The following is a 57,671-nucleotide window of genomic DNA, read 5'->3' as shown; positions in this document are numbered from 1 at the left end:
GCCATCGCCAGCCTGACGGAGCAATATTCGGTGCGCACGGGCTGAAATTAATTAGCAGGTGAGGGATAACCAGCAAAATAATATTTGCCGGCTGAAATCAGATTGCTGGAATTTAAATCAACGGAAAACAGCCTGCACCAGCATGATTCAGTCAGACCGTCCGGTTTCGCACTATAATGGTGCCAGTGGGTGAAGCCATAAGGTTGATGAAAAATGAGAATCCGTCGCATTCAATTTGTGAAATAATTCTATTTAAATCAACCAGATAAATTAGCCTGTTTTGCCGAAAAGGCTTCACATTGCTAACATGTTTGATGCATAATTCATCGCCTCTCACCTGTTTATTTAACATATTCTTATAAGGACTCGGCCATGCTGACTGCTGAAATGACTGGGCGTCTGAACGACCAGCTGAACCTGGAATTTTTCTCCGCTAATCTTTATCTGCAAATGAGTGCCTGGTGCAGCGACAAAGGATTTGAAGGCGCCGCCTCATTCCTGAAAATGCACTCACGTGAAGAGATGGAACACATGCAGCGCCTGTTCGATTATCTGAGCGACACTGGCGCGATGCCGGTGCTGGGCACCACTGCCGCGCCGCCGGTCTCTTTCACCTCACTGAATGAAATCCTGCAGCAGGCGCTGGAGCACGAGCAGCTGATCACCACCAAAATCAACGAGCTGGTGCATGCGGCGATGACCTCACAGGACTACCCGACCTTCAATTTCCTGCAGTGGTACGTGGCTGAGCAGCACGAAGAAGAGAAGCTGTTCAAAACCGTGCTGGATAAACTGGCAATGGTGAGCAACAGCGGTAACGGTCTGTTCCTGGTCGATAAAGATCTTGGCCGGATGAGCACCGAAAACCACTCCGCGTAATACTATCGGCCCGGTAAATGGGCCGACCTTTTTCTGCTGCGCCGGTGTTTCCACCGGCTGCGCTGTTTAGTCCAGCCGGTAAACGTCTGCTGGCTCGCCGTTAACCCACAGCGGCCGGGTTTCATCCGCGGGCAGTCGCAGGCTGATTTCACGCCATGCTGGCTGGTAATCACCGCGTTTTTCAATCGTCAAATCGATCCGCGTGGCGCTGCTGCTCAGCGTCCAGTTCAGCCACAGCGCATTTCCCTGTTGCCAGCCATAACTCTCACCGTCATCGTCGAACACCTCTCCATGCGATACCCCATCAGCGGGCGCCGGCCATAACTGCCACTGACGGACCGTATCCCGCTGCGCATCGGTGGTGCTTTCACACTCGCCCAGCGGAATCACCGCCCCGGCACGAACCAGCAACGGCAGCCGATCGAGCGGCGCATCCAGCGTGATCTGCTGACCACCGACAAACCACTGGCCGCTGTGCCAGTCATACCAGCCCTGGCCGTTATGCGGCAGATAAACTTCACGCTGCCGCGCGCCCTGCTCAACCACGCTGGCGACCAGCAGATCGCGTCCCAGCATAAAGTCATCATTCTCCTGCCAGCTGCGCGGGTCCTGTTCATGATCGAGAAAGGTCGGACGCAGCATCGGCTCATCCTGCTCACTGGCCTGCCACGCCAGGGTATAGAGATACGGCATCAGGCGATAGCGCAGCCGGATCGCCTCGCGGATCATCGGCGTCACCTCCGGATACATCCAGGGTTCGTTGACCGTGTGATCGTCATTCCAGGAGTGAATGGTAAAGCGCGGATGCATCACGCCGTTCTGTACCCAACGCACAAACAGCTCGGCATCGGGCTTGTCGCCAGAAAAACCGCCGACGTCATGGCCGACGTTGTACAGTCCGGAGAGGCTCATTCCCAGCCCCATGCGGATGTTGTAGCGCAGGGTTTGCCAGCTGGTCCGGTTGTCGCCGCTCCAGGTTTGCACATAGCGCTGCATCCCGGCACAGCCGGATCGCGATATCAGGTAGGGCCGTTTGTCGGGCGCAAACTGCTGCTGCGCTTCCATTGAGGCACGCATCATCAGCAACGGCATCACCGGCCGGATATGCTTGATGGCGATCGGCTGACCGAAGCCGTGGCAGCGTGCTTCACCATCCCACACCTCATACTCATTGTTGTCGTTCCAGGTGGCATCAATGCCCTTTTCCAGCAGCTGACGGGTGACATTCTCCTGCCACCAGCGCACCGCCTGCGGATGGGTAAAGTCGAGGTGCGACCCTTCATCGTCCCAGAACACCGAACGCTCGGGACGGTCCTGTTCGGAATCACGAATAAACAGCCCCTGCGCGGCCACTTCCTGATAGCGCGGATGATCCTGCAACAGACAGGGTTTGATATTGGCCGCCAGCTTCATGCCGGCACGATGAAACGCCTCGCTCAGCGCATTGGGGTCAGGGACTTTGTCGTAGTTCCAGTTGAAGACGTAACGTTTATTGTTAATCGAGGTATAGCCCGACGACAGCTGGAACGAGTCGCAGGGAATTTCATGCTCACGGCACAGGCGAATAAACGATTGCAGCTGCTGTTGCGCGTCGGGCGCATCGGTGTAGTGCATGGTCGAACCGCTGTAGCCGAGGCTCCATTTCGGCTGAAACAGCGTGCGGCCAGTCAGTCGCACAAAGGCTTTAGTGACCTCCAGCAGCGTCGGCCCCAGCATCATGTAGTAATCAAGATCGCCAGCCTCGGCGCGATAACGGCGATAAGGCAGATGGTAGTTATCCAGTTCGTTACCGAGGTCGAGCCAGCTGCTGCTGAGATTGTCATAAAACAGGCCGAAACTGACGCCGTCGCGCTGCGTCAGGGTAAACGGGATATGTTTGTAGAGCGGATCGGTGCTGGCGGCGTTGTAGCCCATCGCATCCAGATTACGCATCTCGAAGCGACGGTTGGCGCGATTCAGATCGCCGCTCTTTTCACCCAGGCCATAAACCCGATCCTGCGGCTGACGGCGCTGATAGTGTTCGACGCCGTCGCCGTGGACGTTCAGCAAATAGGCACCGGTATGACGGTCAGCCGCCAGCGGTTGCCAGTTTGTACCATCGAACTGCTCCCAGCTCAGGCAGAGCGGCTGATGTACCGTGACCCGCAGCCGTCCGGTGCCGATCTGTACCTGCTGCGCATCATGCACCAGCGTAAAGTCGGGCAGCGCAAAACCGTCCAGCGCTTCACGATCGCGGCCCTGCCACGGCACATCCTGACCGGGCGCAATGCTCCAGGTGCGGTTCAGCGCCAGCTGGCCGTCGCGCTTCAGCAGCACCCGCATCAGTCCCTCTTCGAGCACATAGATGCGCAGAAAATGACGATCCTCCACCTTCAGCTCAACGAAATGCGCAGCCTGCTGATGCAGTGTCCAGTTCTTCAGGGTTTTCATCGGGATATCCTTAATGGTTTACCGGGCGCTGGCGGCGTTCGGCGATCAACATCACCAGGAAAACCGCGCCAATCAGGTCAAAAAAGCCCATCGCCACAAACAGCGGATTGAAGCCGATGGTATCGGCGGTGACACCGATAATCAGCGAGAAAATAAAGCTGGCGATCCACGCGCAGGAGCCGCGCATACCGTTAACCGTCGCCATCTGGCGGCGATCAAAGCGCTCCACCACCAGCGCGCTCAGCATGCAGGAGATCACCTGGTGACCGAAGCCGCCGACTGAAATCAGCGCAATCGCCAGCCAGGGATCGTCAACCAGCGTCATCAGCGCCAGCGAGACCATCAGCAGCGCGCCGGTGACGGAACTGGCGACGATTGAATTGACCCGGGTCAGGCCGAACCAGCGCACATAAAGTTTGGTCAGATAGCCGCTGGCGACGCTGCCGAGATCGGCGGCGAGGAACGGCAGCCAGGCGAACATCACAATCTGTTTCAGATCCATGCCGCGTTCGTTCGCCAGATAGAGCGGCACCCAGAAACTCAGCACCGCCCAGGCCGGTTCCGCCAGGAAGGCCGGAATGGCGATACCGTAAAATTTCTTCTCTTTGCCGATCACTTTTAACGCGGTAAAGAACGGCAGCTTCTCACCCACCGCTTCGTTATCCTGATTAATAAAGGCGCGCTCTTCATCGGAAAGACGCGGATGGCGGTCGGGTGCGTGATAGCCCCACCACCACAGCCCGACCCACAGCAGACCCAGCCCGCCGGTCAGCAGAAACGCGCCCTGCCAGCCAAAAGAGATGTGGGCAAGGTAGATGATCGGCGGGGCCAGCATCGCGCCGACCGAGAAGCCAACACCTGCCCAGCCGGCGGCCACCGGACGTTCTTGTTTCGGGAACCAGTCACCAATCGCTTTGGCATTGGCCGGTGTCGCGGCCGCTTCTGACGCGCCCATCACGAAACGCAGCAGCGCCAGATGCAGCCAGCTGCCAGCACCCGCATGCAGCAGACAGGTCACCGACCAGATCAGCGCACAAATCAGGAACCCCATCTTCAGGCCAATCACATCGATCAGCCAGCCGCAGACCGGCTGGAACAGGGTGTAGGCCAGCTGGAATCCCGCCACTACCCACGAATACTGTTCGGTACTCATGTTGAGGCTGTTTTTTAGCTCCGGTGCCAGGATACCGAGCGAGTTGCGGGTGATGTAGTTAACCGTCACCCCCAGCAGAAACATCCCCAGCATCCACCAGCGTAAATTTTTAATCACGCGCACCGTGCGCGAGGCGCTGATCGGCTTGGTTGTTGAATCGAGGCTCATAGTGCCACTCCTGATATGCATTGATGACTCACACCGCCGGCAGGCGTACCGCGTGTCTGTGCAACGACGTTAGAAAAGTGTGAAACGTGGGTACAGCCTCTTTTTTGCAACTCTTTTCATGGCAGGCTAACGCCAGCGCAAAAAGCGTGGTCAATCGCTTATCTGACGCGATTCAGCACGCTATGAAAAATTTTTCATCAGCAGATTTGAAGGCGATCACAGAATGAAACAAAGGTTGAAAGTGAGTGAAATTGCGGCGTTAAGTGGCGTCTCGATCAGCACCGTATCGCGGGTGCTGGCGGGCAAAGCGAATACCCGCCCCGCCACCCGTGACAAGGTGCTGGCCATTGCTCAGCAGCAGGGCGTGCTGGACAACCTGCACAGTGGTCGCCTGCTGCTGAATAATCTGATGGTGTTTGCGCCGCCACGCGCGTTTGACGTGCGCAGCGACATTTTCTACTACAAGGTGATTCAGGGCATCAGTCAGGCGGTGGAACCGCATGAGGTCAGGCTGCGCTACTGCGCGCTGGAGGAGATTGAGAGTGATGCGGCGCTGTTTATCGATAAGATGCAGCAGACCGAGGCCGCACTGCTGATCGGCATTGATGATGAGCATATCCACCAGCTGGCGGCAGAGATGAACAAGCCCTGCGTGCTGATTAACGCCCGGGATCGTCGGATGCGTTTACCTTCGGTCTCGCCGCATCATCAGCTGATTGGTGAATTTTCGGCGCGCTACCTGTTTGAGCAGGGACACCGGCAGATTCTGTCGCTGCACTGCCTGCGCCGTTACACCATGGAGCAGCGGTTGCAGGGCGTGCGCGACGCCTGGCACGCAATGAATCTGCGTTTTGACAGCCGTCAGCATCTGCTGACCCTCAACAGCTTCAGCAGCAATGAAGCGGCGGAACGGCTGAGTGAATATCTGCGCCACTGCCCTGAAGCGCTGCGCCCGACGGCGATTCTGGCCAGCGGTGACTACATCGCGGCCGGTGCGGTCAGCGCGCTGGAGCAGGCCGGACTGCGGGTGCCGCAGGATATTTCGGTGATGAGCATGGATGGCTTTAATCTGGCCGCCATCCACGATATTCCGCTGACCTCAGTCCAGGTGCCGCGTGATGAACTGGGCGCGGCGGCCGTCAGAATGCTGCAGGAACTGCGGCTGCATCCGGGCGCACCGCCCGGCACGCTGCTGCTGAATGGTAAACTGGTGGTGCGCGATTCGGTGCGCCGCATCCGCGATAATCTCAGCCATGCGCCGGTCCAGCAGCATGGCCTGTATGATTAATCCAGCGTTTTCAGCCGCAGCTCCGAAGGCTGCGGACGTCCGAACAGGAAGCCCTGGAACAGCGTACAGCCCTCATCACGCAGCTTAGCGAACTGTTCGTTGCTCTCCACGCCTTCTGCGGTGATCTGAATGTCCAGGCTGCGGCTCATGCCGGTAATCGCCCGGATAATCGCCAGCGCCTCGCGGCTGTCACCCATATCATTAATGAACGACTTATCAATTTTAATCTTATCGAACGGGAAGGATCGCAGATAACTCAGGGAAGAGTAGCCGGTGCCGAAATCATCCAGCGCAATCTGAACCCCCAGCGCCTTGAGGTTTTGCAGGGTACGGATATTGCCGAGCGAGTCATCCAGCAATACCGACTCGGTGATCTCCACTTCCAGCCGGGCCGGGTCGAGCCCCGATTCCGTCAGCGCGCCTTCCACCACGGAGACCAGCGAGCTGTTTTTGAACTGCAGCGGTGACAGGTTAACCGACACCGACTGCACCCCTTCCCAGCTTGATGCTTCACGGCAGGCTTCATACAAGGCGAAAGCCCCCAGCATGTGGATCAGCCCGGTCTCTTCCGCGATCGGTATAAAGTCGTTCGGCATGATCAGCCCGCGGATCGGATGATGCCAGCGCATCAGCGCTTCATAGCCAATGATGGTTTTGTTGTCGCCGTTGGTGATCGGCTGATAGTAGAGCTTGAGGTGCCCGCCGCTGATCGCATCGCGCAAATCATTCTCAATCACGCGCCGGCTGCGCGCCACGTCATCCATCGCCAGGGTGAAATGCTCGAAGCGATTACGGCCATTGCGTTTGGCTTCATACAGCGCCATGTCGGCGCAGCGCAGCAGCTGTTCCGGCGTATTGGTGATGGTGGTGCTGAGCGCGATGCCGACGCTCAGTCCGACCGACAGGTTATGACCTTCAATATTAACCGGCGGCCGAATCGCCTCGATCAGGCGCTGCGCCACGATGCTGGCTTCCTCGCTGCTGGTCACTGAAGGCAGCACAATGGCAAACTCATCGCCGCCAATGCGCGCCAGCGTATCCTGATCGCGCAGGGTACTACGCAGACGTTTTGCCACCGAGCGTAACAGCTCATCGCCAATCTGGTGGCCCAGCGCGTCATTGACGTTCTTGAAGTTATCGAGGTCGAGGCAGAGTGCCGCCGTCTGACGCTCAGTCTGGCTGGCGGTGCGCAACGCCTCGCTCAGACGCTGGCGAAACAGGATGCGGTTGGGCAGGCTGGTAAGATTGTCATGGTGCGCCATATGGTGAATGCGGGCGTCGGCGGCACGCTGATCGGTGACATCTTCAACAATCAGCATCAGGTAATTACGTCGCGCATCCTGGCCATTGATCGCGGTCGCGCGGGTATGCAGAATGCGTTCGCCGCTGGCGGTCATCAGCAGTTGCTCACGCTGATGGATGCCTTCACTGCGCAGCGCCACATCGGCAAGGTTGTTGAAATAGTCGCTCAGCTCGGGCGACATACACTCGTGTGGCCGTTTGTTGACGATCAGCGATTTCGACAGGCCAAACAGCTGCTGCGAACGATCGTTGACCAGCAGGATCTCGCGGGTGATCGCATCTTCGACGATCACGCAGGAGGGAATATTGGCGATGATGTTGTCGAGGAACTTCGACAACGCGGTTTTCTGCGCACTCTGCGCCTCAGCCAGATCGCGGGCGCGCAGCACCTGCTGCTCCTGTTCACGTCGTTCGGTGCGATCGCGGGTGATTTTAGCAAAGCCCACCAGCTTGCCGTCATCATCGTGGATCGCGTCGATCACCACATGCGCCCAGAACGCGCTGCCATCTTTGCGGTAACGCCAGCCCTCATCTTCAAAGCGACCGGTCTTCAGTGCAATACCGAGGTTGGCTTCCGGCGTGCGGTTCAGCCGTTCCTGCGCGCTGTAGAACAGGGAGAAATGCTGGCCGACGATCTCGTCCGCCTTGTAGCCTTTGGCGCGCTGGGCACCGGCATTCCAGTTCACCACCCGCCCCTCAATATCCAGCATATAGATAGCGTAATCGGTTACGCCTTCGACCAGCAGGCGGAAACGCTGCTCCTGGTCACGCTGCAGGTTACGGATGCGCTGCTGCTCGCTGCAGTCGCGGGTGATTTTGGCGTAGCCGATCAGTTTGCCCTGATCGTCGCGGATCGCATCGATCACCACGTGCGCCCAGAACGCGCTGCCATCTTTGCGATAGCGCCAGCCCTCATCTTCGAAACGGCCGGTGCGATAAGCGGTTTGCAGGTTCTGAGCCGGCAGATGATTGAGCCGATCCTGCGCGCTGTAGAAGCGCGAGAAGTGCTGGCCGACAATCTCTTCGGCAACGTAGCCTTTGGCGCGCTGGGCACCGGCATTCCAGTTCACTACGTTGCCGTCGTGATCGAGCATATAGATAGCGTAATCGGTGACGCCTTCGACCAGCAGGCGAAAGCGCGCCTCCTGCTCACGTTCTTTGCGCTGATGCTCCTGCTGCCGGGTACAGTCGCGGATGATTTGGGCGTATCCCACCAGCTGACCGGCATCGCTGCGCATCGGATTGATCACTTCATGCGCCCAGAACGCGCTGCCATCTTTGCGATAGCGCCAGCCTTCGGTTTCATACTGTCCGGCGGTGGCGGCGAGATCCAGTCCGCGCTGCGGCAGGCCCCGGCGACGATCCTCTTCGCTGTAAAGCAAGATGACGCTGCGGCCGATAATTTCGTCTGCCGTATAGCCCAGAGTGCGCTGGCCTCCGGGGTTCCAGCTGGCGACGGTGCCGTCCGGTTTTAGCATAGTGATGGCGTAATCCATCACGCTTTGTACCAGCATGCGATAGATGACATCAGCGTTATTATCCATTGTTTTTAGCCTGCTGCTGTGTAGCCGGATAGTGGCTTAGGAATGTTCTTAATAATGTGCGCAGACTACAGCCGAAATGGGCCGGGATCACAAGCGCAATAAGAAGAATCACCAAACTTAGTAGGAGGTTTATCGGCAGCAGCGGGTAAATATTCAATCGTGCCGCCGCGTCAGCCAGAGGAGAGACGCGGCAATGGCGATGCGTCAGGCGACGCTTTCCCAGCGCGAGCAGAGCGGATAATGAGGCTGCCAGCAGAGCGTTGCCGGACTTTGTCTTATCAGCTGCTGACACTGTTCCGGCGCGACGAACGCCGCGATCACTTGCCGGGCGGCCGTCTGTCTGATCAGCGTCAGCTGGTCGTCGAGCGGTGGATGGACGTTCCACGGCAACCAGCGTGCCGTACCGGTTTGCAGCATCTCAAAGGCACGGGTTCCGGCGGAGACGTGGCTGCTGAAGATCAGGCGAAACCCGGCTTGCTGGCTGAGCTGCGCCGCCAGGCCACTGTCGGCGACCGCATCCGCCGCGACGATTACCGCGTCCGGTCGCCAGCAGTCCGGGGTGGCGACGCGCAGCAATCTGGCCAGTGCCAGCGTGGCGGCAACCGGCAGGCTGTTGAGCGCCAGCAGCTGCGCCACCTCTTCCCGCACCTGCGGGCACATCACCACCGGCAGCCCGCGCGCGCTGAGCTGCAACGCCATCTCCGGTCCGCGTCCGTGCAGCGGCGCCGTGACCACCGCGCCCGAGCGTGCTGCCAGCGCCAGCGCGTCGACCTGCTGCGCCAGCCGTTGGGTGCGGTCGCCATAGGAGCCATCGGTGATCAGCAGCCGGGCGCGCGGCGGGCAATCAAACGGCAACAGCAGCGATTCGCGGCTCCAGTCGCCCATATAGGTGATGCCACCTGCTATCGGCAGATGAAACCAGATCGATCCCGGCGAATGCCCGCTGCGTCCGGTAAACAAATTCAACGGCCCCAGCGCGCACTGGCCACGCAGCGGCAGGATGCGTCGCGCCTCAGGCGGTACGCCGCACTCGCCCAGCTGCTGCCAGGTGATGTCACTGGCATAGACCGGCGGTGAACCAATCCCGGCCCAGCTATCCAGCGCGGCCGCATGATCAACGTGGGAATGGGTCAGGCAGAGCGCATCAACCTGGCCGATGGCGGCGACGTCGGGCCGGACGCCAGGCTCCGGCCCGGCGCCCAAATCCCACAGCAGCCGGTAGCCCTCGACCTCCAGCAGGAAAGCGGCCGGCAGTTTACCGCCGACGCCGCTGATTACCGTCAGGCTTGCCATGGCAGCACCCCCTGCGGCAGACGGCGCGTCAGCCGGCTGGCCAGCAACATTAAGCCCAGCACCACGCCAATCATCAGGCAGCCAACCGCCGCCGCCAGCGGTGCCGATCCGCCTTCATCAAGGAAGATAATGGTCGGGCCAAGCGTCTGGGTTTGCGCAGTCACCAGCAGCACCGAAACCTGTATTTCATTCAGCGCAGTGAGGAACACCAGCAGCGCACCAGCCAGCACCGAGGGTGCCGCCAGCGGCAACAGAATATCAGTCATCCGCCGCATCAGCCCCGCCCCGCACAGGCGCGCCGCCTCATCCAGTGAGGGTTCGATTTGCGCGAATCCGGCCAGCGTCGGCCTGAGCACCAGCGCCAGGAAATTGGCCAGATAGGCCGCGAGAATGATCCACACCGTGCCGTAGAGGGAAACCCCCAGCAGCGGCAGCGGCCGCAGGAAAAACAGCATCGCCGCCACGCCAGTGACAATGCCGGGCAGTGCATAGGTCAGCTCACTGGCGAACCCCAGCCCGCGCACCAGTCGGCTGCGACGCCAGCTGAGAAAGAACGCCAGAAACAGCGCCATAACGCTGAGCACTATCGCGCTGAGACCGGTGAGCCACAGGCTGGTCACGAACGCCTGGCGGATCGCCGGATAGCCCCACAGCGCCTGCTGAAAATTCTCCAGCGTCAGGGTTTGCCAATTCAGCGCCTGACCAAAACCGCGGGTTAAGGCGGTGACCAGCAAGGCGCTGAGCGGCAGCAGCAGAGTGATCACCATCCACAGCCAGGCAAGGATTTCACCCGGCAGCCGGGCGCGCCGCAGCGGCTGGTGCCAGGGACGCGGCGAGCCGCTGACCCGCACGTCACGCCGTCCGCCAAGCCAGTTGCTGATCAGCATGCCGGCAAGCGTAATCAGCGCAATCAGCATCGAATAGACCGCCGTATTGGGCAGCGCCCCCGGCCCGAGCGTATTGAGTTGCTGATAAACCAGCGTAATCAGCGTCGGCACCCGCGCCGGAATCCCCAGCATCGCCTGAATGCCGAAGTTACCAACGGCGGCGACAAACGCCAGCGCCGCCCCGGCGAAGATTGCGGGTCGTGCCAGCGGCAGGATCACCGTGAACAGAATTTGCCAGGGCGATGCACCGTTGATGCGCGCCGCCTCCACCAGCTCAGCGGGCAAACGGCGCAGCCCGGCACGCACCGTCAGAAACACCAGCGGCGCATTGTGCAGGCCCAGCAGCAGCACCATGCCGGTTGCCGAATAGAGCGGCTGTTCGCCAGCAGCCAGCCAGGTTCCCCCCAGCGCGCTGACCAGCGCGGCCAGCCAGCTTCCCGGTGCCAGCGCCTGTATCCAGGCCAGCGCGGTCACCTGCGGCGGGATCATCAGCGGCAGGATAAAGGCGAATACCCAGGCCGCTTTGGCGCGCAGATCGGTCAGCGCCACCAGCCACGCCGCCACCGTTCCCAGCAGCAGCGCCAGCAGGGTTGCGCTGATGCCGATCGCCAGCGTATTCAGCGTGGCGCTGAGCACGCGCTGGCTGACCAGCAATCTCAGCAGGCGATGGCTGTCCACCACGCCATCGGGTGCCAGCGCGGTGACGATCAGCCGGGCAAACGGCGCCACCGACAGCAGGCCGATCGCCAGCACCAGCAGTGCCAGTACCAGCGGTTCCGCCCGCCATCTGCCGCGCCTGGCGGCCAGGCTGCTACGCCATTCATTGCCCAGCACGCTCATCGTCAGCCACCAAACAGTTCGGTAAAGGTTTCGCGTACCGCAGCGTCATCGGCCACCGCTTTCGCCACGTCCGGCGTCAGCAGTTTGATCTGATCAATTGGCGCAAAACCTTCAGGAGCCGCCACGCGCGAATCGATCGGCCGGTTGCCCTGCTTCGCCACCAGCTGCTGACCCGCTTCCGACAGCATAAAGGTAACAAACGCTTTGGCGGCTGGCAGGTTATGCACTGACTTCATGATCGCCACCGGTTCGGTGACGTAGGAAACGCCCTCCTGCGGATAGACCAGATCGATCGGCGAGCCCTGTTTTCTGGCGCGGATAATATCGGCGTCGGTGATCACACCATACTTATCCATGCCGCTGGCGACCGCCTTCAGCGCCGGTCCGTTGCCGCCCTGCGGCGCGATGCCGATGGCGGCCAGCTGCTGATAGAATTCCCAGCCAATGGACGGCGTGTTGATGTCAGTGTGCAGCTTGTACAGCGCCGCGCCGGAGTAGAGCGGACTCGGCACCGCAATCTGGCCTTTGTTTTCCGCCACTGCCAGCGCTTTCCAGCTGGTGACCGGTTTGGCGCGCTGGGTGTTATAAGCGATTACCGTGGCGATAATCTTGGTGCCAAAGAAGGTTTTATCCGCATCGTAATAGGCGGGATTAAGCTGGCTGACCGGCGCATCCTGCCAGGCATAAAGCTGGCCCTCTTTCTTGAGCGCGCCAAGATTGATCGCGTCGGCCACCAGCAGCACATCAGGTTTGACCTGGCCGCTCATCATCTCGGTGTGCAACACGTTCATCAGCTGGGTGGTGCCGTTGCGGGTCCACTCCACCTCCACTGTCGGGTAAGCGGCCTTAAACGCGTCGATGGTCTGTTGCGCAATTTCAGGTGCCTGAGAGGTGTAGATCACCAGCTTGCCGCCGGACGCGTCCGCCGCCAGCGACAGAGAGGAGGCCGTGAGGCCCGATAACAACAACAGCGCGTGAAACGAGGTGCGAAAAGCCCTTTTCATGGTGTCTGAAACCCTTTATGCAGGAAGAATCCAGCCGTCATCGACGGCGACGCCGACGGTGTCATCCACCGCCAGTAATGCAGCATCGTTAAGCGTCAGCGACAGGCTGACATCCGGTTGATTGAGTGGGCGCAGATTGAGTTGATGATAGCCGCCGCGGAAGATAATCCGCTCGACGCGGGCGGCAAACTGACGTTCATCGCTATCCGCCAGGCGGAAACTGACGTTGTGGAAGCTGGCTTTGCCGTGCGGTAGCGGACGCTGCTGAGGCGAGCAGCGCAGCAATACCCGCAGCCCGCACAGCGTGGCGGTCGCCTTGCCTGGATCGAGCGGTTCAATATCGCTGACCGGCAGTACCCGTCCTTCATCAATAAAGGTGGCGACCATCTCGTTAGCCGGTTCGCGCCACAGGGTCTGCGGCGTGGCGAACTGCATCACTTTGCCGTGATCGAGCACCACGATGCGATCGGCTAAGGCCATCGCTTCGCGTTGATCGTGGGTGATATAGAGTAAGGTGGCGCCACTGTGACGATGGAAGCGGCGGAACTCCTCTTCCATGGTGGCGCGCAGGTGGACATCCAGATTGGCCAGCGGCTCATCCAGCAGCACCAGCGTAGGCCGCGCGACCAGGCAGCGGGCCAGTGCCACGCGCTGACGCTGGCCGCCAGATAGATCGGCCGGCCGGCGAGCAGCGAAGCGCTCCAGCCCGACCAGCGTCAGCGCCTGAGTGGTGCGCAACTCGCGTTCGGCGCGTGCCACGCCGTTGACCTTCAGGCTGTAGGCGACGTTTTCCGCCACCGTCATGTGCGGCCATAAAGCGTAGTTCTGAAACACCACGCCGAGATTGCGCGCTTCCGGTGGCAGATGCAGTCCGTCAGCCGCGACCCGCCGCTCACCGATGCTGATTTCACCGCTGTCGAGGGTTTCAAAACCCGCCAGCAGCCGCAGCAGCGTGGTTTTGCCACAGCCCGACGGTCCCAGAACGGCAACAAACTCGCCCTGGTGAATCTGTAACGAAATCGCGTCCAGTACCGGCTGCGCCCCGAATGCTTTGTGCAGTCCGGTTAACGAAATTGCCGCCATCTCATTCTGCCCCTGCCGTTAACGTTGTGGGCAAAACGCTACGACAGTTTGATGACAGCCCGGTGACAGCCTGGCTTCAGAGTGGCGACAGCCGATCGGGCGGCTACGCCCTGGCAGGCACTCGCAGCCGTTTCTGGCTTATTGCTGTGCGGTCAGCGCGGCAATCGGCTGCCAGATATCGGTCATGGCACCCTCTTTGCCGGTAAACGGGTCCTGATGCGGCAGCGGAACGTTTTTGACCTGCGCCTGCGACGTTTTCAGCTTAGCGGGTTCGTCACGTAGCGTTTCCGGTGACATGCCCTGCGGATAAGCGCCGACGACCAGAAAATCTTCGCTGGCGCTGACCTGCCTGTGGCCGACGCCCGCCGGGATCAGTACCGCATCACCGGCGCGCAGCGTCACCATCCGGCCGCTGTCGCCGCCAAACAGCACTTCCGCCCAGCCCGCCGCCACACCCAGCAGTTCGTGGGTATTCGGGTGATAATGGGTATAGGGAAAGATCGGATAGCGCCAGGCTGGCGGCCAGCCGTGTTGTCCGAAGGTGGTTTCAAACCACGCAGCGATATCCTCTTCTTCATCCGGCGCCACGCGCGGCCAGATAATCAGGGGTAACGGGTTATTTGGCACGCCGCCCGACGGGCTGGCGAGCATCAGGTGCTGGGGATTGTCAGAAGCCCCGGCAGAGAAGGTGCCCGCGGCGAACGACATCAGCAACATCAGACTGGAGGATTGAACAGTCATACAGGTTCTCCGGTTTTTTTCTAAGTGTGGCAAAGCCCGGCCACAATGCAATGTGCGCCAGCCAGCACAATTAACATAATTAACTGATATTGCTAACTAAAGCCAAATGTGTCGTTAACAATGTTGCGACGCCATAGCGCAGCGGTTGAGGATGGTGGTTATCACTGCACGAAATTGTTGCAAAATGTCAGGCGGCGGGCGCAGTGATGAGGGCAACTGTTATATAAAAAGTGCACAAATCTGTTTCTGATATTCTTGACTGTTATCTGTTCTAATCGCTAACAGATGACAGTGAGGTAAAAAAATGGAAGCCATTAAACAAATCCTGATCGACGAGATCGCCACGCTCAACCGCGAAGAACGTCGCGACAATCGGCCGCGCTTTAGCCTCTCATTTCTGAAAAACCATCCCGGCCTGTGGGCGGTGATGTACCTGTGCTACGGTCTGTGCGTCGCGCTGATCTTCACGACTGAAATGCTCGGCTGGCCAGCCTTCTGGTTTGCCACCGCGTTCGTGCTGGTGATGAGCTTTTTAATGCTGCTGGATATCAACCCTAAATACCGTTTCGAAGATATTGATGCGCTCGATCTGCGCGTCTGCTACAACGGCGAATGGTATTACGTCCAGCCGGTTCCCGAGCAGGCGGTGTCACGTATCCTGTCGCTGCCGGAGACGCCAGAGCGGGTTAAAAGCGGTATCCAGCGCCTGCTGACGCAAAAAGGCGAAGTCGATTTTTATGATGTCTACTACCTGACCTGGGGACATCAGGAAGCGGCGCGCGTCTGACCCTGCGCCATCAGCTTACCCAGCGTTTCAATTGCCGCCTCGGCCCGCGTATCCCACGGCCAAGCGGTATTGAGTCGAAAGCAGTGACTGAACTGCTCCCCCGCCGAAAATAACTGCCCCGGTGCAATACTGATCCCCTGTGCCAGCGCCTGCTGATACAACTGCGTGGTGTTGATGTTGTCCGGCAGCGTTACCCACAGGAAATAGCCACCGCGCGCTTCGCTCAGCGTCGCCTGCGGCGGCAGCACTTTCAGCAATGCCTGACGCACCATCTGCTGGCGCTTCGCCAGAATCTGTCGCAGCCGCTTCAGGTGGGTGTCGTAACGTCGGGTGGCGAGAAAATCGGCCAGCGCCAGCTGCATCGGCGCGCTGGTTGACAGGGTGCTCATCAGTTGCAGACGCTGAATACGCTGCGCATGCTGGCCGGCCGCTACCCAGCCAACGCGGAATCCGGCCACCAGCGACTTTGAGAACGAGCCACAGTGCAGCACGTGACCCTGCCGATCCCAGGCTTTAGCGGGCAGCGGTGGCGTGTCGCCTGACCAGAGTTCAGCATAAACATCATCCTCAATCATCGGCACCTGGTAACGCGCCAGCAGTGCCACCAGCTGCTGCTTACGCTCGGCTGATAAGGTGACGCCCAACGGGTTGTGTAGCGTTGTCATCAGCCAGCACGCTTTGACCGGCCAGCGCTGAAGCGCCTCTTCCAGCTGCACCAGATCGATACCGTTCTGGGCATCAACCGGAATCGCCAGCGCCTTGAGCTTCAGCCGCTCAATCGCCTGTAATGCGCCATAAAAGCTCGGCTGCTCAATCACCACATAATCGCCCGGCTCGGTTAACGACTGCAGGCTGAGATTAAGCGCCTCCAGCGCGCCGCTGGTAATGACGATCTCATCCGGCGACAGGGTAATGCCCTGTCGCGCATAGCGTTGCGCCAGCAGCTGCCGCAGAGTGGCGTTGCCGGGCGGCAAATTGTGCAGCGCATCGGTTGGCGTCAGCTGATGGGAGACGTTTGCCAGCGAGCGCATCAACTGGCGTTGCGGAAACAGTGCGGGATCGGGAAAGGCGGAACCAAAGGGAACGATGGCCGGATCGCGGGTCGCCTGCAGCACATCAAACACAAAGTCGTTGATATCGACCTGCTCGCTGATGGTGACGCTGAGCGGTGCCGGTGCTAAGGCACGCGGCGCGACGTAGTAGCCAGACTGCGGCCGGGAGACGATCCAGCCCTGACTCTCCAGCAGCTCGTAGGCGTGCAGCACCGTCATCAGGCTAAGCCCCTGCTGCGCAACCTGCTGGCGCAACGAGGGTAAACGGGTACCCGGCAACCAGATGCCTGCCTCTATCTGCTGCTGAATTTCATCCATCAATCGCTGGTATTTCGCCACGGGTCGCCTCTCCTTTTTCACCCGCGAGACTTTACCATGCACGACGGCTAATGACAGGCCGGGCTTGCCACTTATCTTGCCAGCAGGGGTCAGGCTGGCGCAACCTGTGCCGCTAACGGCGGTTCACCAGGCTTCAGCGCCGCGCTGATGTCCACTTTTTCATCGCCGACAAAATTGGCCAGTTCGTTGACCCGGTCAGGCGGGATCGGTTTACCCAGCAGATAGCCCTGCAGGGTGTTACAACCGAGGCTGGTCAGAAAAGCCTGCTGCTCAGGCGTTTCCACCCCTTCGGCCACCACTTTGAGCTGCAGCGACTGCGCCAGCGCCACTATCGCCGAGACGATGGTGGCATCTTCGCTGTGATGCTGCAGTTCATTGACGAATGCCCGATCGATCTTCAGCTCGCTGGCCGGTAAACGTTTCAGATAAAGCAGGCTGGAATAGCCGGTGCCAAAATCATCAATCGAGGCTTTCACGCCAAGCTTAGTCAGCTCGGTCAGGATACGAACGCTCTCATCTGGATCGCGCATCGCGGTGGTTTCGGTCACCTCCAGCGTCAGCAGCTCGGGTGGGATCTCATGCTGCGCCAGCGCCCGGGTGACGGTCTCTACCAGGTTATTTTGTTCAAACTGCAGCGCCGAGAGATTCACCGCCACCGACCAGTGCGGATGGCCCTGCAGGTGCCACTGTCGCAGCTGGCGGCAGGCTTCGTTGATCACCCAGTTGCCGATGCCGACGATCATCCCGGTTTTCTCCGCCATCGGTAAAAACTGGTCCGGCGTCAGCAGACCGCGCTGCGGATGCTGCCAGCGCAGCAGTGCCTCAAAACCGAGGATCGGCCCGCGTGGCGCACAATATTTAGGTTGATAGAACAGGCGCAGCTCGTTGTTATCCAGCGCCTGCCAGAGATCGTTATTGAGCTGTAGCTGGCTCTGCGCCAGCAGGTTCATCGACGGCTGGAAAAAGGTGTAGCCGTTACGTCCGTTGTTTTTGGTGTGGTACATCGCTGCATCGGCGTTGAACATCAGTTCACGCTCATCCTCGCCATCGCCCGGATAGACCGCAATCCCGATACTGAGCGACACCACCAGTTCATAACGCGAAATATCAAACGGACGATCGACCGCTTTCACCAGCTTATCGGCGACCGCAGCCGCATCATTAGGATCGTCAATCTCAATCAGCAGCACAAACTCATCGCCGCCCAGCCGCGCCAGCGTGTAGTAGCCGGTCATTTGCTGGCTCATCCGCTCGGTGACGCCAATCAGCAGATTGTCGCCAATATGGTGACCAAAGGCGTCGTTAACCGCCTTAAAGCCATCCAGATCCATGAACATCAGCGCAAACTGGGTCTGCTCCCGGTTCGCCTTGTTGATCGCCTGCTCCAGCCGGTCCTCCAGCAGAATGCGGTTCGGCAGGCGCGTCAGGTTATCGTGCAGCGCCAGTTGGGCCAGTTCACGGTTCGCCTCGGCCAGCGAACTGGCCAGAATCGAGGTGCGCGCCTGCATGCGGGCATCCAGCATGGACACCAGCAGCGTGATGCCGAGGATTGAGATGGTAACCACCGTGACCAGAATCGCCAGCCAGTTGCTGTTGACGCCGTGGGTGGTCGGGTGGCTGTGCAGCGGAAACTCTGCCGCCATCATGCCGGTGTAGTGCATGCCGGCGATAGCCGCGCCCATCACCACCGAGGCACCGATACGCAACAGCGTCACCCGGCCGGTCTGGCCTTCGCGCAGGTTAAAAGCCAGCCACAGCGCCGCGCCGGAAGCCGCCAGCGCGATGATCACCGACACGGCGATCCAGCGCCAGTTCCAGACGATACCCGGTGAGAACATCAACGCAGCCATGCCGGTATAGTGCATGGCGACCACGCCGCTGCCGAGGATCAGCGCGCCACCCGCCAGCCGCCGTAACGGCAAATCGCCGTTGCACACCAGCCACAGCGCAAAGATGGAGGCGCAGACCGCGATACCGGCTGAAAACGCGGTGAGTCCGGCGTTGTAGCTCATCACCATTTCCATGTTCATCGACAGCATGCCGATGAAATGCATCGCCCAGATGCCGATCCCCATGGCAAAACCGCCGCCGAACAGCCACACCAGCGCCACCTTGCCGGTTGAATGCACCACCCGTCCCGCCATATCTAACGCGGTAAACGAAGCCAGCATCGCAACAAGAATCGAAACGATGACGATAAAAGAGTCGTATGAGGTCACTAACATAGTGCATTCCCGAGAAAAGCCGTGCCAGCAGCTGGGTGGTGTGAGTAAGGATCAGGGATTGTCTTGTTGTACAGGTTATCGGCAATATCTGCGGGATAATTAACCTGTCACGATACATGTTTCCAATGTGTTCAAGCGTTAAAACCTATCGTCAGACGCCGGTCAGCTGGGGCACCGGCGTCGGCAGGCTGAATTCGCCGACCCGATCGGCTGGCGTCGGCCTGCCCAGCAAATATCCCTGCAGCGCGTCAAAACCGAGGCCGGTCAGCAACCGCTGCTGTTCCTCCGTCTCGACCCCTTCTGCCACCATCCGCAGATTCAGGCTCTGAGCCAGCGTCAGCATCGCGGTCACTACCGTGGCATCCTCGCTGTCGGGTCGCAGACAGTTGATAAAGCTGCGGTCAATTTTCAGCTCACTGGCATCCAGATGTTTCAGATGCAGCAGATTAGCGTAGCCGATACCAAAGTTATCGATCGCCACACTGACGCCAGCCTGCTGCAACTCACCAATACGCTGCTGGCTGAAGAGCGGATCGCGCATGGCGATGGCCTCGGTAATTTCCAGCATCAGCGCGCCCGCCGGCAGCTGATGGCGCGCCAGCGTTTGGCTGAGGGTCGTCAGCAGATCGCGCTGATGAAACTGTAAGGCTGACAGATTCACCGAGACGGTCCAGTCGCTGTGTCCCTGATTATGCCAGATCTTCAGCTGGCGACAGGCTTCATTAATCACCCAGTTACCGAGCGCAACAATCTGGCCGGTCTTTTCCGCCCGCGGCAAAAACAGGTCCGGCATCAGCAAGCCGCGCACCGGATGCTGCCAGCGCAGCAGCGCTTCAAAGCCCATCAGCAGGCGGCCGCTGGAGCGAAATTTAGGCTGATAGAACAGCCGCATCTCCTGGCGTTCGATCGCTTTCCACAGATCGTTCGCCAGCTCAAGCTGATGCTGGGTTGCGGCACTCATCGCCGGTTCAAACAGGCACCAGCCGTTGCGCCCGTTATGTTTGGTGTGGTACATCGCCGAGTCGGCATTCAACAGCAGCTCCTGCCTGTTTCGGCCATGCAGCGGGAAGATAGCAATGCCGGCGCTGAGCGACACGTGCAGCGAGTAGCGATCAAGTTCAAAGGCGACATCAATCACCCGCACCAGCTGTTGCGCCAGCTGGCTGGCGGCGCTGATATCGTAACCCTCGGCCATCAGCACAAACTCGTCGCCGCCGAGGCGTACCAGCAGTATCGCCTCGCTGAGCTGATTGCGCAGCCGTTCCGCCACGGCAATCAGCAACCGATCGCCGACGTGATGTCCCCAGGTATCGTTGACCGCCTTGAAGCCGTCGAGATCCATGTACATCACCGCAAAGCGGCTGTCAGTCAGCGTGGCCTGCTTGATCGCCAGATCCAGCTGCTGCTCCAGCATCACCCGGTTGGGCAGCGCCGTCAGGTTGTCATGCATCGCCAGCTGGCGCAGCTCCTGATTGGCCCGGTTGAGCCTGGCGGTCAGCCGCGCGGCGCGCAGTTGTGCATCCAGCATGGAACTCAGCAGGGTGACGCCAAGAATGATGAGCGTAATAATGGTGACCCACACCGCCAGCCCCTGAGTGCTGACTCCGTTATGCTGCATTGCGCTGACGTGGCTGAACTCCGCCGCGGCCATGCCGACATAGTGCATCCCGGCGATGGCAATCCCCATCACCAGCGACGCCAGCCCGCGCATAATCAGCAGGTTGTATTCTCCCTGGCGCAGATGAAACGCCAGCCACAGCGCGACGCCTGACGCGACAAAGGCAATCAGCATCGACAGCGCCACCAGCGGCCGGTTCCACTCAGGCTGCGGCGAGATCAGCAACGCATACATGCCCAGGTAGTGCATCACCACCACGCCCGCGCCGAGGATCAGGCTGCCGCGCAGCAGACGACGCCGGGTCAGGTCGGCGCCACCGACCGTCTGACCAAACGCCAGCATCGACGCCAGAATCGCCACCAGCAGCGAGACAATAGTCAGCCGGACGTCGTAACGCAGGGTCATCGGCATCATCATCGCCAGCATGCCAATGAAGTGCATCGCCCAGACGCCAATGCCCATCGCGGTACCGCTCACCAGCAGCCAGAGCCGGGCGATCCAGCCACGGGAAACCGCCACCCGCCCCGCCGTGTCCAGCGCAGTGAAAGAGGCAATAAACGCGACGATCAGCGAAACGCAGACCAGAACGCTATCCCACGAGACCAGTAGCATGTGTAACTCCTCACCACCCGCCGGTGAACGGGCGCTGTGTAAAGCCTGAAAAAACACTCTGAAAACACCCGCGGGTGAAAGTTATTTAGCGCCAGGGTTGATGTTGTCCTGCCGTCCTGGCAACCCGCTATCTGTGCAGGGTGACTTTTATCGCTGGCCGCTGCTGAGCAGTAAAACGTTATTTTGTCTGATTGGTGCAAGAACATATCACCGAAGCAGAAAGGACGATAGAGGGGAAGAAAATTATGATTTTCGCTTTCCTGTCTCCCTGTAATGCCTTGCCGTTACTGGGTTATCGGCGCTTCAGGCAATTTGATTAATGAAAAATAGCCGGGCGTAATTAGCGTGACGCTTTAACTGTTCTATAGTAAATAAAACTGATATAAATCATTTAGCTTAAGTCCAGGATATTTCTCAGGACTCCGGCATTACTTACATCGTTGTGATTATTTTCTCTATTTTTGGGTTGAACCGTTAAATTAACACCGGGTGAAAAAGCACTGACTCTGGATAATCGGTAAGGAATGATTATGAAATTCAAGCTTTTTCTTTTGGCCGCTGCGGGCATCTCCACAGCACTTCCGTCATTAACGCTGGCGGCGACCACCTCGGGAACCATCAACGCGACGCTGACGCTGACCACCGGTTGTCTGGTCAACGGTCAGTCAGCCACCGCCGGGGTTAATTTCGGTACCTTAAACTTCGGTAGCAGTGCGGCAACCTTCGATACCCTGAACGCCACGCTGGTCGGCGCGGCGGGTAACGGTATTTTTGTCCGTTGTACCACCGGTCAGGACTATAACGTGGTGGTCACCAGCAGTAATACTGCGCCCGCCACCGTCTATGGTACGGCCTCCACTTCACCGCGCTATCTGGTTCTGGGCTCAGATAACGCTCAGGGAATCGCCTATACGCTGTATAGCGATGCCTCATTTACCACGGCGATTGCCAATAACACGCCGATTGCGGCCAGCGGCACTACCGATCCGACCTTAGGCACTAACTATGCCATTTACGGTCGGGTCATCGGCGGCGGTTTCAATCCGCTGATCCCGGCTGGCACCTACACCGATACCATCAACGTCGCCGTGAACTATTAACTGCATTCACGGGTGAATGTGGGTGGCTGTCACGCGGTCCTGCCTGACAATTGCACGCGGTCTGTCCCTGCTGATATGGAGTGTTAGCGCCTGGAGTCTGCCGACCAGCACTTTCCAGGTAACCGCTTCGATTGTGGCAGGCTGCGTGATATCCGGTACCAATACCGGCGTTTTTGGCACGCTCAATTTTGGCTCCCAGTCGGGAGTGTCAACCAGCGTTGTCAGCGCCAGCTATGTGCAAAGCACTACCCTCAACCTCGCCTGCACGCCGGGCACCACGCTGAGCATGAGCATTAACCAGGGCAACAATTACACCACGACGCGCAACCTGAAACTGCCGAACTTCAGCAATACCGTTCCCTATACGCTCTACAGCAACGCCAGTCGCACCACGGTCATTCCGGTGAATCAGGCGGTGCCGCTGAGCTACAGCAATGCCAATAACATTACGCTGCCGATTTATGGCCAGCTAAAACTGCCGGGTACCGCGCGCGCCGGCGTCTATACCGACACCCTGACCGTCACCCTGAGCTGGTGAGGCGAGATTAACAACAAGGAAACGACGATGAAGTCACTGCGCGCCCTGCTATTACTGATCGGCACCACATTGCTGCCGCCGGCCTTTGCCGCCAACTCGGTGATGATCTGGCCGATCGATCCGGCCATCAACCCGACGGAGAAGGCTAGCGAGCTGTGGCTGGAGAATCGCGGCAACACCACCACCATGATGCAGGTTCGGGTCTTCAGCTGGCAGCAGGTCAATGGCCAGGAGCAGTACCAGACGCAGCAGCAGGTGGTTGCCAGTCCACCGATGGTACGGATGGAGCCCGGCCAGAAGCAGTTAGTCCGGCTGATCAAGCAGACCCCACCGGCTGCCGGTCATGAACTGGCCTATCGGGTGGTGCTGGATGAGATCCCGACGCCACGCCAGCCGGGTGAAAACCAGGCCGGCCTGACCTTCCAGATGCGCTATTCGGTGCCGCTGTTTGTCTATGGCGACGGCCTGAACACCGACAGCGCCCGCCCCGATCTCAGCTGGCAGACGCTCAGCGATGGCGGCAAACGCTGGTTACAGCTAACCAACCGCGGCAACGGGCATGCCCGCCTCAGTAACGTCACCGTCGGTGGCCGCAAGCTGGGCGAAGGCTTATACGGTTACGTGCTGGCTAACAGCACCTATCGCTGGCCGCTGAACGCGGCGGTAAGCGGTGAACTGGTGGCAGAGGTGAATAAGAATTCGTGGCGCAGCGCTGCCCTAAAGTAAGCGCCAGATGAAACCTTTTCCCCTCCATCGCTGTACGCTGGCGGTTGCCAGCGTCTTCTGCTGTCTGACGCCGGGCACCACGCTGGCGGAGACCTACTCATCCCTGCCGCCGCCGCCCAGTCTGCAAAACCAGGGAAACGGTCAGCAATATATGCTGGAGCTGGTGGTTAACCAGCAGGCGCGCGGTGACATCGTGACGGTCGAGCAGCGTGACGGCCACTTCTGGCTGCGCAGTGGCGACCTGCAGCGCGCCGGTCTGCCGTTGGATAAGCTGGGCCAGCAGCCACAAATCGACGTCAGCGCGCTGCCGCAGGTCAAAGTAGAGTATGACGATGCGCGGCAGCGCCTGCTGCTCACCGTACCGCCGGGCTGGCTGCCGGGTCAGGTGATTGGCGAGGCGCAAAACGGACCGCGCTACCCCGGACGCACCAGCAATGGAGCGCTGATCAATTACGACCTCTATGCCAGCCGGACCGATAACAGCGGCACCCGCCTTTCCGCCTGGAACGAGCTGCGGCTGTTTGGTGCGGCCGGACAGTTCTCCAGCAACGGCGTCTGGCAGCAGCAGCTGGAGGGCAGCAACAGCTATCAGGATGACGGCTATATCCGCTACGACAGTTGGTGGAGCAATGAAAACGAAAATGCGGCGATCAGCTGGCAGGTCGGCGACCTGGTGACCGACTCACTGGCCTGGAGTAACAGCGTGCGGCTGGGCGGCGTCCGGATTGGCCGTGACTTTGGTGTCCGTCCCGATCTGGTGACCTATCCGCTGCCCGCCTTTTCCGGCCAGGCCGCTGTGCCCTCGACCGTCGATCTGTTTATTAACGGCTATCGCTCCAGCCAGGCGAATGTGCAGCCGGGGCCGTGGTCACTGACCAACGTACCGTTTGTGAATGGCGCAGGTGATGCGGTGATCACCACCACCGATGCGGTTGGCCGGCGCATCACCACCACCCTGCCATTCTACGTTTCCAGCAGCCTGCTGAAGTCGGGATTGTCCGACTACGCGTTTTCAGCCGGGGCGATCCGCCAGAACTACGGGATAAAGAATTTTGATTATGGCGCGGCGGCGGCCAGCGGGTCTTATCGTTACGGTATGACCGACTGGCTGACGCTGGAGAGCCACGCTGAAGGAAGCGACAGTCTGGCAATGGGCGGCGTCGGCGGCCTGCTGCGCGTCGGCAGCTGGGGCGTGGTGAATGGCGCGGTGGCGCAAAGCCAGCTCGACGGCCAGACCGGCACGCAGTACAGCTGGGGTTATCAGTACAACAACCGCTGGTTTAACCTCGGTACCCAGCAAACACAGCGCAGCCGCGACTTTGGCAATCTGGCGCTGGTCGGCAGCCGCGCCGGCACTGACGCCGGCAGCAGCTATGCGCTGTCGCGCCGCAGCGCCCAGTACAGCGCCAGCGTGTCGCTCAACCGCTTCGGCAGCGTCGGCGCGGCCTATATCGACATCACCGGTGGCCGCGGCGATCGAACCCGGTTATGGAACCTCTCGTGGAGTAAAAATCTGTGGGGTAACAGCAGCCTCTATGTTTCAGCCAGCCGCGATCAGCAGGAAAAAAGCTGGACCGGTGCTATTTCGCTGGTGATCCCATTCGGCGAACAGGGCAGTGCCGCCATCAGCACCGAACGCGACCAGCTGGGGCGCGATAATCAGCGGCTCTATGTCTCGCGCGCTATGCCCAGCGACGGCGGCATCGCCTGGGACGCCTCGTGGGCCAATCAGAGCGGCGACAGCGGGGATTATCGTCAGGGCAGTCTGCGCTATCGCAACAACCAGATCGATACCTCGGCGGGCTTTTATGGCGATGATGACAATACCACCCAGTGGGCTGACCTCTCCGGCGCGCTGGTGTTGATGGACAACAGTCTGTTTATCGCCAATGAGATTAACGACGCCTTTGTGCTGGTCAAAACCAACTATCCCGACGTCACGGTCCGTTACGAGAACCAGTCGATGGGCCGCACCAATCAGCAGGGCTATCTGCTGGTGCCGTCGATCAGCAGCTACTATCCGGCCAAATATGATATCGATACCCTCGACCTGCCCGCGGATATGACCACACCGCGGGTAGAGCAGCGTTTTGCCGTGAAACGTCAGAGCGGTTATCTGCTCAACTTCCCGGTGGAAAAACTGCGCTCCGCCAGCGTGATCCTGCACGATGCGCAGGGCCAGCCGTTGCCGGTGTCGAGCCTGGTGCAGCGCCCCAATCACGCCACCGAATATGTCGGCTGGGATGGCATTGTCTGGATGGAAGATCTGACCGCCAGCAATCCGATACAGGTCGTGACGCCGGATGGCCGCCACTGTGATACCGAACTGCAAATTGCCGGCGGTCAGCCGCAGGCGCTGAGAACCTATGGGCCATTGACCTGCGCGCTGCCGGCAGCGGCGGCTGGCAGCGCCGCCCATCCTGCTGATGCTTTTACTACCGGAAACTCACCATGATAAATCGTCTGCTATTCGCCGGCCTGTTGTTGCTGCTGCCGTCATTCGGCTACGCCGCTTGCGCCCTGCCCGCCTCTACGGCCAGCTTCGGCTCCGTCACCACCTTTGTCGCCAACAGCACCGTCAGCGCTGTCACTACCAACGCCAACGTCAACTGTGGCGCCGGTGCGGCGCTGTCGCTGCTGGGCAATAACCAGATCACCTTTCAGCTGACCGGTGCCACCAACAGTAACGGCACCCGCGGCATCCTGAAGCGCAGCGGCGATACCGGCAGCGACAATGTACCGGTCCGGCTCTGTACCGACAGCGCCTGCGCTACTGAACTGACGGTCGGTGGCACCCCGTTTGTCTATGGTTCGCAAACCCTGATCAACCTGGCTGGCCTGCTCGGCAGCCTGAACTTCACGATTCCGATCTATCTGCGCACCGTGCCCGGTCAGGTGGTCGCGGCGGGCACATATCAGGTGACGCTGAATATGGCGGTCACTTACCGCATCTGTACCAGTATCGCGATCGGTAATCTCTGTTTAAGCGAACAGACCGGCAGCGGGGTGATTCCGATTACCGTCACGGCGATCCTGACTAATGACTGCACCACCATTACCGCGCCGAATATCAGCTTTGGCAGTGCGCCGCTGGTCGGCAGCTTCTCCAGCGTGTCACAGACCATCAACGTACTGTGCAGCAAAGGCAGCACCTATACCGTCGGCCTGAGCAACGGCAGCTATCCGGTCGGCAGCGTCAGGAACATGGCGAGTGGCGCAAATCGACTGAGCTATGAGATCTACAAAAGCACTACCAGCAACCGCTGGGGGCCGGGCGGGACTGAGCGCTGGAGCAGCACCACCTCGTCGGCGGTTTCGGCAGATGGACTGACGCGCGGCTTTAACTACACCGCGCGGGTCCTGACCAGCCAGAACACGCCGCCAGCCGGAAACTACAGCGACAGCGTGGTGGTGGATTTGTCATTTTAGAGCGAGGCGCTGACCGGTGCACCGCTGTGGCGCGCCTGATACTGCTTCACCATCCGGCCAATCAGCAGCGTGCCGATTAAGCCACAGACGGCGGCGAAGGTCAGCCAGACACCCGGCATCGCTTTGTCGCCGGTGGCGTGGATCAGGTAGCTGGAAATCGCCGGGGTAAAGCCGCCAAACAGCGCAGTCGCCAGGCTGTAAGCCATAGAGAAACCGGCAGCGCGCACCTCGGCGGGCATGATTTCCGCCAGATACACCACCATCGCCCCGTTATAGCTGGCATAGAGAAACGACAGCCACAGTTCCGCTTCCAGCAGGTGAGCGAAGCTGGCCGATCCCACCAGCCAGTGCAGCACCGGCCAGGTGGTGGCAATCATCAGCAGGGTAAAGACGATCAGCAGCGGGCGACGGCCGATGCGGTCTGACAGCGATCCCATCAGCGGCAGCCAGATCAGGTTAGAGATGCCGACGCACAGCGTCACCAGGAACGCCTGCTTATCGCTCATCATCAGCACCGTTTTGCCGAAGGTCGGCGTAAACGCGGTGATCATGTAGAACATCACGGTGGTGGTGACTACCATCAGCATCCCCGCCAGCACCAGCGCCCAGTTACTGGCCACCGAACGCATAATCTCGGTCATCCGCGGATGGTGTTTACGCTTGCTGAACGCTTCGGTCTCTTCCAGCATCCGGCGGATATAGAACAGGAACGGCACGATCAGGCAGCCGACCACAAACGGAATGCGCCAGCCCCACTCGGTGACCGCCTCTTTCGCCAGCAGATGATTCAGCGCCAGGCCGAGCAACGCGGCAAAAATGACCGCAATCTGCTGACTGCCGGATTGCCAGCTGACAAAGAACCCTTTGCGTCCTTCTGGCGCCACTTCCGCCAGATAGACCGAGACGCCGCCCAGCTCAACGCCTGCCGAGAAGCCCTGCAGTAAGCGGCCGAGCAGGATCAGTATCGGTGCCGCCGCGCCCAGCGTGGCGTAGCCAGGCACCAGCGCAATCGTCAGCGTACCGATCGCCATCAGACCCAGCGTCAGCAGCAGACCTTTGCGGCGGCCATGATGGTCAATGTACGCCCCCAGAATGATCGCCCCGAGCGGACGCATCAGGAAGCCGGCACCAAAGGTCATTAGCGTTAACATCAGTGAGGCGAACGGGTCGTCGCCCGGGAAAAAGGTTTTGGCAATGGCGGTGGCGTAATAGCCAAACACCATAAAGTCGTACATTTCGAGAAAGTTACCGCTGGTAACGTTGAAGATGGTTCTGGCCGCGCTTTTGGGCGACTTTTGTAAAGACGGGGTGTGACTCATAACGGCTTCCTGAAGGTTTTTAGCCGTTTTAGCCTGCCTGATGCGGCAATAATGTGAGCTGGCTCACCATTGCACTTGACAAAACTGTGTTGAGTGGTAACAAATAATTAACATGACTGTTTCACCAGCATAACCGATCGGTGTAACAGCCGGTTCGCCTGATTTCGTCTGGTCTGGCTGAGGCAATAAAAAAGGCGGCTGAATCAGCCGCCTTCTCTTTGTGCCGGTTAACCCGCTATTTCTTCACGGTTTCCATGCCCATCAGACCAATTTTCAGATAGCCTGCGGTACGCAGTTGATCCATCACGCTCATCAGCGTTTCGTAATCCACCGACTTGTCCGCCTGGAAGAAAATGGTGGTCTCTTTGTTGCCGCCGGTCTGACCGGTCAGCACGCTGACCAGCGATTCCGGCGTCACCTGATCGTTACCGACATAAAGCTGTTTATCGGCCTTGATCGACAGGTAAACCGGTTTTTCCGGACGCGGCTGCGGGGCGCTGGTGGAAGCAGGCAGATTAACGCGCACGTCGACAGTTGCCAGCGGCGCCGCCACCATGAAGATGATCAGCAGAACCAACATCACGTCGATAAACGGCGTCACGTTGATCTCATGCATTTCGCCATCTGTTTCCAGGTCGTCGTTTAATCGCATGGCCATAACAGCTTACCCTAAGCGCAGTTTCTGGGTCGCCGCAGGACGCGGAACGTCAGTGGCGACGTTTCCCAGGTCAATATCACGGCTCTGTAACAGCAGCACCTGCGCCGCCACATCACCGAGCGAGGCTTTGTAGTTAGCGATCATGCGGGCAAAGACGTTATAGATCACCACCGCCGGAATCGCTGCCACCAGACCAATTGCCGTTGCCAGCAGCGCTTCCGCGATACCCGGTGCAACGACAGCGAGATTGGTAGTCTGGGTTTTGGCGATGCCGATGAAGCTGTTCATGATGCCCCACACGGTGCCGAACAGACCGATAAACGGCGCGACCGATCCGATGGTCGCCAGGAAGCCGTTGCCCCGGCCGGCATGGCGGCTAAAGGCGGCAACGCGGCGCTCAAGGCGGAAGCTGGTACGATCTTTAATGCCGTTGGTGTCTTCAACGCCAGCGGAGAGTTCAAGTTCGTTCTGCGCGTCATTCAGCAGCACGCTGCTGTGACTGTGTGCGGTGAACTCCCGGGCAATGCGGGCGGCGTCATTCAGATTGCGGGCTTCACCCAGCGCCAGTTGCTCACGCTTCAGGCGACGTTTAGCGGCGCTCAGTTCGGCATATTTGCCAAAGAAGATCGCCCAGGTCACGACTGAGGCCAATAACAGGCCAATCATGACCACCTTTACCACGATATCGGCATGTTGATACATGCCCCAAACGGAGAGGTCCGTTTGCATCAAATCACTGGCTACCACGCTGCTTCTCCAACTTCATCTACAGGGATGCGAGACAAGCGCGAATAATAGCAAAATAACGGCGAATTGATAGTCGTTCTCATTAGTATTTACAAACTCTGGCACTCGCTGTGCCCTGCCACGCCGTCAATATCACCAGAGGTTGCAGGTTCGTTTCGAAAATGTGATGTTGCGTGAAAATTTATTAAAACAACGTTTCAAAATGTGATCTCATTCATTCAATCAGCATCGGCGCATTTCTCCGGCGGCAGTTTTCACTATGCTGGCTGCACGCGGCCCCTTGCTACACACGCCGGATTCCTGAGCGCCGCCCTTCTTCTGCTGGAGACAACATAATGAGAATGACCCAAACACGCCTGGCATGTGCCCTGGCGGCAATGATGGTGAGCGCCACCGCCTCGGCACAGGTGATTAAAGTGGCAGAAGTGCAGCCGGCTGGCTACCCCACCGTGGTGGCTTTGCAACACATGGGCGACAAACTGAAGCAGGCAACTGATGGACGGCTGGAGATGAAGCTCTATGCCGGCGGCGTGTTGGGCGATGAAGATCAGACCCTGCAGCAGGTGCAGCTGGGCGCAATCGATATGATCCGCGTATCGCTGGCACCGGTCACCAGCATTGCGCCGGAAACCAGCGTATTGACGCTGCCCTATGTTTTCCGCGACGTCGACCATATGCACAAAGTACTGGATGGCGAAATCGGCAAAGAGATTGCCGACAAATTCGATAAAGATCCCAACGCCCGGATGGTGTTTCTCGGCTGGACCGACGCCGGTGAACGCAACATGATTACCAAAAAACCGCTGGCGAAGCCCGAAGATCTGAAAGGCATGAAAATCCGGGTACAGAACAGCGCCATCTCCCTGGCCACGCTGAAAGCGATGGGTGCCAACCCGGTGGCGATGGGCGTCAGCGAAGTGTTCAGCGCCATGCAGACCGGCGTGGTTGACGGCACCGAGAATAACCCACCGACCTTTGTCGCCCATAACTATATGCCAGTCGCGAAGTACTACACCCTGAGCGGCCACTTCATTCAGCCAGAGATGATTCTGTTCTCGAAACGCGCCTGGGATCGTCTCAAGCCTGACGATCAGGCACTACTGAAGAAACTCGGTAAAGAGGCGCAGGATGAAGAGCGTCAGCTGTGGGCAACCTATACCGAACAGTCGATCGCGAAGATGAAAGCCGGCGGCGTCACCTTCCAGCAAACTGACCGCGACTATTTCGTCAAAGCCACCCAGCCGGTGCGCGATCAGTTTGGCGGCAAATATCAGGATCTGATGACCCGGATCGCTGACGTGAAATAACCCTTCCCGCGCCACACTGCCGTGTGGCGTGCTTAATCAGGTATCAATTATGGCTGCTTATACGCGTCTGATGGATGGGCTCTATCTGCTGTGCATGCTGGTTGCCGCCGTGGCGCTGATGATCATGGTAACGGTGATCCCGATTGGGATTTTTGCCCGCTACGTGATGAACGGGGCGCTCTCCTGGCCGGAACCGGTCGCCATTATCTGCATGATCATTTTTACCTTTATCGGCGCGCCGGTCGGCTTACGCGCCGGGACCCATATCTGCGTCTCAATGATGACCGATCGGCTGTCACCTGCCCTGCAGCGTCTGCTGCTGCGGGTCTGCGATCTGCTGATGATTATCACCTGCCTGGTAATCTTTCAGGCCAGCTACAGCCTGTGTGAAGCGATGTGGGTGCAGTCGCTGGCTTCGCTACCCGCCGTTACCTATGGCGAGATGTATCTGCCGATCCCGATTGGCGCGCTCTTTACCCTGCTGTTTGTTGTTGAGCGATTGCTGACCGGCGATCAAAGCCAGCGGCCGATTGTCACGCTGGGCGGCACCCACTAATCCGGAGCAGAAGATGGACGCATTGATTTTATTAGGCAGTTTGCTGGCGTTGCTGCTGGTGGGTTTTCCGGTGGCGTTTGCGGTCGGCCTGAGCGCCTTTATCGGCGCCTGGTGGATCGATCTGCCGCTGGAAGCGGTGGTGATTCAGATTACCAACGGCATTAACAAATTCTCGCTGTTGACCATTCCGTTCTTCATTCTCGCCGGGGCGATCATGGCTGAAGGCGGCATCGCCCGACGGCTGGTCAATTTCGCCTACATCTTTGTCGGCTTCATCCGCGGCGGCCTGTCGCTGGTGAATATCGTCGCCTCAACCTTCTTCGGCGCGATTTCCGGCTCATCGGTGGCCGATACCGCCTCGATCGGCTCGGTGATGATTCCGCAGATGGAAGAGAAAGGCTATCCGCGTGACTTCGCCGCCGCCGTTACCGCCAGCGGTTCGGTGCAGGCGGTATTAACCCCGCCCAGTCATAACTCAGTAATCTACTCGCTGGCCACCGGCGGGCTGGTCACCATCTCTTCGCTGTTTGTCGCCGGTATCTTACCTGGCCTGATGCTGGGTGGCTGTCTGATGATAATGTGCCTCGGTTTTGCCCGTAAACGCGGCTACCCGAAAGGCGAGCGGATCCCATTTCGTCAGGCGCTGAAGATCTTCTTTGATGCGTTCTGGGGCCTGTTCACCGTGGTGATCATTATGGGCGGGATTCTGTCCGGTATTTTCACCGCGTCGGAGTCTGCGGCGATTGCCTGTATCTGGGCCTTCTTCGTAACGATGTTTATCTATCGTGACTTTAAATGGAACCAGCTGCATATCCTGCTGTTCCGCACCATTAAAACCGTCACCATCGTGATGGTGCTGATCGCCTTCGCCGCCGGGTTTGGCGCGGTGATGACCTTTATGCAATTGCCGACCCTGATCACTGAAGCGTTTACCAGCCTGTCGGACAACAAGTATGTGATTCTGATGTGCATCAACATTCTGTTGCTGGTGGTCGGTACGCTGATGGATATGGCACCGCTGATTCTGATCCTCACGCCGGTGCTGCTGCCGGTCGCGACGACACTGGGCATCGATCCGGTTCACTTCGGCATGATCATGCTGACCAACCTCGGGATCGGCCTGATCACCCCGCCGGTTGGTACGGTACTGTTTGTCGCCAGTGCGGTCAGCAAGCAGAAAATCGAGCAGGTGGTCAGCGCGATGCTGCCGTTTTACGGCATGCTGTTTATTGTGCTGATGCTGATTACCTATATTCCGGCCATCTCCCTCTGGTTACCGCGCCTGATGGGCGTGATGTAGCGTCAACCAAATCGGGTCCGTTAGCGGGCCCGATTTTTATCCTGCGACGCACTCTGATAATCGCCATTGAGTCTCAACCCTGCTGGCCGTTTCGTGATAACGTGAAGGCTTAGGCAGAAGCGGCAAAGGCGACTCATGACCACCAAAAAAATTGATACCACACTCGTCAGTGCAGGACGCAGCAAGCGTTATACTCAGGGCTCGGTAAACAGCGTGATTCAGCGTGCCTCCTCGCTGGTTTTTGACACGGTTGCGGACAAAAAACGCGCCACCGCCGGTCGGGCAAAAGGCGAACTGTTTTATGGCCGCCGTGGTACCCTGACCCACTTTGCCCTGCAGGACGCCATGACCGAGCTGGAAGGCGGCGCGGGCTGTGTGCTCTACCCGTGCGGCGCGGCTGCGGTCGCTAACGCGATTCTGGCGTTTGTCAGCGCTGGCGATCACATATTGATGAGCGGCGCGGTCTATGAGCCGACGCAGGACTTCTGCCATAAAATTCTGCAAAAGATGCAGGTCTCGATCGGCTGGTTCGATCACTGCATTGGCAGCGAAATTGGTGCGCTGGTTCAGCCCAACACCCGGGTGGTGTTTCTGGAGTCGCCCGCCTCAATCACTATGGAAGTGCAGGATATTCCGGCCATCGTTGCGGCGGTTCGCGCCAAAGCACCCGACGCGATCATCATGATCGATAACACCTGGGCCGCCGGGATTCTGTTTAATGCCCTGGCACATGGAATCGATATCTCAATTCAGGCCGGCACCAAATATCTGATTGGGCACAGCGACGCGATGATCGGTACCGCCGTCGCCAATGCGCGCTGCATCGATCAGCTGCGTGAGAACTCCTATCTGATGGGCCAGATGGTTGATGCGGATACCGCCTATATGGCGAGCCGGGGTTTGCGCACGCTTGGCACCCGACTGCGTCAGCACGAAGAGAGCGCGCTTCAGGTGGCGGAGTGGCTGGCGGCGCGTCCTGAAGTCGAACGGGTTAACCATCCGGCGCTGGCGCAAAGTAAGGGCCACGCCTTCTGGCAGCGCGACTTCAACGGCAGCAGCGGGCTGTTCTCCTTTATCCTGAAACAGAAACTTAGCCCAGCGCAACTAGCGGAATATCTCGATCACTTCCATCATTTCAGCATGGCCTACTCGTGGGGCGGCTATGAATCGCTGATCCTGGCGAATCAGCCGGAGGAGCTGGCGGCGATTCGGCCGGCCGGTGGGGTCGATTTCACGGGCACGCTGGTACGACTGCATATTGGCCTTGAACATGTTGAGGATCTGCTCAACGACCTTGAGGCGGGTTTTGCGCGCCTGACGCGCTGAGTAAGCTAAACAGAAGATAAACGCGGTGGCCGCCGCCAGCAGAGATTGCCAGGCGGCGGCAAGATTATTGTTAAAATTTGTCCCGGACCGTTCAGGCGGCAGGCCGAAGGTGAAGCGCTGAGCTTCCGCAGAATAAGCAGGTTCAGCACTTTTCCGTCGCGGCAGCCTGACAGGCGGGTTTTCCTTGTGACGTGATGGAATAGCTAATGGGTGTTTTACACGAGATTGTCCACGCGCTCTGGCATCAGGATTTTGCCGCGCTGGCGAATCCGGATGTAGTGTGGGTGGTGTACGGCGTAATGTTCCTGACGCTGTTTCTGGAAAACGGACTGTTGCCGGCCTCTTTTCTGCCGGGCGACAGTCTGCTGCTGCTGGCGGGTGCCATGGTCGCCAAAGGGGTGATGGATTTCATTCCGACGATGGTGATCCTTACCACCGCCGCCAGTCTCGGCTGCTGGCTGAGTTATCTGCAGGGGCGCTGGCTGGGCAATACCCGGCTGGTCAAAAGCTGGCTGATGCACCTGCCCGCGCAATACCATCAGCGCGCCTGGAATATGTTTAACCGCCATGGCCTGATGGCGCTGCTGGTGGGTCGTTTTCTCGCCTTCATCCGCACTATTCTGCCGACCATGGCTGGCATTGCGGGCTTACAGAATGGCCGCTTCCAGCTGTTTAACTGGCTGAGCGGCGTCTTATGGGTCGGCATCGTGGTGGCGTTTGGCTATGGCATCAGCCAGGTACCGTTCATCAAGCGTCATGAAGATCAGGTGATGGCGATTCTGATGGTGCTGCCGATGGTATTACTGTTTCTCGGCCTGTTCGGCAGCATTATCGTGATCTGGAAGAAACGTCGCCAGAAACAGGCCTGACGTTATCCCTCTCTGGTGAGGACCCGCCGCCTGTCAGGCGGAAGGGTCCGCCACCGTCTGACGTACCCGACTCACTTCCTCGCCCGGCGTGACGCCAAAATAGCGCTTAAACTCGCGCGAAAACTGCGACGGGCTTTCATAGCCAACCCGCACCGCCGCCGCACTCGCTTTCAATCCATCATGCAGCATCAGCAGCCGCGCCTGATGCAGGCGGTAGCGTTTGAGATATTGCAGCGGGGAAGTCTGGGTCACTGCCTTAAAGTTGTGGTGAAACGCGGAGACGCTCATGTTCACCTCCGCCGCCAGCGCGTCGACGCTGAGATTATCGGCGAAGTGGTTTTCAATACGCCGCAGCGCACGGGCAATCTGACTGAACTGGGTCTGGCGACTCACCAGCGACAGCAGCGCGCCACCAATCGGGCCGGTCAGCACGTAATAGATTATCTCACGCACAATATGCGGCCCCAGTACCCGGGCATCGCGCGGCTGCGTCATCACATCCAGCAGGCGTTCCGCCGCACACAGCATCGGTTCGGTCAGCCACGCCGAGTGGATGCCGGAAGTCAGCGGCTGTGGCTGAAACTGTTCATCGTCACCAATCTCAATCAGCAGATCCTGCAGGCTGGCGGTATCGACATTCAGACACAAACCGGCGATCGGCACCTCCGGCGAGGCCCAGGTTTCACACTCAACCGGCAGCGGCACCGTGAGCATCAGGTACTTGCTGGCGTCGTACTGGAATACCGTACTGCCGAGATAGCCGGTTTTGCTGCCCTGAAACAGGATCACAATGCCGGGCTGATACATCATCGGCGTGCGCGGACGATACTGATTGGCATAAATCAGCGAAACATTACTGACCGGATAGAGGCGATCGCGGCCGTGGGTCATTAAGGTCACAACCTGCTGCGCCAGGCGGTGACACAGAGCATCATGTGCCATCCAGACTCCTTATCAGGACAAAAATTCAGTGTGCCGTGACACTGCCTGAACCGCCAGCAAATTGGAGAATCAGGCAAGAAGTTTGCCGGATCGGGCATGGCCATGCCGTCGCCCTCGTTCAGCCCGACAGGCAGGGTGTGAATTGTTGGCTAGACTTAAGCACAGTGAAATCTCACTGGTTAACTGCAACGGAAAGGAGCAACTATGGCAGACCAACCCATTATCAAACTGCACGATGGCAACATGATGCCGCAACTGGGACTGGGCGTGTGGCAGGCCAGTATTGAAGAAGCGCGTCAGGCGGTACTGAAAGCCTTACAGGTCGGCTATCGCTCGATTGATACCGCCGCCGCATATAAGAATGAGGAAGCGATTGGTCAGGCGCTGCAGGAAACCGACGTGCCGCGCGACGAGATTTTCGTCACCACCAAGCTGTGGAATGACGATCAGCAGAACGTTCAGCAGGCGATGGAAACCAGCCTGCAGAAACTGCAGCTGGAGCAGGTTGACCTCTATCTGATGCACTGGCCATGCCCGGAAAAGGATCACTACGTTGACGCCTGGAAGAAGATGATTGAGCTGCAGCAGCAGGGGCTGACCAAAAGTATTGGCGTCTGTAACTTCCATGAATCCCACCTTAAGCGCCTGCTGGATGAAACCGGCGTGACGCCGGTGGTTAACCAGATTGAGCTGCATCCGATGCTGCAGCAGCGCACGCTGCATGCCTGGAATGCGATGCACCAGATTCAGACCGAATCCTGGAGCCCGCTGGCACAGGGCGGTAAAGGCGTGTTTGATCAGGAGGTGATTAAATCGCTGGCCAAGAAATATGGCAAAACCCCGGCGCAGATCGTCATTCGCTGGCATCTGGATAGCGGCCTGGTGGTGATTCCGAAGTCAGTGACGCCGGCGCGTATCGAAGAGAACTTTAAGGTGTTTGATTTCCGGCTGGATAAGCATGAAGTCAGCGACATCACTAAGCTGGATAGCGGCAACCGTCTGGGGCCGGATCCGGAAACCTTTAACGGCTAAGCGGTAATACCGTTTAAGGCGCGGCGTGACGCGGTTCATTGCTGTTGTCGCACTAAAAAAAAGGGCAACGTCACGTTGCCCTTTTTCGTTACGCCGTACGGCTTACTGCGTCGGCTGCACCACCAGTTGACCGGCAGTTCCGCGGTCGGCCAGTTCCAGCGTCTGGCTGTAATAGACAAACGGGAAATGGTCTGACGAACTCTGCGGGAAGCTGACCATCAGTTCCACATCACCGTCGACCCACACCGTATCTTTCCAGCCACGATCCTCGCCCATCGGCTGCGCGCCATTGACGCTCTTAATCAGGAACATCACGCCCTGAATATGCAGCGCCTGGGGCCGATCGGCATGCACGATCCAGCGCTCAAAGGTGCCCTGCTGCGCGGTGGTATCAATACGGTTCATATCCCAGATCGCCCCGTTGATGCCCGGCATACTGTCGCCGATGCGGAATTCACGTGTGCGTACCGCCACCCCATCCAGAATCTGATCGGCCAGCAGCCGCATCGGCAGATTATCGGTGACCAGCGGCAGCAGGCCGGTGGGTCGTAAGGTCAGGATCAGGGTGGAGGTCAGGATGGAGGATGGCTCAAAGAAGCCGCGCAGCCGATCCATAATGCCCGCCGCGGTACCCGCAGTAATCGACACTTCATCGCCCTGCGACATATCGATCAGCACTTCGCGTCGTTCGCCCGGCGCCAGTGACAGACGCTGCACCGCAACCGGCGCAGGCAGATAGCCCTGATCGCTGGCTATCACCATAAACGGCCGGTTATCGCTCAGCACCATCTCATAACGTCGCGCATTCGAGGCGTTCAGCAGACGCAGACGCACCCAGCCACGCGAGACCTCAACAAACGGGTTACGCACGCCATTGACCAGCAGCGTATCACCGAGAAAGCCGCCATCCTGCGGTGGATCGTAAACCGGGGTGGCGAAGTTATCGAGCCGCTTGTCCTGAATGATGATCGGGAAGTCATCGACGCCGTAATGTTTTGGCAGCGGCAACTGCTTGCTGACCTCATCTTCAATCAGCCACATGCCCGCCAGCCCGTTGTAGATATGCGGCGCCATGCGGTTTGGCGTATTGGCGTGATACCAGCAGGTCGAGGCGGCCTGACGAATAGGCAGGACCGGCGCCCAGTCGACGCCGGCTGACATCATGCGCGGTGCGCCGCCCATCAGCGCGCCCGGTAACTGCAGGCCGCTGACGGTCATTGAAACCGGCTCATTGAGGCGATTGCTGTAGATCAGCTTCACATCGTCGCCGCTGTAGACGCGCACCGTCGGGCCGAGATAGAGGCCATTGATGCCCCACACCGGCACTTTGTTGTTGTCGCCATTGAATGACCAGTGGCTGCGCTGCATGGTCAAAAACAGCGGCTGACCGCGACGGGATTCCAGCAAGGGCGGAATCGGAAGTGGCGTATCACCATTGGCGGCGGACGCGGCACGGGCCGTATGAGGCATAACACCGGCGCTAAGCGCCACTCCAGCAGAAAGCTGGATAAACTGACGTCTGCTGAAAGACATAAAACTTCTGACCTTTTACGCGTGGCGCTGACGCGCCAACCCTGTTTTTATTGCTGTTATGTGCTGTGCTGCGTTCACGGCGAGCGGTTAATCACCGCTCGCCGGACGGCATCCCTGCAGGCGAATTCGGCGAAGCGATCGCCGGTCAGATTTTACCGTTTTTTTCGCGTTCTTCGACTTCGGCGTTGAGCTCTTCCAGCTTCGCCGCCATCATTTCACGGCAATGGGTTGCCAGCTTACGCACCGAGGAGGACTCGAATTGTTTAACGTCAACCGGTGGCAGCATCTCAACGATGACCAGCCCATTGTTCCAGCGGTTCAGTTTGATCTTACCGTGGGTATTGGACACCACAATCGGGATGATCGGAACGCCAGCCGCAACCGCAGCATGGAACGCACCGGTTTTAAACGGCAGTAAACCGCGGCCGCGACTGCGGGTGCCTTCCGGAAACATCCAGAACGAGATGCGCTTACGGTTAAACTGATCGACCAGCTGGCCAATCGTGCCGTGCGCTTTAGCCCGGTTATCCCGGTCGATCAGCAGATTACCGGTCAGCCAGTAGAGCAGACCAAAAAACGGTACCCACAACAGGCTCTTTTTGCCGACCGTCACCGTGGTTGGCTGCACGATTTTGGCGGCGGTCACCATGTCATAGTTGTTCTGGTGGTTAGCGATATAGATCGCATTGCCGTAGTTGTCAGCGCCTTCCGGACGGCGCAGTTCTACTTTAAGCCCTAATACCGTCGACAATTTACCGAACAGACGACCAAAAGTGGCGACGTGGCGCGGATTGCGCGGTGAAAAAAGACACCAGATACAGCCAAACACAGAGACTAATATCGAATAAATTACCACGATAATGGTACGCAGTATCAGTAACATAGTTCCCTCATTGAGCCACGGCTGACACAGCGTCAGCCGGGTAGTTTACGCGTCGCTGTCCGGGCTGGCCGGACGCGCAGGGGCATCCAGTTCAACACGATCAATTTTTTGCAGGCCGCGCGGCAGCAGTGTGCCACGGCGTCCACGGTCGGCGCGGAATTTCTGCAGCTCTTCACTGCGCAGCAGCATCTTACGCTTGCCAACATGCAGGGTGATGGCGCTGCCTGGCGGCAGAATCATCAGCCACGCCAGCTTATCCTGACCGGCGGCAGCTTCAGCGGCGGGGATCGAGATAATCTTGTTGCCTTTGCCCTTCGACATTTGCGGCAGTTCGCCTACCGGGAACATCAGCATCCGTCCCGCCTGCGTAATCGCCAGCAGCATGTCATCTTCATGATGCACCGCCATCGGTGTCATCACATGGGCGTTTTCCGGCAGCGTCAGCAGCGCTTTACCGGCGCGGTTACGGGAGACCAGATCGGCAAAGGTGCAGATAAAGCCATAGCCCGCATCAGAGGCCATCAGTAATCGCTGTTCATCCGGCTCCATCAGCACCTGCTCAACCACCGCACCCGGCGGCGGCGTCAGCTTACCGGTCAGCGGCTCGCCCTGTCCGCGTGCCGACGGCAGGGAGGTCGGATCCAGCGTGTAGCTGCGGCCGGTGGAGTCGATAAAGGCCACCGGCTGGTTGCTCTTACCGCGTGCGGCCGCCAGATAACTGTCGCCCGCTTTATAGCTCAGCCCGGCAGGATCGATATCATGCCCTTTGGCGCTGCGTACCCAGCCCATCTGCGACAGCACAATGGTCACCGGCTCAGACGGAATCAGCTCGGTTTCGCTCAGCGCTTTCGCTTCTTCACGTTCGCGCAGCGGAGAACGACGCTCGTCGCCATAGCTGGCGCTGTCGGCCTGTAACTCTTTCTTCAGCAGGGTGTTCATCTTGCGTTCAGAAGCCAGCGTTGCCTGCAGCTGATCGCGTTCTTTCTCCAGCTCGGCCTGCTCAGCGCGGATCTTCACCTCTTCCAGCTTCGCCAGGTGGCGTAACTTCAGTTCGAGGATCGATTCGGCCTGGGTTTCACTCAGCTCAAAACGTGACATCAGTACCGGCTTCGGCTCATCTTCGGTACGGATGATGTGGATCACTTCATCAATATTGAGGAAGGCCACCAGCAAACCGTCGAGGATATGCAGACGACGCAGCACGCGGTCGAGCCGGTGATTAAGGCGACGTTTTACCGTATCACGGCGGAACACCAGCCATTCCGACAGGATTTCGTGCAGGTTTTTAACCGCCGGACGGTTGTCCAGGCCAATCATGTTGAGGTTAACCCGGTAGCTTTTTTCCAGATCGGTGGTGGCAAACAGGTGGTTCATCACCTGATCCAGATCGACCCGGTTAGAGCGTGGCACGATCACCAGACGGGTCGGATTCTCATGATCCGATTCGTCACGCAGATCCTCGACCATCGGCAACTTTTTGTTGCGCATCTGGTTGGCGATCTGTTCCAGAACCCGCGCACCTGACACCTGATGCGGCAGCGCGGTGATCACCACTTCGCCCTCTTCCTTCTTCCATACCGCGCGCTGGCGAATAGAGCCACGCCCGTTCTGATAGATTTTGCGGATCTCGTCGCGTGGCGTAATGATCTCCGCCTCGGTCGGATAATCCGGGCCCTGCACGATATCCAGCAGCGCATCCAGCGTGGTTTTAGGATGGTCGATCAGGGTGATCGCCGCCTGCGCCACTTCACGCAGGTTATGCGGTGGAATATCGGTCGCCATACCGACCGCGATACCGGTGGTGCCGTTCAGCAGAATGTTCGGCAACCGCGCCGGCAGCATCTTCGGCTCCTGCAGGGTGCCATCAAAGTTCGGCTGGTAATCGACCGTTCCCTGACCCAACTCACCCAGCAGCAGTTCAGCATATTTTGACAGGCGTGATTCGGTGTAACGCATCGCGGCAAAGGACTTAGGATCGTCCGGTGCACCCCAGTTACCCTGTCCATCCACCAGCGGATAGCGATAAGAGAACGGCTGCGCCATTAATACCATCGCTTCATAGCAGGCGCTGTCGCCGTGCGGATGGTATTTACCCAGCACGTCACCCACGGTACGCGCCGATTTTTTAAATTTGGCGCTGGCGGTGAGGCCCAGTTCGGACATTGCGTAGATAATGCGTCGCTGTACCGGCTTTAACCCGTCACCAATGTAGGGCAACGCGCGGTCCATGATGACGTACATCGAATAGTTTAAGTACGCATTCTCAGTAAATGTGTGCAGGGCAAGACGCTCTGCACCATCCTGCGTCAGTTCACTCATTAATTTCTCATCCTCACATCGTGGCCCACAACGGCGGGACACCCGGCGGTGGTTTGGCGAGGATAGTACCTTATTCGCCGGTGTTAGTCACAGGGGAAGCGCGCGGTGACGGGCGGTCAGCTGGCGCTGATTACGCCGTCAGCAGCGCGAAGATCAGGCGGATTGCATTACGGCTGTGCACCTATCCACTGCCGGGCGATCTCACGGTACTCACCGGTGGCGGTGCTGAGGTGTAACCACTGATCGACATAGAGTTTCCAGCTGATGTCATCGCGCGGGATCATGTAGGCCTTTTCACCATATTGTAGCGGCCGATCGGCATTGATCGCACACAGCGTCGGGAAGCGCTGCTGCTGATAGCGCGCCTCAGAGGCATCGGTAATCATCACATCGGCGTGGTTATCGACCAGTTGCTGGAAGATGGTGACGTTATCGTGGAACAGGGTTAGCGAGGCCTGCGGCAGATGGCTGTGAACGAAGGCTTCGTTGGTGCCGCCCGCCGGCTCCACCAGACGGACCTGCGGGCGATTGAGCTGCTCCAGCGTCTGATAGCGGTCTTTATCGGCACAGCGCACCAGCGGGATTTTGCCGTCTACGCCCAGCGGCTGAGCGAACCAGGCGGTCTGCTGCCGCTTCAGGGTAACGGATACGCCACCCAGCGCGATATCACACTGCTTCGCCAGAAAATCGGGCATCAGGGTTTTCCAGCTGGTGGCAACCCATTCTACTTTCGCGCCCAGTGAGGCGGCCAGCGCCTTCGCCATGCTGATATCCAGCCCTTCATACTGGCCGTCGGGACGCAGAAAGCTGTAAGGCTTGTAGTCACCGGTGGTACAGACTTTCAGCACTTTACTGCTGAGAACACTATCCAGACGCGACTGTGCCTGAGCGGCACCGGTGGCCAGCAACAGAGCAAGGATGACGGTTTTTTTCATTATTGTGTTTTCTTTGGCAGGTTGGTTTGCGTACTGAATGGTGCCATAAATCGGCGTATTGTTGCCGCTACAGCAAAAGTGTTGTGATCAGCCTCCCATTTCTCTGTCGCCGCTTCGCGCGTAAGCTGAGCGTCATACACAGAAAACGGAGCACATATTCGAATGAGTAAGATCTTAATTATCGACGGCGGCAAAACGTTTGCCCACTCGAAAGGCGAACTGAACCACACCCTGACCGACGTCGCCGCCAGCCAGCTGCGCGATATGGGCCACGAAGTCTCTGTCACCGTGGCGGACAGCGACTACGTGGTGGCTGACGAAGTACAAAAATATGTCGACAGCGATGTGGTCATTTATCAGATGCCAGGCTGGTGGATGGGTGAACCCTGGACCGTTAAGCGCTACATTGATGAAGTCTTTACCGAAGGTCACGGTTCGCTGTACGCCAGTGATGGTCGCACCCGCTCTGACGCCGCCAAAAAATATGGTTCCGGCGGTCTGCTGCAGGGCAAAAAATATATGCTGTCACTGACCTGGAACGCGCCGCTGCAGGCCTTTACCGATCCGGAGCAGTTCTTTGAAGGCGTTGGCGTGGATGGGCTTTACCTGCACTTCCATAAAGCCAACCAGTTCCTGGGTATGGAAGCCCTGCCGACCTTTATCTGTAATGACGTGATCAAGCAGCCTGACGTGCCGCGTGACATTGCGGCCTATCGTGCCCACCTGACGCGCGTTTTTGGCTAAGCCAGGCTGCCGTTAAGCTTCACTCCCCCGCGAAAGAGGAATCCGCGAATGTTAACAGTCGTTGCTGAAATTTGTGTAAAACCCGGCCGCCGTCAGGCGGTGCTTGAGGCCGTAAAAGCGCTGATCCCGACCGTGCTGCAGGAAGAGGGATGCCACCAGTATGATGCGCTGCTGGACCATCAGGCACAGGTGCCGTGGAAACAGAACTCGCCGGACTCCATTTTTATGCTGGAACAGTGGGAAACGCTGCGTCATCTGGAGCAGCATCAGCAGATGCCGCACATGGATGCGCATCGCGCCATCATTAAAGATGATGTGCTGGATGTGAAAATTCTGGTGCTGGAACCCAGCGCCTGATGATTGCTGAAGCCCTGCCCTCTGTTCTGTAACCGGGGCAGAGTCTGGTAATAAGCCTGAAGCAGGGTGCCTCTCGCAGCGATAAATTAGCTCAACGCGCAGGAAATAAGGTCAGAAGAGGAAAGCGTCCGGCGCCAGAGACGGCGCGGGCCGAGCGTTCCATAGATGGCGGTTGTTGCGCCTTTCCGATCTGACCCTGTTCCCTGCGCATGCACTTTCCCACAGCGAATCCAGCCAGATATTGTCAGCATCCTCCAACCTCTGCCCCGTGGCAGGGGTTTTTTATTATGTCATCAAAGCTCACAGCAGCTGGCGACGGTCGATCTCGGTGCGAAGAAAATCGAGAAAGCAGCCAATACGTGAGGAGAGCGTGGTGTTGCGATAGTAGACCGCGTGAACCGGCAGCCGCAGTTCGCGGGTTTCATCGGGCAATACCGGCACCAGCCGTCCGGCGGCGCAATCTTCCCGGCTGACAAAGTCGGAGAGGCGCGCAATGCCCTGCCCGGCCAGCGCCAGTTGCCGGATGGTTTCACCACTGGAGGCGGAGAGCGTCGGCTTGATCCGCATAAACTCGCCGTCGGGCTGCCAGACCGGCCAGACGTTGTGATTATCAAGATGGCTGAAACCGATGATCTGATGCTGTTCAAGATCGGCGACGGTTTGCGGCGTGCCGGCTTTCGCCAGATAGGCCGGGCTGGCCATCAGACGAATGGCACTGCTGCCCAGCATCCGCGCCCGCAGCGTAGAATCGCGCAGTTCACCAATGCGAATGGCGACGTCGGTTTGCTGCTCCAGCAGATCGATCAGGATATCGTCGGTATTGAGTTCCAGCTGAATCAGCGGATATTGCGCGCGGAACGCATCCACCAGCGGCACAATCACGTGCAGCATAAACGGGGTGGCGGCATTGATCCGTAATCGCCCTGAAGGCATTTCACGTCGCTGGGCAATCTGCTCTTCCGCCTGCTCTACCGACGCCAGAATCTGACGCGCATGCTCCAGAAACACCTGCCCTTCCTCTGTCAGTGCCAGCCGGCGGGTGGTGCGATGCAGCAGGGTAGTCTGCAGTTTGCTCTCCAGCCGGCTTAAGGCGCGACTGATGCCTGAACTGGTCTGCGCCAGCTGGTCGGCCGCGGCGGTAATCGATCCGCTATCCACCACGGCAACCCAGGCGCGTAACTCTTCCAGTGTAATTTTCACAATCGCTGCTGTCTCTGCTGTGTGGACCAGCCCGGGCGACTTATGGCCCGGCGGTCATTTTTGACGTGCGCAACCTGTAAAACAGGACGCTGGCGCGTCCTGTTTTTTATACTTCGATGTCGGCCATGTCGCCTTTTTCCTGCAACCAGTTTCGCCGGTCTTCGGAACGTTTTTTCGCCAGCAGCATGTCCATCATGCGTAACGTCTGGTCCACGTCTTCATCACTGATGGTCAGCTGCACCAGCCGACGGGTATTAGGATCAAGGGTGGTTTCGCGCAGCTGCAGCGGGTTCATCTCACCCAGCCCTTTAAAGCGCTGAACGTTAGGTTTGCCCTTTTTACGCTTCAGCTGCTCCAGCACGCCCTCTTTCTCATCTTCATCCAGCGCGTAGTAAACCTCTTTGCCCAGATCGATGCGGTAGAGCGGTGGCATCGCCACATAGACGTGGCCGCCTTTAACCAGCGAACGGAAATGCTTCACAAACAGCGCGCAGAGTAAGGTCGCGATATGCAGACCATCGGAGTCCGCATCCGCCAGAATGCAGACTTTGCCGTAGCGCAGCTGCGAAAGATCTTCGCTGTCGGGATCGATACCGATCGCCACGGAAATATCGTGCACTTCCTGCGAGGCCAGCACCTCATCCGAAGAGACTTCCCAGGTGTTAAGGATCTTGCCTTTCAACGGCATGATCGCCTGATATTCACGATCGCGCGCCTGCTTAGCCGATCCACCGGCTGAATCCCCTTCGACCAGGAACAGTTCGGTCTTATTCAGATCCTGCGCGGTACAGTCCGCCAGTTTGCCAGGCAACGCCGGGCCGCTGGTGAGCTTTTTACGCACCACTTTCTTCGCCGCACGCAGGCGACGCTGGGCGCTGGAGATTGCCAGTTCGGCCAGTTGCTCAGCCGCCTGTACGTTCTGGTTGAGCCACAGGCTGAAGGCATCTTTTACCACGCCCGACACAAAGGCCGCGCACTGACGTGAAGAGAGGCGCTCTTTGGTTTGTCCGGCAAACTGCGGATCCTGCATCTTCACTGACAGCACGTAGGCACAGCGATCCCAGATATCTTCCGCGGAGAGTTTTACGCCGCGCGGCAGGATGTTGCGGTATTCACAGAATTCACGCATCGCATCCAGCAGGCCCTGACGCAGACCGTTAACGTGGGTACCGCCCTGCATGGTCGGGATCAGGTTAACGTAGCTTTCGGTGAGCAGTTCGCCGCCTTCCGGCAGCCATAACAGCGCCCAGTCGACCGCTTCAACGTCACCGGCAAAACTGCCGACGAACGGTTTTTCCGGCAGCGTTGGCAGCCCGTTAACCGCTTCGCACAGGTAGTCAGTCAGGCCATCTTCGTAGCACCAGCGCTGCTCGGTGTTATTCAGCTTGTCTTTAAAGACGATTTCGACGCCCGGACAGAGCACCGCTTTGGCTTTCAGCAGGTGCGACAGACGCGATACCGAGAAGCGCGGGCTGTCGAAGAAACTTTCATCAGGCCAGAAGTGTACGCGGGTACCGGTGTTGCGCTTCGCCACCGTGCCGGTGACCGTCAGTTCCTGCACTTTTTCGCCATTTTCAAAGGCGATGTCATACACTTCGCCATTACGGCGTACCGTGACTTCCACCCGTTTTGACAGGGCGTTCACCACCGAAATGCCGACGCCGTGCAGGCCGCCCGAGAACTGATAGTTTTTATTGGAGAACTTGCCGCCGGCGTGCAGGCGACAGAGGATCAGCTCCACCGCGGGCACGCCCTCTTCCGGGTGAATATCCACCGGCATGCCGCGACCATCATCAATAACTTCCAGTGATTGATCGGCGTGCAGAATCACTTCAACCCGCTTCGCGTGGCCGCCCAGCGCCTCATCGACGCTGTTATCAATCACTTCCTGACCCAAATGGTTGGGCCGCGTCGTGTCGGTGTACATTCCCGGGCGACGGCGAACAGGCTCAAGGCCAGTCAGGACCTCAATGGCATCCGCGTTATAGTTTGATTGACTCATCGTAAATGTCTGATTAGAAGGGTGAAATGGGGTGCGATTTCCGCATTACTCAGGGATGATTCAGACCGAGAAAGTCCAGAATCTGCGGGAAATGGCGCTCGAATCCAGTAAATGTATGGTTTCCGCCCTCTTCAACCGTATGGCGGCACGCGCTGTAATAGTCGAGCGCCTGACGGTAATCGAGAACTTCATCGCCGGTTTGTTGCAGCAGCCAGAGTAAATCGGGCGCTTCCAGCGGTTCAATCTGCATTACTTTCAGATCGTAAATGTGGCGTGACTCTAACACATATTGCTGGCCGGTGTAGGGATTCTGATTGTCGCCGAGGTAATCCGCCAGCAACTCAAAAGGCCGTACCGCAGGATTGACCACCACGGCCGGCAGCATAAAACATTGCGATAGCCAGGTGGCGTAATACCCGCCGAGAGAAGAGCCAACCAGACCCAGAGTTTCGCCGCTGCGGCTCAGCACTAACTCTTCCAGCATCGCGGCGGCATCCGCCGGAAAGGTCGGCAGCTGCGGCACGATCATCTCGATCGCCGGATGCGTTACCTGTAGCCACTGACGGAACTGCGTCGCCTTGGCCGACTGGGGTGAGCTGTTGAAACCGTGCAGATAAAGCAGCGCCGCCATCGGTCAGTATCCTTCAGAGTCTAAATCGGGGCGGAAGATGTCGGTATCAAGACGGTTAACCTCGGTTTCAAGCTGGCCGTCCGGGTGCAGAGTAAACCAGCGCCAGCCCGGTGCCACGGTATCAATCGCGAAGCTGGTGCAGTGCGGTTTGAACTGTACGCAGGTGGAGGGCGTCGCCAGGACCCGGCGGCCGTGCCACTCGACATCCAGCTCCTGATGGATATGGCCACAGACCAGGGTCTTCGCCAGCGGAAACTGTTGCAACACTGCATCCAGCTGATGCGAATTACGCAGGCTGTGCTGGTCAAGCCAGGTGCAGCCGGACGCCAGTGGATGGTGATGCAGCAACACCAGAGTGTGCCGTTGCGGATAGCGGGCCAGCGCGTTTTCCAGCCACTCCAGCTGATAGTCACTCAGCATACCGTGCGGCACGCCGAACACCTGGCTGTCGAGCAGGACAATCTGCCACTGCTCGCCGATCAGCACCTGTTTGTGCGGATTGATGTGGGCGTCAGCTAAGGTATCGACCATTGCGGGCTGGAAATCGTGGTTGCCGGGCAGCCAGACGCAGGGCCTGGGCAAACGTGAAATGCCCTCAGCAAAATGCTGATAGGCTTCAACAGAGTGGTCCTGGGCCAGATCGCCCGTGGCGATGATCAGGTCATAGTCCCGATGCTGTGCAATTATCGCATCCAGGACCGCCTCATAGCTCGACCAGGTATTCACCCCAAGTAGCGATTCATGTTTTCCTGCGAACAGGTGGGTGTCCGTGATTTGCAGAATCCTGATTGCGGAACCGTTCGCTGCAGGAAGAGTTAGCAGGCTATCCAAAGCGTTTCCTTCGTCTCCACGCCATTTAACGCATTATACGCATCAGCAGACCGGAACTGCCATCGCGCCGTGCGCCAGGCAGTAGCGCAACCAGTCAGCGAGGAACTGGTTTATCTGATGTTTTTCATCACGCTGATGCAGTTTTTTATTAGGATAATCATAGCGCGCTTTGAAACGATAGATCTGTTGAGTTGAACACACTTCGGCGACCATCGCATCGTGGTAGAGCCGCACCGACATCGAAGGCAGGCTCCAGTAGCTCACGGCAGGCGCCACCTGGCGGATCTCCACCAGCGTGGTGTAGCGTGTCGACTCCTGAATCGTCAACTGATAACGGGCGCCACTCACCTGATAGATCACCGATGCGCCCGCGTCATCATCACGTGGCAGCAGGCGGCGTAACTGGGCGAAATTGGTTTCGCACAGCCGCATCATTTCGGGAAAGTCAGGGGTATAGCGCTGTTTCATTGTGGTATCCACTCTTCTCGTAGTTTCTCATGGTGCAACGCCAGCCATTGCAAGGCGATGACAGACGCCGCATTGTCAATAATCCCCTCTTCCACCCAGCGATAAGCCTGTTCGCGACTCACCACATGGACAAGAATATCCTCATTCTCTTCCTCCAGACCATGGCATCCTGTTGCCTGGCTGGCATCCACTTCCCCAATCAGCACCGATAAACGTTCACTGGTGCCTCCGGGGCTGGCCAGGTAATTAAGCATTGGCTTAATCCGTCCGACCTGTAATCCTGCTTCTTCGACCGCTTCGCGACGCACCACCTGTTCAACGGTTTCACCGGGATCGATAATGCCGGCCACCATCTCCAGCAGCCAGGGCGATGCACTGCTGTCATAGGCCGGAATGCGGATCTGTTCGATCAGCACCACTTCGTCGCGTAAGGGATCATAAGGTAGCAGCACGGCGGCATGTCCGCGCTCAAAAACTTCGCGCTGCACTTCGGCGCTCATTTCGCCATTAAAACGGCGGTGACGGAAGCGATAGCGTACCACTGAAAAAAAACCATCGTAGACGGTTTCGCGTGCAATAATTTCTACATCGTTTTTTGTAAAAGTCACAGGGGATTTTTTTTCTTCCGACATCATCTGGTTCCTTATGCAGATTGGGGTGGAGCGAAAAAAGCCTGGCACAGTGCTCCGTCTGAGTGGTTCTTTCTGAATTATTTACGTAAATTAGGGGAAGAAGGCACGTTCAGCCAACTTATCTCACAGTTGCCCTCTGCTAGAATCGGCGATAATTTTTTGGCTTACCCGGCAGCGCTATCACTGCAATTTGCTGCAACAAAAGGAATGCAAATGAAAAAACTGCTCCCATTTTTTATTGGGCTGAGCCTGGGCGGTTTCAGCTTCGCCAGCCAGGCCGAAGACCTGCTTCAGGTTTATCAACAAGCACGTCTGAGCAACCCGGATCTGCGCAGCGCCGCTGCCGATCGCGATTCTGCCTTTGAGAAAATCAACGAAGCGCGTAGCCCATTATTACCGCAGCTCGGTCTGGGTGCGGATTACACCTATAACAACGGCTACCGTGACAGCAGCGGTCTTCATTCCAACACGACCAGCGGCACGCTGCAATTAACCCAGACAATTTTCGACATGTCGAAATGGCGCGCCCTGACCCTGCAGGAAAAAGCCGCCGGCATCCAGGACGTTACCTATCAGGTTGCGCAGCAGGATTTGATTCTGAACACCGCGACCGCTTACTTCAACGTACTGAAAGCGATTGATACCCTTTCTTACACCGAAGCGCAGAAGCAGTCGATCTATCGCGAACTCGATCAAACCACCCAACGTTTTAACGTCGGCCTGGTGGCGATCACTGACGTGCAGAACGCCCGTGCGCAGTATGACAGCGTATTAGCTAACGAAGTCACCGCGCGCAACAATCTGGATAACGCGGTTGAATCACTGCGCCAGATTACCGGCATGGATTATCAGGCTCTGGCGTCGCTCAATATCGACCGCTTCAAAACCGATAAGCCAGATGCGGTCAGCGCGCTGCTCAAGCAGGCTGAAAGTCGTAACCTGACGTTGCTGTCTGCCCGTCTGAATCAGGATCTGGCACGTGAGCAGATTCGTTCAGCAGAAACCGGCCACATGCCAACGCTGGATCTGACTGCCTCAACCGGCATGTCCAACAGCAAATATGGCGGCAGCCGCGCTAACCAGAGCGCCGGTACGACCGATTCGATTACCGGTTCTAACCAGGTTGGCCTGAGCTTCTCTCTGCCACTCTACAGCGGCGGCAGCGTGACCTCGCAGGTGAAACAGGCGCAGTATAATTTTGTCAGTGCCAGCGAGCAGCTGGAAAGTGCGCACCGCTCAGCGGTGCAGACCGTGCGCTCATCGTTTAACAACGTGAATGCATCGATCAGCACCATCAACGCCTACAAACAGGCTGTGGTCTCAGCGCAAAGCTCACTGGATGCGTCTGAAGCCGGTTATCAGGTCGGTACGCGTACCATCGTCGATGTGCTGGATGCGACCACCGCGCTGTATAACGCTAAGCAGCAGCTTTCTGATGCGCGTTACAGCTACCTGATCAACCAGCTCAACATCAGCTATGCACTGGGAACGCTCAACGAGCAGAACCTGCAGGCGCTGAACAGCCAGCTGGGTAAAGAGATCCCAACGTCACCAGAAACGGTGGCACCGGAAAACGCGCAGCAGACCGCGCGCGTGGATAATGGCCCGTCTGCCAACGGCTCTGCCGCCGCAGCACGCCCTGCAGCTCGTAACAGCAGCAGCAATCCTTTCGGTAACTGATGACGATGACGGGTCGCTTTGCGGCCCGTCTCTCTATCGAACGTATAGCTAAGTAAAGATCCCTACAGTATCAGGCCCTCAGCTTCAATTTTGACCCCTCATCCCCTATTCTATGCGCTACCTTTGGGCACAGGATAATCATAATGAAACGCACAAAATCTATTCGCTATGCCGCTTTTCGAAAGAGCTGGCAGGCACGCCATTTAACGCCCGTCGCGATCGCCGTTTCGGCGGTATTTATGCTGGCAGGTTGTGAACAAAACGATGAATCCGTCTCGATGTATCAGAATGCGGATGACTGTTCGAAAGCCAATCCAGGCCAGAGCGCGCAGTGCACCACCGCCTTCAATGAAGCCAAAAAAGAGGCAGAACGCACCGCGCCTAAATATGCGACCCGTGAAGATTGCGTCGCCGAATTCGGCGAGAATCAGTGTCAGCAGGCTCCGGCTCAGGCTGGCGTCGGCAGCACCAACAATGCGGAAGCGCAACAGAGCGGCGGCAGCTTCTGGATGCCACTGATGGCCGGTTACATGATGGGCCGGATGATGGGCGGCGGCGCAGGCTTCGCTCAGCAACCGCTGTTTTCACCCAAAACCCCTAACAGCCCGGCAAACGGTCAGTTTGTTGATGCGTCCGGTCGTAACTATGGTGCTGCCACCTCAGGCAAAACCATGAATGTGCCGAAGACGGCGCTGGCACCGAAGCCTGCCACCACCTCGACCATCACCCGTGGTGGCTTTGGCGAGACGGTAGCCAAACAGAACAGCATGCAGCGCAGCAGCGCTACCGGCACCTCCAGCCGGACAATGGGAGGCTAACGCCCCGATGCAACGCATTGCCATTTCAGAACGCCCAGGCTGGCGGGAAAAAGCCACCGAGTTCGGTTTTCGTTTTCATACCATGCACGGCGAGCCGTACTGGTGTGAAGATGCTTACTACCAGTTTACGCTGGCACAAATTGAACAGCTTGAGGACGTCACCGCTGAGCTGCATCAGATGTGCCTGCAGGTGGTCGACAAAGTCGTTAACGATGAAGCGTTGCTGACCAAATTCCGCATCCCCAAACATACCTGGGATTTTGTGCGTGATTCCTGGCATCAGCGTCAGCCTTCGCTCTATTCCCGTCTTGATCTCGCCTGGGATGGCAAAGGCGACGCCAAATTACTTGAGAACAACGCCGATACGCCGACCTCACTGTATGAAGCGGCATTTTTCCAGTGGCTGTGGCTGGAAGACCAGCTCAGCGCCGGGCAGTTGCCGACAGGCAGTGACCAGTTCAACAGCCTGCAGGAAAAGCTGATCGCACGCTTTGCCGCGTTGCATCAGCAGCACGGTTTTAACTGGCTGCATTTCGCCTGCTGCCGCGACACTGACGAAGATCGCGGCACGGTGCAGTATCTGCAGGATTGCGCCACCGAAGCGGGCCTGCCGAGCGAATTTCTCTACATAGATGAAATTGGTCTGGGTGAAAAAGGTGAGTTTACCGACGTCCACGACCAGGTCATCAGCAACCTGTTTAAGCTCTATCCGTGGGAATTCATGCTACGCGAGATGTTCTCCACCAAGCTGGGCGACGCCGGCGTACGCTGGCTGGAGCCGGCCTGGAAGAGCATTCTGTCGAACAAAGCGCTGCTGCCAATGCTGTGGCAGATGTTCCCGAATCACCCTAACCTGCTGCCCGCCTTCTTTGCCGAAGATGAGGTGCCGCCGATGGACAAATATGTGGTGAAGCCGCTGTTCTCTCGCGAAGGTGCCAATATCCGCATTGTTGAAAACGGTCAGGAGATTGCCCGCGTCGACGGTCCATATGGCGAAGAAGGTATGATCGTCCAGCAGTTCCATCCGCTGCCGAAATTTGGCGACAGCTACACGCTGATCGGTAGCTGGCTGATTGACGATCAGCCGGCCGGGATCGGCCTGCGTGAAGATCGCGATCTGATCACTCAGGATCTTTCCCGCTTCTATCCGCACGCCTTCATCGAGTAATACCCTGACAAACAGACCCGCCCTGGGTCTGTTTGCATTCAGCCGACCTGCACCGACAACATACTGATCGCGCCCATCTCCATTCCATCCACCGGAATGCTGATCGCTTCCCCTTTCTGGCGTGCGCCCAGCACATATAACAGTGGCAGATAGTGTTCTGGCGTCGGGTTTGAGAGCGAAGCACCAGGATGCTGCATAAAGTTGACCAGCGGATGCGAAGCCGCGTCGCTCTCTGCCGTCAGGTTGTCACGCACAAACTGCTCAAAACTGCTGGCCCACGGATAGACCTCATCGCCACCGTCCCAGCGCACCTTTCTCAGGTTATGCACCACGTTACCACTGGCAACAATCATCACGCCCTCGTCACGCAGCGCCGCCAGCTTCTGGCCCAGTTCAAAATGCCAGGCCGGCGATTGGGTACTGTCGATACTTAACTGCACCACCGGAATATCCGCCTGCGGGTACATCTTGATCAGCACCCCCCACGAGCCATGATCGAATCCCCAGCTGTGATCCAGCTGTACCGGAATTGGCGCTAACAGACTGACAAGTTGTTCAGCCAGTTCGGGCGATCCCGGCGCCGGGTAGCGGGTATCAAACAACGCCTGCGGAAAACCGCCAAAATCATGCAGGGTGCGAGGATGTGCCATCGCCGTTACTGCGGTGCCACGCGTATACCAGTGGGCCGAGACCGCAATAATGGCGCGGGGTCGCGGCAGGGTATCGCCCGCGTGACGCCACGCGGTGGTATAGCGGTTCTCTTCCAGGGCGTTCATCGGGCTGCCATGGCCCAAAAACAGCGCTGGCATACGTGACTGGCTCATAACGGGTTCTCAGAATTGAATGTTTGATAGCCACTACGATACGCGCTTTACCCGCTATATCACGCGGATAAGCCTGATGATGATGCTCAGAAAATCTGAATAAGATTGATGATAAAGGAGATGACCGATCGGGGATAACAGCAGACGAAGGCTGGCTGACGGCTCAGATTGCCGCCACAAAAGCGGACGTGCGGATCAAGCGCCGGTAAAACAGGCCGAGCTGGCCTGTTTTACCGCGTCATCACGCTGATTAACTGGCGTGACGCGTTTCGTGGCTACGACGCCAGGCCACTAAATCCTCAATCGTTACCACTGGCATATTGTGTTGTCTGGCAAACGTAATGGCTTCCGGCGCATGCGCCATGGTGCCGTCATCGTTGGTCAGTTCGCACAGTACGCCTGCCGGCTTGAAGCCCGCCAGAGTAACCAGGTCGATGGTTGCTTCGGTGTGACCGCCACGGGTCAGCACACCGCCTTCGCGCGCGCGCAGCGGGAAGACATGACCAGGGCGATTGAGATCGCTGGGTTTAGCGTTATCGGCAATCGCGGCACGAATGGTGGTGATACGATCCTGGGCAGAAACCCCGGTGGTCACACCTTCGGCCGCTTCAATCGTCACGGTAAAACCGGTGCCGTAGGAGCTGGTGTTGTTCTCCACCATCATCGGCAGATCTAACTGCTGGCGACGCTCTTCGGTCAGGCAAAGGCAGACGATGCCGCTGCCGTGGCGAATGGTCAGCGCCATTTGTTCAACGGTCATGGTTTCCGCGGCGAAGATCATATCGCCTTCGTTTTCACGATTTTCATCGTCGAGCACCATCACACCGCGTCCCTCACGAAGGGCGGCGATAGCACGTTCTACACGCTGTTCAGGCGTGCCAAATTCAGAAAGTAGCGTCTGATTCATGGTAATAAAAACCTTTAAATGTATGGGTTACCAGAATCAGGGCGTGCTTAGGAGTGACGTCAAAAAGACGTGGCAATAACGTGAAGCAGACACAATTGTCCGACAGATGTCGTTACCCTCTCCCATCCGGACTGTAACCGTCGGCCCCGGAATTACACCGGATCTGCTGACCTTCATGGCGAATTTTCATCATCATGAAGCGCTCGCGGGCTTTCAGCCTAAGCTGATTTACCGCCGGTGGGGAATTGCGCCCCGCCCTGAGAATAAGCGTTTTTACTATAGCGCCGATTATCTGGAGCGGCAATCATCAATAGTGCAATTGCTTTTGCATTTCCTGCGTTGCCGATTTGAGGTTTATCCTTTTCATTTCTGGCATTACACTTAACCGTTATCAGGTTAGTAAAATGCTGACACAGCTCCCCGAAACCAGGAAATCATCATGATCGACACGAAAAAAATTGAACAACTTGCACGTCAGGTTCACGAAGCGATGCCGAAAGGGGTACGTGAGTTTGGTGATGATGTCGAAAAGAAAATTCGTCAGGTTCTTCAGGCGCAGCTGACGCGTATGGATCTGGTCAACCGTGAAGAGTTTGATGTGCAGACGCAGGTGTTGCTGCGTACGCGGGAAAAACTGGCGGCGCTGGAACAGCGTCTGGCACAGCTGGAAAGCCAGAGCGGCGCAACGCCGACAGCACCAGCCACCAGCGCACCCGTTGCTACGGCAAACACCGCAGCGGCGGGCGCAGCGACCTCTCCTGCCGCGTCACCCGCACCGTCAGTGATCACTACTCCAGATGTGGTCAAACCTGATACTGACAGCAACAACTAATCACCGGTTTAGCGGGAGCAGGTCTCCCGCTGACTACGGGTGTTAGCTGTCGCCGCGAATGGTTTTAATGATATTGGTGGTTGAGATGCCATCTTCAAAATTCAGCACCTGCACGTCTCCGCCGTTGGCCCACACCTCTTTACTGCCGGCGATATCTTCCGGTTTGTAATCACCGCCTTTCACCAGCAGATCCGGCAGGATACTGGCGATCAGCCGCTGCGGCGTATCCTCTTCAAATACCACCACCCAATCTACCGCTTCCAGTGCACCGAGTACGATCATGCGGTTTTCCTGCGGGTTAACCGGGCGGCTCGCGCCTTTCAGCCGTTTGGTTGACGCATCGCTATTCACCGCCACGATCAGGCGATCGCCCAGCTTACGCGCATTGGCCAGATAAGAGACGTGACCGGCATGCAGGATGTCGAAAACACCGTTGGTCATCACCACTTTTTCGCCACGCCGACGCGCCATTTCGACTGCCGCTTTCAGCTCCGCTTCGGTCATGATGCCGAAGCCCTGCTCCGGACGGGCATGAATCGCATTTTCCAGCTCAACGGTGCTGACGGTGGAGGTCCCGAGTTTACCCACCACTACGCCAGCGGCGGCATTGGCGAGGAAACAGGCCTCTTCCAGCGAGTCACCAGCCGCTAACGCCGCAGCCAGCACGCCGATAACCGTGTCGCCCGCACCCGTCACGTCATAAACTTCCTGGGCCTGAGTCGGCAGATGCAACGGCGCTTTGCCGGGTTGTAGCAGCGTCATGCCATTTTCTGAACGGGTCACCAGCAGCGCGGAGAGATCGAAATCAGCGATCAGCTGCATACCGCGCGCCACGATCTCCTCTTCGTTTTTACACTTACCGACCACCGCTTCGAATTCAGACAGATTAGGTGTCAGCAACGTTGCGCCACGGTAGCGGGCAAAGTCGGTGCCTTTCGGATCGATCAGCACCGGGACGTTTGCTTCGCGCGCCAGGGCGATCATGGTCTGCACGCTGCAGAGCGCGCCTTTGGCGTAGTCAGACAGCACCAGTGCGCCCGCAGCCGCCAGCGAAGCACGCATTTTTTGGTGGATCGGTTCGGGATCGACCTGATCAAAACCCTCTTCAAAGTCGAGGCGGATCAGCTGCTGGTTACGTGACAGCACGCGCAGTTTGGTGATGGTCGGATGGCTTTTCACCGCCACGAAATCGCAATGTACATTGACGTCTTTCAGCGTGTTACTCAACACGCGCGCCGCATCATCTTCACCGGTCAGGCCAATCAGCCGTGAGGCGGCACCGAGTGCTGCAATGTTCATCGCCACGTTTGCTGCGCCGCCAGGACGCTCCTCAACGGTGTCCACTTTCACCACCGGAACCGGTGCTTCAGGCGAGATACGGCTGGTAGGGCCATACCAGTAACGATCCAACATCACATCGCCAACGACCAGCACTGAGGCTTGGCCGAACGCGGGCAGAGTAACTTTCATTCCAGACACTCCAGACTGCATTAAAAATAGTGCGCGGATGATAGCACAGTTGCGATTTGTGCTATCAGCATCACGCCGGGAGAGACGCGGGCGAGTTAAGCCAGCGCTGCCAGCTGGCAACAACCGTTTGCCGTTCGGCGGCGAAAGCATCCGGCTCCACATGGCCGGGCAGCTCCTGCAATGCCCGATGGTGCAACGCATCGCGCAGCGTAACGTACGCCTGCGTCAGCGCCTGCGCTTCATCGGCGGGCATTTTATGGTATTTCGCCATCAGTTCAAAAATACGCACATTGTCGGACCAGCGCGTCAACTCAGGTTGTTCAGCGGCGTAGCGTAAGACAAG

At 58.2% G+C, this 57,671-nt stretch carries 49 protein-coding genes and 1 riboswitch (1 of these 50 only partly in view); of the genes, 20 read left to right on the top strand and 29 right to left on the bottom strand.

Annotation, left to right across the window (positions count from 1 at the left end):
- The first annotated feature begins 372 nt into the window (after positions 1-372).
- Positions 373-879, top strand: a complete 507-nt coding sequence (gene ftnA / locus AABB92_RS17185; protein WP_031377070.1) for a non-heme ferritin — start codon at positions 373-375, stop codon at positions 877-879.
- A 66-nt stretch (positions 880-945) separates the two neighbouring features.
- Here ftnA and AABB92_RS17180 read toward each other — a convergent pair whose 3' ends face one another.
- Both AABB92_RS17180 and AABB92_RS17175 read right to left on the bottom strand, forming a co-directional pair.
- Positions 946-3,309: a glycoside hydrolase family 31 protein gene (locus tag AABB92_RS17180; RefSeq protein WP_031377069.1), complete on the bottom strand. Its 2,364-nt coding sequence runs from the start codon at positions 3,307-3,309 to the stop codon at positions 946-948.
- A 10-nt stretch (positions 3,310-3,319) separates the two neighbouring features.
- Entirely contained in the window at positions 3,320-4,630 is a 1,311-nt protein-coding gene (locus AABB92_RS17175; RefSeq protein ID WP_031377068.1) for an MFS transporter, read from the bottom strand.
- A gap of 223 nt (positions 4,631-4,853) precedes the next feature.
- On the opposite strand from AABB92_RS17175, the gene AABB92_RS17170 reads away from it, so the two are divergent.
- On the top strand, positions 4,854-5,918 hold the full coding sequence (locus AABB92_RS17170; protein ID WP_031377067.1) for a LacI family DNA-binding transcriptional regulator: 1,065 nt from the start codon (positions 4,854-4,856) through the stop codon (positions 5,916-5,918).
- On the opposite strand, the gene AABB92_RS17165 is transcribed toward AABB92_RS17170, so the two are convergent.
- From AABB92_RS17165 to AABB92_RS17140, 6 genes are all read right to left on the bottom strand, one after another.
- Positions 5,915-8,764, bottom strand: a complete 2,850-nt coding sequence (locus AABB92_RS17165) for a bifunctional diguanylate cyclase/phosphodiesterase (RefSeq protein ID WP_031377066.1) — start codon at positions 8,762-8,764, stop codon at positions 5,915-5,917. The two genes, AABB92_RS17170 and AABB92_RS17165, sit on opposite strands and share 4 nt — an antisense overlap.
- Before the next feature lie 204 nt (positions 8,765-8,968).
- On the bottom strand, positions 8,969-10,057 hold the full coding sequence (locus AABB92_RS17160) for an MBL fold metallo-hydrolase (RefSeq protein WP_046289242.1): 1,089 nt from the start codon (positions 10,055-10,057) through the stop codon (positions 8,969-8,971).
- Entirely contained in the window at positions 10,045-11,784 is a 1,740-nt protein-coding gene (locus AABB92_RS17155; RefSeq protein ID WP_046289243.1) for an ABC transporter permease, read from the bottom strand. Before AABB92_RS17155 ends, AABB92_RS17160 begins: the two co-directional genes overlap by 13 nt.
- Positions 11,785-11,786: 2 nt before the next feature.
- Positions 11,787-12,788: an ABC transporter substrate-binding protein gene (locus tag AABB92_RS17150; RefSeq protein ID WP_031377918.1), complete on the bottom strand. Its 1,002-nt coding sequence runs from the start codon at positions 12,786-12,788 to the stop codon at positions 11,787-11,789.
- A gap of 15 nt (positions 12,789-12,803) precedes the next feature.
- Positions 12,804-13,871, bottom strand: a complete 1,068-nt coding sequence (locus AABB92_RS17145; RefSeq protein ID WP_046289244.1) for an ABC transporter ATP-binding protein — start codon at positions 13,869-13,871, stop codon at positions 12,804-12,806.
- 138 nt (positions 13,872-14,009) lie between these two features.
- Entirely contained in the window at positions 14,010-14,612 is a 603-nt protein-coding gene (locus AABB92_RS17140; protein ID WP_031377796.1) for a cupin domain-containing protein, read from the bottom strand.
- A gap of 304 nt (positions 14,613-14,916) precedes the next feature.
- Here AABB92_RS17140 and AABB92_RS17135 point away from each other — a divergent pair, with 304 nt between their 5' ends.
- Positions 14,917-15,399: a YlaC family protein gene (locus AABB92_RS17135; protein ID WP_031377795.1), complete on the top strand. Its 483-nt coding sequence runs from the start codon at positions 14,917-14,919 to the stop codon at positions 15,397-15,399.
- Here the strand turns inward: AABB92_RS17135 and AABB92_RS17130 are convergent.
- From AABB92_RS17130 to AABB92_RS17120, 3 genes are all read right to left on the bottom strand, one after another.
- Positions 15,378-16,790, bottom strand: a complete 1,413-nt coding sequence (locus tag AABB92_RS17130) for an aminotransferase-like domain-containing protein (RefSeq protein ID WP_031377794.1) — start codon at positions 16,788-16,790, stop codon at positions 15,378-15,380. The genes AABB92_RS17135 and AABB92_RS17130 overlap by 22 nt on opposite strands.
- A gap of 89 nt (positions 16,791-16,879) precedes the next feature.
- On the bottom strand, positions 16,880-19,015 hold the full coding sequence (locus tag AABB92_RS17125; RefSeq protein WP_046289245.1) for a putative bifunctional diguanylate cyclase/phosphodiesterase: 2,136 nt from the start codon (positions 19,013-19,015) through the stop codon (positions 16,880-16,882).
- Positions 19,016-19,166: 151 nt separating this feature from the next.
- Positions 19,167-21,245 carry a putative bifunctional diguanylate cyclase/phosphodiesterase gene (locus tag AABB92_RS17120; protein WP_046289246.1) on the bottom strand — a complete coding sequence of 693 codons (2,079 nt, stop codon included), beginning with the start codon at positions 21,243-21,245 and terminating at the stop codon, positions 19,167-19,169.
- A gap of 530 nt (positions 21,246-21,775) precedes the next feature.
- Between AABB92_RS17120 and AABB92_RS17115 the strand changes: the two genes are divergently transcribed.
- Genes AABB92_RS17115 through AABB92_RS17095 form a run of 5 tightly spaced genes read left to right on the top strand, consistent with a single transcriptional unit; the run spans position 21,776 to position 27,038 of the window.
- Positions 21,776-22,345 (top strand): spore coat protein U domain-containing protein, encoded by a 570-nt coding sequence (locus AABB92_RS17115; RefSeq protein WP_031377793.1) that lies wholly within the window; start codon positions 21,776-21,778, stop codon positions 22,343-22,345.
- Between the two features lie 22 nt (positions 22,346-22,367).
- Complete coding sequence (locus AABB92_RS17110; RefSeq protein ID WP_046289279.1) at positions 22,368-22,883, top strand: Csu type fimbrial protein; 516 nt, start codon at positions 22,368-22,370, stop codon at positions 22,881-22,883.
- A gap of 27 nt (positions 22,884-22,910) precedes the next feature.
- Positions 22,911-23,609 carry a fimbrial biogenesis chaperone gene (locus AABB92_RS17105; protein WP_031377791.1) on the top strand — a complete coding sequence of 233 codons (699 nt, stop codon included), beginning with the start codon at positions 22,911-22,913 and terminating at the stop codon, positions 23,607-23,609.
- 7 nt (positions 23,610-23,616) lie between these two features.
- Positions 23,617-26,064, top strand: coding sequence for a fimbria/pilus outer membrane usher protein (locus AABB92_RS17100; RefSeq protein ID WP_046289247.1), 2,448 nt, complete (start codon positions 23,617-23,619; stop codon positions 26,062-26,064).
- The gene (locus tag AABB92_RS17095; protein ID WP_031376527.1) at positions 26,061-27,038 is read left to right on the top strand and encodes a Csu type fimbrial protein; all 978 of its coding nucleotides are present in this window, start codon (positions 26,061-26,063) and stop codon (positions 27,036-27,038) included. Before AABB92_RS17100 ends, AABB92_RS17095 begins: the two co-directional genes overlap by 4 nt.
- Here AABB92_RS17095 and tcuC read toward each other — a convergent pair.
- From tcuC to exbB, 3 genes are all read right to left on the bottom strand, one after another.
- A complete protein-coding gene (gene tcuC / locus AABB92_RS17090) occupies positions 27,035-28,357 on the bottom strand; it encodes an MFS transporter (protein ID WP_031376526.1) in 1,323 nt (440 codons plus the stop codon). The two genes, AABB92_RS17095 and tcuC, sit on opposite strands and share 4 nt — an antisense overlap.
- 235 nt (positions 28,358-28,592) lie before the next feature.
- Positions 28,593-29,015, bottom strand: coding sequence for a TonB system transport protein ExbD (exbD, locus tag AABB92_RS17085; RefSeq protein ID WP_031376525.1), 423 nt, complete (start codon positions 29,013-29,015; stop codon positions 28,593-28,595).
- Between the two features lie 6 nt (positions 29,016-29,021).
- Positions 29,022-29,744, bottom strand: a complete 723-nt coding sequence (gene exbB / locus AABB92_RS17080) for a tol-pal system-associated acyl-CoA thioesterase (protein WP_031376524.1) — start codon at positions 29,742-29,744, stop codon at positions 29,022-29,024.
- A gap of 353 nt (positions 29,745-30,097) precedes the next feature.
- On the opposite strand from exbB, the gene AABB92_RS17075 reads away from it, so the two are divergent.
- From AABB92_RS17075 to AABB92_RS17055, 5 genes are all read left to right on the top strand, one after another.
- Positions 30,098-31,069, top strand: a complete 972-nt coding sequence (locus AABB92_RS17075) for a TRAP transporter substrate-binding protein (RefSeq protein ID WP_046289249.1) — start codon at positions 30,098-30,100, stop codon at positions 31,067-31,069.
- Between the two features lie 49 nt (positions 31,070-31,118).
- Complete coding sequence (locus AABB92_RS17070; RefSeq protein WP_031376523.1) at positions 31,119-31,625, top strand: TRAP transporter small permease; 507 nt, start codon at positions 31,119-31,121, stop codon at positions 31,623-31,625.
- A gap of 13 nt (positions 31,626-31,638) precedes the next feature.
- Positions 31,639-32,925, top strand: coding sequence for a TRAP transporter large permease (locus tag AABB92_RS17065; protein ID WP_031376522.1), 1,287 nt, complete (start codon positions 31,639-31,641; stop codon positions 32,923-32,925).
- Between the two features lie 135 nt (positions 32,926-33,060).
- Entirely contained in the window at positions 33,061-34,251 is a 1,191-nt protein-coding gene (metC, locus tag AABB92_RS17060) for a cystathionine beta-lyase (protein ID WP_046289250.1), read from the top strand.
- 206 nt (positions 34,252-34,457) lie between these two features.
- Positions 34,458-35,120, top strand: coding sequence for a DedA family protein (locus AABB92_RS17055; RefSeq protein WP_031376521.1), 663 nt, complete (start codon positions 34,458-34,460; stop codon positions 35,118-35,120).
- Between the two features lie 33 nt (positions 35,121-35,153).
- Here AABB92_RS17055 and AABB92_RS17050 read toward each other — a convergent pair whose 3' ends face one another.
- Entirely contained in the window at positions 35,154-36,062 is a 909-nt protein-coding gene (locus tag AABB92_RS17050; RefSeq protein ID WP_031376520.1) for an AraC family transcriptional regulator, read from the bottom strand.
- Between the two features lie 204 nt (positions 36,063-36,266).
- Between AABB92_RS17050 and dkgA the strand changes: the two genes are divergently transcribed.
- Positions 36,267-37,094: a 2,5-didehydrogluconate reductase DkgA gene (gene dkgA / locus AABB92_RS17045; RefSeq protein WP_031376519.1), complete on the top strand. Its 828-nt coding sequence runs from the start codon at positions 36,267-36,269 to the stop codon at positions 37,092-37,094.
- 102 nt (positions 37,095-37,196) lie between these two features.
- Here the strand turns inward: dkgA and ftsP are convergent, their stop codons facing one another.
- From ftsP to AABB92_RS17025, 4 genes are all read right to left on the bottom strand, one after another.
- Complete coding sequence (ftsP, locus tag AABB92_RS17040) at positions 37,197-38,627, bottom strand: cell division protein FtsP (RefSeq protein WP_031376518.1); 1,431 nt, start codon at positions 38,625-38,627, stop codon at positions 37,197-37,199.
- Between the two features lie 145 nt (positions 38,628-38,772).
- Positions 38,773-39,510: a 1-acylglycerol-3-phosphate O-acyltransferase gene (locus AABB92_RS17035; protein ID WP_031376517.1), complete on the bottom strand. Its 738-nt coding sequence runs from the start codon at positions 39,508-39,510 to the stop codon at positions 38,773-38,775.
- Between the two features lie 45 nt (positions 39,511-39,555).
- A complete protein-coding gene (gene parC / locus AABB92_RS17030; RefSeq protein ID WP_031376516.1) occupies positions 39,556-41,829 on the bottom strand; it encodes a DNA topoisomerase IV subunit A in 2,274 nt (757 codons plus the stop codon).
- A gap of 167 nt (positions 41,830-41,996) precedes the next feature.
- Positions 41,997-42,764, bottom strand: coding sequence for a transporter substrate-binding domain-containing protein (locus AABB92_RS17025; RefSeq protein ID WP_031376515.1), 768 nt, complete (start codon positions 42,762-42,764; stop codon positions 41,997-41,999).
- A 162-nt stretch (positions 42,765-42,926) separates the two neighbouring features.
- On the opposite strand from AABB92_RS17025, the gene AABB92_RS17020 reads away from it, so the two are divergent.
- Positions 42,927-43,508: an NAD(P)H-dependent oxidoreductase gene (locus AABB92_RS17020; RefSeq protein ID WP_031376514.1), complete on the top strand. Its 582-nt coding sequence runs from the start codon at positions 42,927-42,929 to the stop codon at positions 43,506-43,508.
- A 48-nt stretch (positions 43,509-43,556) separates the two neighbouring features.
- Positions 43,557-43,865: a putative quinol monooxygenase gene (locus AABB92_RS17015; protein ID WP_031376513.1), complete on the top strand. Its 309-nt coding sequence runs from the start codon at positions 43,557-43,559 to the stop codon at positions 43,863-43,865.
- A gap of 300 nt (positions 43,866-44,165) precedes the next feature.
- Here the strand turns inward: AABB92_RS17015 and AABB92_RS17010 are convergent, their stop codons facing one another.
- The 6 genes from AABB92_RS17010 to nudF form a co-directional block, all read right to left on the bottom strand.
- Positions 44,166-45,065 carry a LysR substrate-binding domain-containing protein gene (locus AABB92_RS17010; protein WP_031376512.1) on the bottom strand — a complete coding sequence of 300 codons (900 nt, stop codon included), beginning with the start codon at positions 45,063-45,065 and terminating at the stop codon, positions 44,166-44,168.
- Between the two features lie 106 nt (positions 45,066-45,171).
- Entirely contained in the window at positions 45,172-47,067 is a 1,896-nt protein-coding gene (gene parE / locus AABB92_RS17005) for a DNA topoisomerase IV subunit B (RefSeq protein ID WP_031376511.1), read from the bottom strand.
- Positions 47,068-47,116: 49 nt separating this feature from the next.
- The gene (gene yqiA, locus AABB92_RS17000; protein ID WP_031376510.1) at positions 47,117-47,698 is read right to left on the bottom strand and encodes an esterase YqiA; all 582 of its coding nucleotides are present in this window, start codon (positions 47,696-47,698) and stop codon (positions 47,117-47,119) included.
- A 3-nt stretch (positions 47,699-47,701) separates the two neighbouring features.
- The gene (gene cpdA / locus AABB92_RS16995; RefSeq protein ID WP_031376509.1) at positions 47,702-48,529 is read right to left on the bottom strand and encodes a 3',5'-cyclic-AMP phosphodiesterase; all 828 of its coding nucleotides are present in this window, start codon (positions 48,527-48,529) and stop codon (positions 47,702-47,704) included.
- A gap of 42 nt (positions 48,530-48,571) precedes the next feature.
- Complete coding sequence (locus tag AABB92_RS16990; RefSeq protein WP_031376508.1) at positions 48,572-48,997, bottom strand: DUF1249 family protein; 426 nt, start codon at positions 48,995-48,997, stop codon at positions 48,572-48,574.
- Positions 48,994-49,629 (bottom strand): ADP-ribose diphosphatase, encoded by a 636-nt coding sequence (gene nudF, locus AABB92_RS16985; protein ID WP_031376507.1) that lies wholly within the window; start codon positions 49,627-49,629, stop codon positions 48,994-48,996. Before nudF ends, AABB92_RS16990 begins: the two co-directional genes overlap by 4 nt.
- 213 nt (positions 49,630-49,842) lie before the next feature.
- Between nudF and tolC the strand changes: the two genes are divergently transcribed.
- The 3 genes from tolC (at position 49,843) to AABB92_RS16970 (ending at position 53,295) form a co-directional block, all read left to right on the top strand.
- Complete coding sequence (tolC, locus tag AABB92_RS16980; protein WP_031376506.1) at positions 49,843-51,309, top strand: outer membrane channel protein TolC; 1,467 nt, start codon at positions 49,843-49,845, stop codon at positions 51,307-51,309.
- 143 nt (positions 51,310-51,452) lie between these two features.
- Positions 51,453-52,127 carry a DUF1190 family protein gene (locus tag AABB92_RS16975; protein WP_031376505.1) on the top strand — a complete coding sequence of 225 codons (675 nt, stop codon included), beginning with the start codon at positions 51,453-51,455 and terminating at the stop codon, positions 52,125-52,127.
- Between the two features lie 7 nt (positions 52,128-52,134).
- Positions 52,135-53,295 (top strand): glutathionylspermidine synthase family protein, encoded by a 1,161-nt coding sequence (locus tag AABB92_RS16970; protein WP_031376504.1) that lies wholly within the window; start codon positions 52,135-52,137, stop codon positions 53,293-53,295.
- A 38-nt stretch (positions 53,296-53,333) separates the two neighbouring features.
- On the opposite strand, the gene ygiD is transcribed toward AABB92_RS16970, so the two are convergent.
- Entirely contained in the window at positions 53,334-54,119 is a 786-nt protein-coding gene (gene ygiD / locus AABB92_RS16965) for a 4,5-DOPA-extradiol-dioxygenase (protein ID WP_031376503.1), read from the bottom strand.
- A 250-nt stretch (positions 54,120-54,369) separates the two neighbouring features.
- A complete protein-coding gene (gene ribB, locus AABB92_RS16960) occupies positions 54,370-55,026 on the bottom strand; it encodes a 3,4-dihydroxy-2-butanone-4-phosphate synthase (RefSeq protein ID WP_046289251.1) in 657 nt (218 codons plus the stop codon).
- A gap of 110 nt (positions 55,027-55,136) precedes the next feature.
- Positions 55,137-55,295, bottom strand: a riboswitch (FMN riboswitch).
- Positions 55,296-55,465: 170 nt separating this feature from the next.
- Here ribB and ubiK point away from each other — a divergent pair.
- On the top strand, positions 55,466-55,858 hold the full coding sequence (gene ubiK / locus AABB92_RS16955; RefSeq protein ID WP_031376501.1) for a ubiquinone biosynthesis accessory factor UbiK: 393 nt from the start codon (positions 55,466-55,468) through the stop codon (positions 55,856-55,858).
- 42 nt (positions 55,859-55,900) lie between these two features.
- On the opposite strand, the gene hldE is transcribed toward ubiK, so the two are convergent.
- The gene (gene hldE / locus AABB92_RS16950; RefSeq protein WP_031376500.1) at positions 55,901-57,328 is read right to left on the bottom strand and encodes a bifunctional D-glycero-beta-D-manno-heptose-7-phosphate kinase/D-glycero-beta-D-manno-heptose 1-phosphate adenylyltransferase HldE; all 1,428 of its coding nucleotides are present in this window, start codon (positions 57,326-57,328) and stop codon (positions 55,901-55,903) included.
- 70 nt (positions 57,329-57,398) lie between these two features.
- Positions 57,399-57,671 carry the 3' end of a bifunctional [glutamate--ammonia ligase]-adenylyl-L-tyrosine phosphorylase/[glutamate--ammonia-ligase] adenylyltransferase gene (gene glnE / locus AABB92_RS16945; RefSeq protein ID WP_031376499.1) on the bottom strand. Its footprint extends 2,580 nt past the window's final position, so only the last 273 of its 2,853 coding nucleotides appear in the window; the start codon falls outside the window, past its right edge; the stop codon is at positions 57,399-57,401.

It is taken from the genome of Pantoea brenneri (assembly GCF_038594305.1).
Taxonomy (GTDB): domain Bacteria; phylum Pseudomonadota; class Gammaproteobacteria; order Enterobacterales; family Enterobacteriaceae; genus Pantoea; species Pantoea brenneri.
Note: the sequence above shows the minus strand (reverse complement) of the source record. Positions and strands in the feature narration are given on the sequence as shown.

Bases quoted from the DNA above. Each gene is read 5' to 3' on its own strand.
- ribB (WP_046289251.1), bottom strand. From the start codon at position 55,026: ATGAATCAGACGCTACTTTCTGAATTTGGCACGCCTGAACAGCGTGTA.
- AABB92_RS17170 (WP_031377067.1), top strand. From the start codon at position 4,854: ATGAAACAAAGGTTGAAAGTGAGTGAAATTGCGGCGTTAAGTGGCGTC.
- AABB92_RS17035 (WP_031376517.1), bottom strand. From the start codon at position 39,510: ATGTTACTGATACTGCGTACCATTATCGTGGTAATTTATTCGATATTA.
- parC (WP_031376516.1), bottom strand. From the start codon at position 41,829: ATGAGTGAACTGACGCAGGATGGTGCAGAGCGTCTTGCCCTGCACACA.
- AABB92_RS17145 (WP_046289244.1), bottom strand. From the start codon at position 13,871: ATGGCGGCAATTTCGTTAACCGGACTGCACAAAGCATTCGGGGCGCAG.
- AABB92_RS17100 (WP_046289247.1), top strand. From the start codon at position 23,617: ATGAAACCTTTTCCCCTCCATCGCTGTACGCTGGCGGTTGCCAGCGTC.
- AABB92_RS17115 (WP_031377793.1), top strand. From the start codon at position 21,776: ATGAAATTCAAGCTTTTTCTTTTGGCCGCTGCGGGCATCTCCACAGCA.
- ygiD (WP_031376503.1), bottom strand. From the start codon at position 54,119: ATGAGCCAGTCACGTATGCCAGCGCTGTTTTTGGGCCATGGCAGCCCG.
- AABB92_RS17050 (WP_031376520.1), bottom strand. From the start codon at position 36,062: ATGGCACATGATGCTCTGTGTCACCGCCTGGCGCAGCAGGTTGTGACC.
- parE (WP_031376511.1), bottom strand. From the start codon at position 47,067: ATGAGTCAATCAAACTATAACGCGGATGCCATTGAGGTCCTGACTGGC.
- AABB92_RS17105 (WP_031377791.1), top strand. From the start codon at position 22,911: ATGAAGTCACTGCGCGCCCTGCTATTACTGATCGGCACCACATTGCTG.
- AABB92_RS17095 (WP_031376527.1), top strand. From the start codon at position 26,061: ATGATAAATCGTCTGCTATTCGCCGGCCTGTTGTTGCTGCTGCCGTCA.
- exbB (WP_031376524.1), bottom strand. From the start codon at position 29,744: ATGCAAACGGACCTCTCCGTTTGGGGCATGTATCAACATGCCGATATC.
- exbD (WP_031376525.1), bottom strand. From the start codon at position 29,015: ATGGCCATGCGATTAAACGACGACCTGGAAACAGATGGCGAAATGCAT.
- ftsP (WP_031376518.1), bottom strand. From the start codon at position 38,627: ATGTCTTTCAGCAGACGTCAGTTTATCCAGCTTTCTGCTGGAGTGGCG.
- AABB92_RS16990 (WP_031376508.1), bottom strand. From the start codon at position 48,997: ATGAAACAGCGCTATACCCCTGACTTTCCCGAAATGATGCGGCTGTGC.
- AABB92_RS17175 (WP_031377068.1), bottom strand. From the start codon at position 4,630: ATGAGCCTCGATTCAACAACCAAGCCGATCAGCGCCTCGCGCACGGTG.
- AABB92_RS17065 (WP_031376522.1), top strand. From the start codon at position 31,639: ATGGACGCATTGATTTTATTAGGCAGTTTGCTGGCGTTGCTGCTGGTG.
- AABB92_RS17180 (WP_031377069.1), bottom strand. From the start codon at position 3,309: ATGAAAACCCTGAAGAACTGGACACTGCATCAGCAGGCTGCGCATTTC.
- ftnA (WP_031377070.1), top strand. From the start codon at position 373: ATGCTGACTGCTGAAATGACTGGGCGTCTGAACGACCAGCTGAACCTG.
- AABB92_RS17135 (WP_031377795.1), top strand. From the start codon at position 14,917: ATGGAAGCCATTAAACAAATCCTGATCGACGAGATCGCCACGCTCAAC.
- AABB92_RS17075 (WP_046289249.1), top strand. From the start codon at position 30,098: ATGAGAATGACCCAAACACGCCTGGCATGTGCCCTGGCGGCAATGATG.
- AABB92_RS17120 (WP_046289246.1), bottom strand. From the start codon at position 21,245: ATGCTACTGGTCTCGTGGGATAGCGTTCTGGTCTGCGTTTCGCTGATC.
- AABB92_RS17020 (WP_031376514.1), top strand. From the start codon at position 42,927: ATGAGTAAGATCTTAATTATCGACGGCGGCAAAACGTTTGCCCACTCG.
- ubiK (WP_031376501.1), top strand. From the start codon at position 55,466: ATGATCGACACGAAAAAAATTGAACAACTTGCACGTCAGGTTCACGAA.
- AABB92_RS17015 (WP_031376513.1), top strand. From the start codon at position 43,557: ATGTTAACAGTCGTTGCTGAAATTTGTGTAAAACCCGGCCGCCGTCAG.
- AABB92_RS16975 (WP_031376505.1), top strand. From the start codon at position 51,453: ATGAAACGCACAAAATCTATTCGCTATGCCGCTTTTCGAAAGAGCTGG.
- tcuC (WP_031376526.1), bottom strand. From the start codon at position 28,357: ATGAGTCACACCCCGTCTTTACAAAAGTCGCCCAAAAGCGCGGCCAGA.
- AABB92_RS17055 (WP_031376521.1), top strand. From the start codon at position 34,458: ATGGGTGTTTTACACGAGATTGTCCACGCGCTCTGGCATCAGGATTTT.
- AABB92_RS17155 (WP_046289243.1), bottom strand. From the start codon at position 11,784: ATGAGCGTGCTGGGCAATGAATGGCGTAGCAGCCTGGCCGCCAGGCGC.
- yqiA (WP_031376510.1), bottom strand. From the start codon at position 47,698: ATGGCGGCGCTGCTTTATCTGCACGGTTTCAACAGCTCACCCCAGTCG.
- AABB92_RS17150 (WP_031377918.1), bottom strand. From the start codon at position 12,788: ATGAAAAGGGCTTTTCGCACCTCGTTTCACGCGCTGTTGTTGTTATCG.
- AABB92_RS17125 (WP_046289245.1), bottom strand. From the start codon at position 19,015: ATGTTAGTGACCTCATACGACTCTTTTATCGTCATCGTTTCGATTCTT.
- AABB92_RS17025 (WP_031376515.1), bottom strand. From the start codon at position 42,764: ATGAAAAAAACCGTCATCCTTGCTCTGTTGCTGGCCACCGGTGCCGCT.
- AABB92_RS17160 (WP_046289242.1), bottom strand. From the start codon at position 10,057: ATGGCAAGCCTGACGGTAATCAGCGGCGTCGGCGGTAAACTGCCGGCC.
- dkgA (WP_031376519.1), top strand. From the start codon at position 36,267: ATGGCAGACCAACCCATTATCAAACTGCACGATGGCAACATGATGCCG.
- metC (WP_046289250.1), top strand. From the start codon at position 33,061: ATGACCACCAAAAAAATTGATACCACACTCGTCAGTGCAGGACGCAGC.
- nudF (WP_031376507.1), bottom strand. From the start codon at position 49,629: ATGTCGGAAGAAAAAAAATCCCCTGTGACTTTTACAAAAAACGATGTA.
- hldE (WP_031376500.1), bottom strand. From the start codon at position 57,328: ATGAAAGTTACTCTGCCCGCGTTCGGCCAAGCCTCAGTGCTGGTCGTT.
- AABB92_RS17070 (WP_031376523.1), top strand. From the start codon at position 31,119: ATGGCTGCTTATACGCGTCTGATGGATGGGCTCTATCTGCTGTGCATG.
- AABB92_RS17165 (WP_031377066.1), bottom strand. From the start codon at position 8,764: ATGGATAATAACGCTGATGTCATCTATCGCATGCTGGTACAAAGCGTG.
- AABB92_RS17140 (WP_031377796.1), bottom strand. From the start codon at position 14,612: ATGACTGTTCAATCCTCCAGTCTGATGTTGCTGATGTCGTTCGCCGCG.
- AABB92_RS16970 (WP_031376504.1), top strand. From the start codon at position 52,135: ATGCAACGCATTGCCATTTCAGAACGCCCAGGCTGGCGGGAAAAAGCC.
- tolC (WP_031376506.1), top strand. From the start codon at position 49,843: ATGAAAAAACTGCTCCCATTTTTTATTGGGCTGAGCCTGGGCGGTTTC.